Raw genomic sequence first — 57671 nt, forward strand, 5'->3', positions numbered from 1 at the left:
GACATATTTGCCACTGAGCCAAAAGTTGAAATCATCACTTGCTTGATAATTAAGTTTACTAAATCCGGTAAACTCAGGGACTCGGCTGATCTGCTCGCCAGTATCCTCTCTTGTGGCGTTGGCATACCCAGCACTGAACTCAAACTCAAGGGCCTGGGTTAAATCTGTCACTAAGTGAAAGTCAGCGCCGTAACTGACGACTTTGCCGTCGACATTATTATATTGCCATATTGCATTCCCCAGATCGGTAGCTTCGATTAGGTTGTCGACATTGCGCCAAAATGCATCCAGTGTGATATGAGTATCTCCCTGAAATGTGAGCCCTAAATTAAGATTCTGACTGGTTTCAGACTCAAGGTTAGGATTACCTAAAGTACCGACTTGAGACTGAAGCTCATAAACTGTTGCTTGTCGATAGCCATTACCTAACGAGCCTCTGAGTAACCATTGTGTGCTGAGCTCGTGGGTTATCCCCAGTGAGCCTACCCATAGTTGATCGCTGTCAGACAGCCTATTAAACCTGAGTCCTAGCGAGAGCCCTGTATCTGGTAAGGCACTAAATTGAGGTTGGTATTGCAGGTAGGCAGCGTAGTTATCATCTTTTTCGGCAACAAACTCCATCACTTCGTCGGCGCCTTCATATTGTTGAAACTCAAGGCCCGCTATCCATTGAGAGCCTGTATCCGTTAGGTAATTGGCCGAAATTGTGGCGCCAGTATCTTTAAAACCCCAGTAAGCCTCCCAGTAAGGGACATCAATCTTGCCCTGTTCATCTTTGGTTATCTCGCTGTAGTATGAATCCCACTCTTGGTAGTGGATTTTAGTCTGTAATAATAGCTGTTCATTGGCCTGATATTGCCAGTCTAGATGGGAGAGAACCTGTTCTCTATCGTTTTCGCTTAATATGGCGTTGTAGGCGAGCGGCCGTTCAAGGTTACCCGTGTTAAATTGGCTGAAGAGGGTGACTGTATGTTTATCATTTGCCTGCCAGCTGAGTTTGCCGCTAAAGTTATTCATCTGGTAGCCACGTGTTTTGTCTAATGCCGCAGTGGGTGAATATTCATCATCTGGCCAGATCTGATACCCGTCAGATTGGCTGGTACTAGCACTTAAGGTGTATTGGAAATTGTTAACCTCAGCACTAACAAAAGCGCCGGCATCATAGCTAGGTAGAGAGTCAACAGACAGGCTCACTTCACCTTGACTCTCTCCTTGATATTGCTTGGTAATAATATTTATCACACCTGCAATGGCATCTGAGCCATATATGGCAGCTTGTCCGCCTTTTATCACTTCAATACGCTCAATCATCATTGGATTTATCGTGTCGGTATAGGTTGAGCCGTAAAGCCTATTATTGAGCCTGTTGCCATCGACTAACCATAAAATATCTTTTGGTCGGCTCCCTTGAAGTGAGTAGTCTGTGTCGGTATGGCGTCCTGCTCGGCCATTAGCAAATAAACCTGGAACAAACTGAGTGAGTATTTTATTGATATCGACACTACCAGCTTGAGCAATCATGTCACTATTAATCACTGTCATATCACTACCTAAAGTGACATGCTTATTTGTGCCGTCATTTTTAAACTGAATACCATGTACTGATATACGCTCAATATCATCAGCATATGAAATATTGATAGCACTTAATAACGATAATGTAACTCCAATTTTTTTAACTAACATTATTTATTCCCTGTTTATGCTTTGTTTGTTTTTTGTAAGGTCAATGCGTTTTTAGGGATTATATGTGGCTAAATAATTATTGATGAGATCTAGATCGTTATTTTTTATTTCAGTAATACCTTTTCTATAAAAGTATTACTGGTATTTTGTGGCGAGAGGTAAGTTAGATGGGTAAATTAACCTAGCTGTAAGTGAGACAGTTTAGGTTAATTTGGTTTTTAATATTCACTTATTAATTGTTATTACATCAGGCTATACAATACCAGCTCGACTCAATCGTGCGACTTTTACACCTTTGAGTGAAGATATCTTATTAACGATCTCGTTCACAGCGGTCGCTTGGCCCTTTATGATTATGGTTTCAAGACAGTTATGGTGATCGACATGCACATGAGTACTGCAAAGTACATGAATAAAATCATTGTGTTGTATCTCAATCAGCGTTTCTGATAAGCCTTTTTGATGATGGTCAAAAACGAGAGTGAGCACGCCTACCACATCATCTTTACTACTGTTCCATTGTTTATCGACGATTCGGTCTCGAAATAGATCTCTAATATATTCAGAGCGTGACTGATAACCGCGCTCTTTTTGATCTAACTCAATCTCTTTAAAAAGTGACTCAGGTAGGGATACTGTAAATCGTATGGTTTCGTCTGACATAATAACTCACTAAATAAGTAGTCGTTAATAAAAATAACTGTACATATTAGCCTAATACTCTTTTTAGATAGTGATCTTTGTCATACATGTCAAAAAGTTCTACGAGTTTATTGACTTCGGGGAAGTTGTAACTTGTAGTGTTACGAATCGAAAAGTAGTATTACTCATCGAACTTACAATTTGGCATCTCGACTTATGAAAGCGATAACTGTTATTTTGTTTATGTTTTATCTTTTATTAATGACAAGTGCTGCGATTGCCCAAGAGCAACCAGGCTCACAACCAGAATCATTAGTCATTGCATTGGGTAAAGAGCCTGATAGTGGCTTTGACCCCATCTATGGCTGGGGGAAATATAATAACCCCTTATTCCAATCCTCATTAATTAAACGAAATAGTCAGTTAGCGCTTATAGATGATATTGCTAAGCAATGGACATTATCGGAAGATAAGATAATCTGGGCGATAGAGATTAAAAGTCACCTTTTATTTAGTGATGGCAAAGCGTTAACGAGTGATGATATTAAATTCACTTTCGATAAAGCTAAAGCCTCAGCATCAATTCATGATCTGACCAACTTAGATGAAGTGATAATCAAGTCACCAACGTCACTGATATTTAGATTAAAGCATCCCGATATTAATTTTATCGATAACTTTATTAATTTGGCTATTGTACCTAAGCATATTTATGCAAAAGGTTATGGCCAACACCCCGTAGGCTCTGGCCCTTATCAGTTTGTTCGTTGGGATAAAGGACAGCAACTACTATTGGCTGTAAACCCTCACTATTACGGTGAAAAACCTCAATTCGAGCAGTTGACGATAGTCTTTAGTGATGAAGATAGTCGTTACGCGCGCCTTATGGCGGGCCAACTTCAACTGGCTTCTATCGCTCCACGTTATGCAAGCCTGCTTCCTCGCGGGTTTAAGTTATGGAGTATCAATAGTGTAGATAACCGTGGTATCGCTTGGCCTATGGTTAAGGCAAGTGGCGATATCGGTAATGATGTCACTGCCGATTTAGCGATACGAACAGCGATAGATTTGGTCATAGACCGTAATATATTGGTCAATCAACTGCTTGATGGTCATGCAACCCCAGCCTATAGCATTTCAGATGGTCTACCGTGGGGAAGTGGCGCTGAAATTGATAATGGCGTTTTGGTAACAAGAGATAGAGAGAGCAGGGTAAACCTTGATAAAGCGCAGCAGTTACTTGATGAGGCGGGTTGGCTTCAAAAAGGCGCGGTTCGTCAAAAGCAGGGGCTCAAGGCGGCGTTTTCACTTTATTATCTTGCTGGAGACAGTATTCGTGAGCAACTGGCACTTACCGTTGCTCAAATGGTAAAACCTTTAGGTATCAGTGTTACCCCAAGAGGAGAGAGCTGGGAGACAATCTATAAGCACATGCATAGCCAACCCGTTCTGTTTGGTTTTGGTAGCCACAGTGCATCTGAGGTGAGGTATGTTCACCATAGTCAGTATCGTGGTGTTGAGTACTTCAACGCGGGTTACTACAGTAACCCTTTGGTCGATAAAGCCCTCGATGATGCGCAGCATTCACTGACTTGGGAGGACTCCCTACCTTATTGGCAAGCGGCGCAGAGACTGATAGAGCAAGATAGGCCTTGGAGTTGGTTAGTCAATTTAAAGCACCTTTATGCAGCTCACCCCTGTTTAGATCTGGCAAAGCCAGGCATTGAGCCACACGGACACGGATGGCCACTGGCAAATAATATTAGCGAGTGGCGTTGGCTATGCCATTAGCACCTAAGTGGGCAAGTTCAAGCTTATTCACTACAGTAGCAAGGTTGTTGTTACAGCTTGTGCTCGTGATTTTATTGGCTTACTTGCTGCTTTCTTGGTCTCCACTGGATCCTATTAATGCGTATTTAGACGGTAACCTCTATGGTGTTTCTGCTCAGCAAAAGGCTGAGTTAACTATTCAACTTGGGCTAGACCAAAGTGTTGCTCAGCAATTTACGCATTGGCTTAGTGAGTTAGCCAAAGGCAATCTTGGCTACTCCAATCTTTATCAACAGAGTGTTGCAGAGATAATAAAAGATAAGCTGCCTCTGTCACTGCTGTTAATTGGCCTGAGCTGGTTAGTGTCATTGATTTTAGGCTACCTGCTTGGCCTATTAGCTGGACTGTATCAGGGCAGACTGCTTGATAAAGTGATTAATCAATCTGCTTGGCTATTAGCCTGTATCCCCTCATTTTGGTTAGGTATGCTGCTAATCAGTGTGTTTTCAGTTGCGTTGAGTTTGACCCCAGTTTGCTGCGCTGCACCTATTGGTATGCGTTTTGAAGATCAATCTTGGTGGAGTATGGGCCATCATCTATTACTACCGGTTATGACCTTAGCGTTAGTGCATATGGCACCTATCATCTTACACACTCGTGAAAAGGTGATTGATGTCCTTAATAGTGATTATGTGACATATTCAAAATTGCATGGCGACAGTAAACGTCAGCTAGTAAGTTTTCATGTCATAAAAAATAGTCTGATGCCCGCTATTGTGCTGCATTTTGCCAGCTTCGCTGAGCTGTTTGGCGGCTCTATTTTGGCTGAAACTGTGTTTAATTTTCCTGGTCTTGGCGCCAGCATTGTCAGTGCTGGTCTTGCAAACGATACAGCCCTTTTAATGGGGTGTACCCTTATCTCTGCACTCTTGGTTTTTTGTGGCAACTTGATAGCCAACGGGTTATCTAAGTCGCTCCTTGCGGGGGAGCAGCAATGAAGCGTTTCTTATCACAAAAGGGGGCCGTCGGAGCGGGTACCTCGCTGATGGTGCTGCTTGCAATTGCATTTTTCTGGCCATCATCAGGCACTGAAATTAATCTGCTGGATAAGAATGTAGCACCTAATCTCACCTACCTGTTTGGTACTGATTGGCTGGGCCGGGATCTCTTTAGCCGCAGTTTAAAAGCGTTAATTAGCAGCTTTTATATTGGTGGTATGGCGGTGTTGTTAAGTTGCACCATAGCACTGTGTATGGCGATGCTGGCGTTAGTTAACCGTTACTTTCGCTGGAGCGTCGATCTGCTGGTGGATCTGTTTATGTCTCTGCCTCATCTTTTGCTATTGATCTTACTGGCATTGGTATTTGGTGGCGATCAGCAGGGGTTAGTGATGGCAATCGCCTTAAGTCATTGGCCAAGGTTGACCCGTTTACTGAGATTTGAGATGCAGTCGATAGCCAATAGTCCCTACTTTCAAATTGCCAAGCAGTTTGGCCATTCGCCTTTGGTCATTTTGAAGCGACATATGTTACCCCATATTTTACCCCAATGGTTTGTTGGGGCGTTGCTGTTGTTTCCCCATGCGTTAACTCACATGGCTGCGCTCACCTTTTTAGGCTTTGGCTTAGACCCATCGACCCCCTCTATGGGGGCACTGCTGTCTCAGGCTAGTCAGTACCTATTAACTGGCATGTGGTGGCTGGCTTTGTGTCCAGGAGGTTTACTATTGCTGAGTCTATTACTTCTCTCTTATCTCGCTAATACTGTGATGAAAATAGTCAGAGAGGGCCCAGACACAAGCATTATCCAGACGAAGAACCGATCCATCTCCTCAGTATGCATGGCCGTTAAAAAAGATGTTACAAAGGAAGTAAAAGTGGGAGTTAAAGATGCTTAACATAGATAAGTTATCGATACGTTCTGATGAGGTAGAGCTGCTGTCTCCTATCTGTTTTAAGCTATGCCCAGGTCAGGTCGTAGGCGTGATTGGGGCCAGTGGCAGCGGTAAAAGCTTACTGGCTTCAGCCATAATAGGCGATATTCCAAAGGGGTTTACCGCTAGTGGCAAGGTGACGATTTGTAATACAGCAGCGGCGTCTGAGGAGCAAGTACCGCATTCGCTTGCCCGTGTTGCACTCGCCGCGCAATCAGCCACTGCACTTGACCCTTTGCGGACAATATTTTCCCAGATCTCCCATAGAATTAAGCGGATAACACAGCGAAAAATCGCATCTAATCAAACTGCTAAGCCGAGTCATATTTCGAACTTTGTTAGTGAACAGATTGGTCGCTGTTACCCCCATCAGCTGTCAGGTGGTATGGCAAAGCGAGCATTACTCGCTCAAGCGAGTTGTCAGCAAAGCGAATATATTTTGGCTGACGAGCCTTGTTGTGGCCTCGACAGTCGTAGTGCACAGGAGATATATACTCACCTTGCTGATTATGCAAAACAAGAGAACAGGGGAGTCTTAGTGATAAGCCATAACTTAAAACAGCTATTGGCTGTGGCTGATGAGATATTGGTATTACAGGAGGGAAAGCTTGTTGATAGTACAAGGCCAGAGCTTATCTTAACGGGTATGTGTCACTCCTATACCCAAGCACTATGGCAGGCTTTACCTGAAAATTGGCATAAGGATAAGCTTGATTATGCTGAGGTTGCTTAGCCCTTTTACGATAAATGACAAAAGTGATGTCAGTGTGAATCTGTTAATAGGCTCAAACTGGTTTAAGGTTCTTGCCAGCTTGGGGCGGGCCAATACAAAGGGAGGATATTTTGATAAGTCTAAGCAATGGTGAATTGTCCTATGATGCTTTGGGTAAGAGGCGTATTCAATTCCCTGAGATTAAACTGTTACCTGGCCAACGCTTAGGATTATTTGGGCCAAGCGGGCTCGGAAAATCATCACTTGCCAAGGTGTTAGCAGGTATTGAGAGCTTAAGTCGTGGTGAGCTAGAGTTACCTTGTCAGTTAACAGGCGCCGCCAACCCCGTTCAATGGGTATTTCAGCAACCTGAGCTTGCCTTTAACCCTAGGCTGACTTTAAAAGCATCGCTTGAAGAGAGCTGGAGAGGTGAGGGGTATCTATCACTTTTAGCTCAGTTTGCTATTGAGCCGGCTTGGTTAGATAGACGACCTTCTCAAGTATCGGGCGGTCAGCTACAGCGGGTCAATATTCTGCGGTCGTTAATTGAGAGTACCGAATATCTTATCTGTGATGAGATAACTGCACACCTTGATATGTTGACCCAGCAACAGATCTGGCTAGCCTTGGGTCAATATGCCAAACAGCGAAACATTGCACTGCTGGTCATCTCCCATGATGAAACATTGCTAGCACAAGTGTGCGATAAGACTATTTATTGGGAATAACCTCAGAAAATCGCCTATTGGAAGCCTTTTTATGAAGGCCGTTTTATGAGTCTTTTTAAAAGAGTGTCTTACGGAAGTTAGTAACTGGGGAGCACAGGCTGAAATTATTCCATGATAACCAACATATTGCTTTTCTATTCATTCAAACAGAAAGCGTTTAAGCGCGTTGATTTTTATCTCTCTAACAATAGAGAGTGTTAGCGTAACAAGCCCTAAAGTGATATTTGCCAGACCTGCTGATAAACGATGAAGTGTTTCAATATCAACTTTCATTGATAACCAAACACCAATGTCTATGAGCCAAAATGCCAAAAGATACATGTTAAATTGACCATCTTTAACGGTTATTTCCTGTTTAGCGATATCCCGTTCAAATGATATTTTTCCAAGTAGCAAAGACAGCCGAAAAAAGATGGATTTGATCGCTCGTTGGTGATCATATTTGACCGAGTATTGAGTAGGGTCTAAACCATTTCTTTGTTTGTATTCTTGCAGTTTCAGCAAAATATTGTCCATGATTCCCTTCACGTGATTATTGAGTTTGTAAGTTAATAATCTATCAGAAAGTTTCATGTGGATAAATGATGAGCACTCCTACAAACCCACGGGGAAAATATCGTTAATAAACCTATTTTTACACAGTTTTAAGGCTCTATTCAGAGTTAAGCTCTATAAGGTTAATTCTTCTCGGGATTTGTTTCCGTTTTATTACCGATGAATCTATAATGCTGCACTCGTGCTGGGCGAGAACAACAAGATAACAATAACAAAATAATTACAAATTGGAGTTTACACACAATATGAAGAGACAGTTGAATACTGTTAAACATGCTATCGCTTTATCTTTAGGCCTGTTTAGCTTTACTGCCGCGGCAAGCAACCACCTAACTGCTGAAGAGGTTATTGGCCTACAGCAAGTCGCGCAAGCACAAGTGAGCCCATCGGGAGACAATGTTGCCTTTACTCGTTACGTCCCTCGTGAGATCTACAAAGAGGAGAATGGTCTACATTGGGCTGAACTTCACCTTGTTGACGATAAAGGGGTTGAGCGTCCCTATATTACCGGTCAGGTGACCATCAGTAATATTCAGTGGTCGGTTGATGGTAGCCTAATCTACTTCTTGGCTAAGATGGGCGAAGATAAGCACACTGCACTTTACCAGATCCCATTTAATGGTGGTCAAGCGCAAAAGACCCTTGAGCTTAAAGAGACTGATGTTGCCAATTACGCCTTGAGCAGTGATGGTAAGCAGATAGCCTTAATTGCAAAGCCGGCTAAAGATAAGAGCGTCAAAGAGCTTAAAAAACTTGGCTTTATGGCTGAAGTTTATGAAGAAAATCTGACTAATAAACAGCTTTTTGTTGTTGATTTAGCCGTAAGTGACAAGTCCCTGACTCCAGTTGCTTGGAACATTGAAGATTATGTCTCTGATGTGCAATGGTCTGCCAATGGTGAGCAGCTATTAGTTAAGACTCAGCCTACTGCGCTTATCGATGATAAGTACATGAAGTCACAGTGGCACCTTGTTGATGTGGCAAACCAAAAAGTGACAACCTCTTTTATCACTGAAGGTAAGCTTGGTGATGCTGAGCTGTCTCATGATGGCAAATATGTTGCTATTCTAGGTGCTGAAGATAAGCATGATCCAGCGGCTGGCCGTCTGTACCTTGCGGAAACTAAAACCGGTAAAATTAGTGAGTGGTTACCTAATCACTTAGGTCATGTGAGTGATTTTGAGTGGAAAAATGATAAAAACGAACTCTACTTTATCACTAACATTGATACAGATTCCGTCGTTGGTTTAATCAAGCCTGGTAAGACTGATTATAAAACAGTTGTTAAGCCTGGTAAGTTTATCGCTTCACAGCTAAGTCTCTCTGACTCAGATAAGACCATTGCACTGCGTGCCAATACTGCTAAGCATCCAAATGAAGTCTATATGCTTCGTGGCAGCAAGCATAAAGCGACGCGTCTGAGTAACTCAAATACTTGGTTAGATGACAAGCAGTTTGCTAAGCAGGAGTCTATCTCTTTTAAAGCCAAAGATGGTGTAGAGATTGGCGGCGTACTTATCTACCCGCTCGATTATAAAGAGGGTCAACGCTACCCGCTTATCATGTCAGTACATGGCGGTCCTGAGAGTCATGATAAAGATGGCTGGTTGACTAACTACTCACGTCCAGGTCAGTTAGGTGCGACTCAAGGTTATGCCGTTTTCTACCCTAATTACCGAGGCAGTACTGGTAAAGGTGTTGATTACTCGAAACTTGGCCAGAATGATTACGCTGGTAAAGAGTTTGACGATCTGGTCGAGTTTAAAGACCATTTAGTTGATATGGGTCTTGTTGATACTAACAAGGTCGGTATTACAGGTGGTTCATACGGTGGTTACGCTTCAGCTTGGGCGGCAACTAAGTTGACTAAGCATTTCGCTGCAAGTGTGATGTTTGTGGGTGTGACGAATCAGCTTTCTAAGTTTGGTACCACAGATATCTCTAACGAGATGCATCTTGTTCACGCTCGCTCTTACCCATGGGATAAGTGGCAGTGGTACCTTGAACGTAGTCCTATCTACTGGGCTGGTCAGTCTGAAACACCACTGCTGATTATGCATGGTAAAGACGATCCGCGCGTTCACCCAGCCCAATCTATGGAGCTATATCGCTACATGAAAGTGCAGGGTAAAACGGTACGTCTGGTTTATTACCCAGGTGAAGGTCATGGTAACCGTAAAGCGGCTGCGCAGTATGATTATCACCTACGTCTAATGCGTTGGATGGATCACTACCTGAAAAATGATGGTAAAGAGATGCCTGCTAACGAACTGGCCCATAAGGCTAATCTTGAAGCGGTTAAGAAAGAAGACTAGTTGATGGCTTTTAGCTCAGTATGAGTAGAAAGTAAAACGCCTGAGCATGCTCAGGCGTTTTTGTTTTCAGATAGACGCTAAGGAGGTTAGCGCTTTATCAGGTAACGAATATGGGGGCCATTTTGTTCTATGCTGAGCATGGTATAGCCGTGGTTTTTAGCATCAGGTGGAATATTATTGATAGATTGGCCGCAATCGGTGACGACCTCTAATATCTCTCCCTTGCTCAGTGAAGCCATCGCTTCAAGCGTTGCAACGGCAGGGTAGGGGCAAGATTCACCGAATATCTCTAAGTTATAATCAGGTGTGATCTCTGCGCTATCTGCTGATGAAACAGCTTGTTGATCCGTTTGAGCAGTCATACTGTCTCCTTAGCTAATGTACTGACGGTTTTAGTTTCTGTTTGGCTTTTAGATTGAGGTTGAGCTTTAAGCGCTCGGCGTGCAAAAAAACGCTTTTCCCAATAGAGCATAAAAGCAAAACTGAGTGCTAACATTAAGTAGGTCAGCAACAGGCCGCCTATATCACCAAATTGATTTAAAATATTAATCTTGTCCCAGCTTGTAGCCATCGGCTCGGCAATATCATCCCAAAGAAACGCTAACATGGTTGCACCTATGATGTTACCAGCGCCCACCCACCAAAAGTGCACTTGGCCTTCGACAGCCCGGTACATCCAGCCTGTTTCACAGCCGCCAGCGATGACGATCCCAAAGCCAAACAGTAATCCGCCAATAACCGCATTGGGGCCAGCCCATAAGATTTTTGGTGACATGCCCAGTTGCAAGTAACTGTATATGCCGATAGCACTCACTGCCATGCCGAGAATAATCGCTTTCGCCATATGGGTACGGCCTGTGATCCACATATCTCTGAAGGCTGAGGTAAAACAGATTTGTGCCCGTTCAATAAGTAAACCAAATGCGATACCAAATAGCAGCGCAAAGCCGAGTCTTGGTGAGTCAAACATCAAAAACATCGCGCTAGCAAGGGCGCCAAAAAAGACCAACATACCTAAGATGAAATGACGTCTAGTACGGCTTGCATTTTGAGTGAGCTTGGTCGATTTAGAGACTTTCTTGAGCTTAATCGGTGTTTTAAAGAACGGCATCAAACTGACTCTAGCACCAAAATAGGAGCCGACTGCAGTGGCGACAAGAAAAAACCAAGCATGCAGCGAGAACTGTGGAATGCCGGTGAACAGCGCACCTAAGTTACAGCCCATGGCAAGTCTTGCACCAAAGCCTGCGATAATGCCGCCAACAAGTGCCTGCATAATTCTTATGCGGTTTTGTGGCATACGGAGTTTGACATTATTGGCCCAAAGGGCCGCGGCAAAACAGCCGGCAAACATGCCCATGATCATCACACCACCGACGCGATCTAACGGCGTGCCCTTTAGCTTGATTAGCTGGTAATACTGCCAGTTTTGAACATCGACACCTAGCATTTGCAGTAGATGCCCACCCCAGCGGGTAAATTCACCTGTGACAGCCCAGGTGGAGCCTGTTAGACCAAAAAAATAGACAGATAATATCCCCATAGCAATCACTGCTGGCGTGGGGGACCAAAACTTGATTAGGTATTGCTGTTTAAATGTTTGCCACATACTTGACCTCAAATTTGTTAGATCTAAAGAGAGAGATAGCGATAATTACAAAGCGCGATTGTCAAAATTTGGATAACACTCCTATTTATTATTCTCTGTCTGACAAAAGGCCTGTATGAGATCGTTTTTTGCTAACAGCCGTTATTAAACCACTGGGGTAGGGTGGTCATATCGATTGGTGCTAACGCTGTCGGGACTAATGTTTATTGGATAATGAGAAATATCTTGGATGATCAATGGGATCTAGGCTGAGATTTTCTTATTAATATCTATTGGAAGCTATGATGCAAATGAATCGCAGTCAGCATACTTAGCTTTGATTATATGCTGTAAATAAGCTCAAGATGTGTGAGCTAGCTCACGCAGTGATTAGGTAGGACCTTGTAAAGCAAATGATTAATGCCTGGTGTGATGATGCTATCGCTATAACATTGGCCGAGGGACAAAATGGCCAATGGTGAAAAGGTTTTACACATTTGATATGAGAGGCGAGTAAACAATAAAAAACGCCAGCTTTATGGCTGACGTTTTTATAGACACGGTAAAGCGCTCAAAGGAGTAATACCAATCAGAATAAGAAAGCGATCTACTCAGAGTGCTTTTGGCAACTAATTCAAGGCGAATAGATGATGGAATGGTTATTCCCTTGTGAAGCTATTCAACGACGAAGTAGGCAGCCAAAAACACTCCTGCAAGGCGAGTTTTAGCGCTTCATATGCTGTGTTAACGAGCTAGAACGTAGAAGAACTATGCTCTTCACTCGTTGCAAAGAACATGGATGTTCTGAATGTCGTTAATGCAGGAGCAATTAATGACCTTGCCTCTGAAGCGCTAAACTCTCGCTGAGCGAGCGCATCTTTATACTGATTGGTATAAGGCTAGGTTGCCGCTTTCATATTGCGAGTAAACTCACCAAGCTTTGCTAGCAGTGTGGTTTCATCGTCTTTGTTGGCGGCGATGATTTTAACTATCGCAGAACCTGATATTGCGCCAGCTGCACCCGCCTCAATGGCGGCTTTGACTTGCGAAGGCTCAGCGATGCCAAAACCTAGCAGTGGCGGTGCCCCGTTGAACTCTTTGAGGCGAGACAAAATATCACCGATTGGCATGCCAGCTTTTGACTCAGTACCTGTCACTCCGGCTCGCGAGAGCAGATAAGTGTAACCTTCACCTTTCTCGCTCACCAGTTTTAAGGTCTCTGAATCAGCATTTGGCGGTGCGATAAAGATAGGTGCCACATTATGTGCCTTAGCCGATGCAATAAAGGGCTCGGCTTCTTCAACAGGCACATCAGCGATCAGTACCGAATCGACGCCAGCGGCTTGGGCTTTTGCATAGAAGGTATCGATGCTCTTGGTGTATACCAAGTTAGCATAGAGTAACAAACCGATTGGCAGCTCAGGGTATTTTGCACGAATACTGGCTAGCATCTCGAAGCACTGGCTTGGGGTGGTGCCAGACTCTAATGATCTTAGGTTCGCCCCTTGGATCACAGGACCATCGGCGAGAGGGTCTGAGAATGGGAAACCTAGCTCTAAGGCATCGGCGCCATTCTCAACTAAACAGTCGATGATTTTCATGGACAGTTCAGGGCTTGGATCGCCTAAGGTGACGAAAGGAACAAAAGCGCCTTGGTTTTTCTCTTTTAGTGCGGCAAATGCTGCCTGGTAACGGCCTGCTTGTTTAGATTCAGTCATTGCCACTCTCCTCTGCTTCTTGTTGAGCTTGCTGGCTTGTTTGTGATTTCTCACGCTCCTCTAAAATATCTGCAACAGTGAAGATATCTTTATCGCCACGTCCTGATAGATTGACCACTAAAATGGTTTCTTTAGTCGCTTCTTTGGCAAGTTTAAGGGTGTAAGCTAAGGCGTGAGCTGACTCTAATGCAGGGATAATACCTTCACTTCGAGCTAATAGCTGGAAAGCTTCTAATGCCTCTTCATCGGTGGCTGACTCATAGGTTGCACGACCCGTAGCTGCAAGGTGAGCATGCTGTGGTCCAACTGAAGGGAAATCAAGCCCGGCAGAGACTGAATATGACTCCTGAATTTGTCCCTCTTCATCTTGCATCAAAGGGGCTTTCATTCCAAAGAATATCCCGGTCTTTCCGTGTTTCAGTGGCGCGCCATGCATGTCCGTATCGAGCCCAAGCCCAGCTGGCTCGACACCGATAAGCTGTACCGATTCTTCTTCGATAAAGTCTGCAAACATACCGATAGCGTTTGAACCGCCACCGACACAAGCAATAACAGCGTCAGGAAACTTTCCTTCGGCGGCTAAAATCTGCTTTTTCGTCTCTTCACCTATCATACGCTGAAACTCACGTACTATGGTTGGGAATGGGTGAGGTCCTGCAGCTGTACCAAGTAGGTAATGTGCCTTGTCATAGCTTGCAGACCAGTCACGCATCGCTTCATTACAGGCATCTTTAAGTGTTGCAGAACCCGATGTTACCTCAATCACTTCAGCGCCCATTAATTTCATTCTAAAGACGTTTGGAGATTGTCGAGCTGCATCTTTAGCGCCCATATAGACCTTACATTTCAGGTCTAATAAGGCACAAGCAAGGGCTGTTGCGACACCATGTTGACCCGCACCCGTTTCTGCGATGATCTCTTTTTTGCCCATACGTTTAGCAAGTAGCGCTTGACCCAGCACCTGATTGGTTTTGTGTGCGCCGCCGTGAAGTAAGTCTTCACGCTTTAAGTAGATTTTTGCAAGCGGGTTAGGGCTTAGGTTACGTGTCAAGGTTAAGGCAGTTGGACGACCGGCGTAGTTCTTTAACAGATCAGTAAACTCAGCCTGAAAGTCAGGGTCTTCCTGAGCTTCAATAAAGGCGGTTTCCAGTTGTTTAAGTGCAGGCATCAATATCTGTGGCACATACATGCCACCGTATTCTCCGAAGTAGGGATCAAGCTTCATTTTGTTTCCTTAAATTATCTAATTCTTTAAACATCTCTAACCAGGGTCTGTAAGTCTGGTGTAAACCTAATATTGTCTAAGAGCTGCAAAGGTTGATTGGATCAATTGATGATCTTTAACCCCAGGTTCACTCTCTAAGCCTGAATTGAAATCTAAACCGTAAAAGCCTTGGCTGGCAGCACTCTTGGCATTATCGGCATCAAGACCGCCTGCAAGCATGGCATCAGCTCGACTTGGGAGTGCCTGTTGCCAGTTAAACGATTGACCTGTACCACCAAACTGCGCGTTATCTGCATTGCCACTTTTGCTGTCATACAGGATACGGTCGACATTAGACGGTATTGTTACAGGGCTATCTGTTTTATCAACTGATACTGCTACCGCTTTCCAAATTTGTGCTTTGCTGCCTTTCGCATCAAGAGCTGTGCGGACTTGGCTAATCTCAAATTCGCTCTCATTGCCATGAAGTTGCACGGCATAGAGCCCAAGTGAGCTGGCTATCTTGGCAATGATGTCTGTTGTTTCATTGACAAAAACGCCGACAAACTTGAGTTGCTTGTTGGTTTCTCTTTGATTGCCGATTAGGCTTTGCGCTTTCTCTGGGCTGATGTAGCGTGGTGATTTCGGCGCAAAAATCAGTCCAGCATAGATAGCGCCAGCATCGGCAACGGCATCTGCATCTTCTGTCGAGGTCAGGCCGCAAACCTTGTTATGACCCAATGTCAGAGTACGACAAGCTAGGTCGAGATCATCTTCTGCCATCAAAGAGCTACCCACTAAGAAACCATCAACCAATGGACTTAGGCGACGAACCTGTGCTTGGTTGTAGATACCTGACTCACTAATTACAACACGGTCACTTGGGATTTGTGGCGCGAGCGCCTCAGTGGTGGCTAAATCAGTAGACAAGTCACGTAGGTTGCGGTTATTGATGCCGATAATGTTAGCCCCTAAGGCTATGGCACGCTCAAGCTCATCGATATTACTGACCTCTGTCAACATATCGAGCTGGTACTTGTTGGCTTCATTTGCAAGTGAGCGGTACTGCTCATCATCAAGTACTGACAGCATGAGTAAGATGGCGTCAGCACCTTGATGTGCTGCAAGCTTGACCTGATAGCTATCGACAAAGAAGTCTTTACATAAAATAGGCTGCTTTACTCGGGCACGGACTTTAGGAATATAGTCCATATCGCCTTGGAAAAACTGCTCATCAGTTAACACTGAGATCCCTGCCGCATAATCGTTATACACATCGGCGATCGCTTCAACATCAAAATCTGCGCGGATCAGGCCTTTCGAAGGGCTGGCTTTTTTACACTCGAAGATAAAGCCTGCATTAGGGGCTTTTAGTGCCTCATACAGACTTCGGTCTGATACTTGCGGTTTAAGTTCATCCTCAGGGAAGCGTTGCTTAAGCGATTGCATATGCGCCGCTTTAGTGTCGACGATTCTGGTCAGCACATTACTGGTTTTTTCGCTTGGCTCTGCTGGAGTATTATCTCTTAAATCCGCTGAACTGCTTTGTAATCGACTTTCTGTATCTATTTCTTTGTTATTCACGCGACAATTCCTGCTCTATTTAGCTGCGCTGCTTGCATCAGCAAGTTGCTCGAGTAATTGATATGCCTTACCACTGGCAATGGTTTGTAGGGCCAATGTGGTGCCAGATTTCACTGAGTCACACACGCCAGAAATATAAAGGGCACAACCTGCATTAGCGGCAACGGCATGAGTGTGTGCTGTTTGTCCTTGGCCTTGTAATATTGCGCGGGTAAACGTCGAATTTTGCTCAGGCGTTCCGCCCTCTAATTCTTTCAACTGAGCTTGAGTCACCCCTAATTCATCTGGCGTGATCTGATACTGATGTATTTCACCCTCATTAAGCTCACAGACTAAGGTATCGCCATGAATCGCGACCTCATCGAGCCCACTACCATGAACAACCATGGCGCGCTGCATGCCTAAGGCTTTTAAAACTTGGGCAATAGGCTCAACTAGCTCGCTGCTGTAGACGCCAAGCACAATATAGTCAGGCATCGACGGGTTTATTAGTGGGCCCAACACATTAAAAAGTGTCCGTGTCTTTAATGCCTGTCGCACGGGAACGGCGTGGCGTACACCGCCATGATAGTGTGGCGCAAATAGGAAGCACAAGCCTAATTCATCTAGACAATCTCGCGCAGATTCTGGTGCCATGGTCAAGTCGATACCAAATTGAGCTAATAGATCCGATGAGCCAGATTTGCTCGAGACACTGCGATTACCATGTTTGGCAACTTTTGCGCCAGCGGCTGCGGCAACAAAGGCCGCTGTTGTGGAGATATTAATGGTGTTATGACCATCACCGCCAGTGCCGACAATATCGACAATACCCTGTGAACGGGTGGCATCACTTGGCGTTGGAAAGGCTTTTGCCGCTGCGCGAAGGGCATCGGCCGCACCTGATATCTCTTCAATCGTTTCACCGCGCATCTTCATCGCGACCAGCATTCCTGCCATAGCAACTTCGCTCATTTCGCCTTGAATGATGGCACTGACAAGCGCTTTGGCTTCAGCGCGAGTAGCGCTTTGACCTGAGTAAAGTTTGTCTAACATGGGTTGAAGTTGGCTCATTATAGCGCTCCCTCTGTGTTATCTGTGTCGGTCAAATAGTGCAAGGTTTGGGTTAGCAGCTGGCTTCCGAGTGTCGTTAAAATCGATTCTGGGTGAAATTGAAAGCCGACAGCTCTATGACTCTCATGGGAGATAGCCATGGGCATTTTCTCGGTAGTAGCGATAACATTAAGGCAATCAGGTACGTGAGTTGCGACTAAGCTGTGGTACCGAGCAACTGGCAGTGGAGAGGGTAAGCCCTTGAAAAAATCAACACCTTCATGAAATGTCGGGCTTGCTTTTCCATGGACTACCTGAGGGGCGCGTTCTACTTTTCCGCCATAGTGCTCAATAAGCGCTTGATGACCAAGGCAGATCCCCAGCATGGGCACTTTGCCTGCAAGTTTAGCTATCAGAGCCAATAAACAGCCTGCTTCATGGGGAGCACCAGGGCCTGGAGAGAGGACTAAAGCTGTTTTTTCAGTCTCACTGAGTAGCTTTTCTGCAATGAAGTCGGCACTGAGATCATTTCGGTAGATAACCACTTCAAAGCCTAAGGTTCTGAATTGATCGACTAGGTTGTAGGTGAAAGAATCAAAGTTGTCTAAAAGGTAAAGCTTCATAGCCCGCCTCCAATTTTAATGGCTGTGATAACAGCTTGTGCTTTTTGGCGTGTTTCATCGGCTTCTGCTTGCGGATCTGAGTCAAATACAACCCCAGCTCCTGCCTGAATATGAGCTATGCCATCTTTGACGAAGGCTGAGCGGATAACAATACAAGTGTCCATATCACCAAGGCCATTGAGGTAACCTGCGGCGCCGCCATAGCTGCCACGGCGCTTTTTCTCTACACCTCGGATAAGTTGTGAAGCACTCACTTTTGGCGCGCCAGTCAGTGTGCCCATGTTCATGCAGGCTTGATAGGCGTGCAGTGCATCTAAATCTTCCCTTAGTTGGCCGGTTACTCGGCTAACTAAGTGCATCACATGGGAGTATCTATCGACCTTTAACAGTTCAGGTATTTTACGGGTGCCACTTTGACTGATACGGGCTACATCGTTGCGGGCCAAGTCAACTAGCATCAGGTGCTCTGAAAGCTCTTTCTTGTCTAAACGCAGCTCTAGCTCGATACGACTATCAAGGTCGGCATCAATCTGACCATCTTCTGTTTTGCCACGCTTGCGTGTGCCAGCAATCGGATAGATCTCTACTTGATTTGTGTTAGTTTCATATTTAAGTGCGCTTTCTGGTGATGCGCCAAAGACAGTAAAGTCATCGCCTCTAACATAAAACATGTAGGGGCTTGGGTTGGTTAGGCGTAGTGCCCGATAGGCGCCCAATGTGTTAGGGCAGGGCAAGCTAAAGCTACGTGATGGGACGACCTGAAAGATATCCCCTGCAATGATATGTTGCTTAAGCGAGATTACCGTTTCTTTAAACGTTTCATCAGATACATTCACTGTGACATCAGCATCGACAGGAACGAGCTCTGCTGCGTCTTTTACTTGTGCTATCTGTGACTTCACAGAATCAATACGTGCATCTAATGTTGCTGCATATTCCGCTTTTAGTTTTGAGTCTGCGACGAAATTATGGGTGATGATATCGGCAGTTTCTTGTTGACGGTCAACCGTTATGAGTGTTTCAGCAAGGTAAAACAGATAGTCGGGACATGTATTGTCGCCATTTGTTACCTGGGGAAGCGGCTCTACAGTATCAATCAGATCATATGCCAGTACGCCGCCTAAGAATAGGTCTTCAAATGCCGGCTGCTCACCGCAATCTATTTCTTTAATGAGTGCTCTGAGGCCATCTAGCGGCGAGGTTGATTTTAGTCTGGCATCTTCATCTAGTTGCCGTGTCTCTTTTGCTAGGTTAAGAGTGAGTACATTGTCTTCAATGCTAGAGCTTTTAAGACTAGAGTTTTCGAGACCTGAATTTTCAGATTTAGCGCTCGCACCTTTAAAGAACGCTTGTATTGGTAACAGTAGCGACTGTCCATTATCTGTAAGGGCGGTAAAAGTGAGCTGGTATCCTTCACAGCGGATCATTAAGGCTGCATGGGTAAGGATAAGGCTTTTAATGTTGTCCTTACTCTCAATTTCCGCTGATTCGAGCAACATGGTATGAGGCGCATCTTGGGTGAGGTGCTGATATAAACTTAAGGGATCGTCAGGGTAGGCGATCCGCTCCTTACTCGTGGTGACTTGAGCTAGTTTCATCTGTTGTCTCTTCTCTAATCCGTTGTAAAATATTTGATATAAATGCTCAATTTATAAGCTTAAATATCGAATGTTAAAATCTAATGTCTGTCTGCTTCGCTGCTAAATTTAGGTATAAAAAAACCCGCATCTAGTGCGGGTTTCTTGTTTAATCTTGTCTCTTTTACATGAGCACAGAATTTCACACCACCCGCTAAGTTGGGAAGTGCCACCACCAATTGATGTTTTGTGCTTGAAACTGAGTATTCATTGGGAACTTGATTCCGTTTTAAATAGAAAAAACATGTAAAAGTAAATGCTATCTGTGCATTCAGTAGCTATATAAAAACATTAGCACCTTGATGATGTCAATTGAATATTTTGATATTTGATCATATCTGACCAGAAGAGGGATAATTCCCTGCTTTTATCTGTTTGAGTGTCGCAATTTAACAAGTAATTGCCACAGCGTTTAACTCTTTTCCCCTTTTGCTAACAAACTCAAGTAGAATACGCCTATGACAGATGAAACTTTATTAATCGATCTCCATAGCCATTCAAGTGCATCCGATGGCCAACTCACCCCCTCAGAGCTCGTTGAGCGTGCTATTGAAAATGGCGTACAGATGTTTGCCATCACAGATCACGATACAACAGCGGGTTTGGCTGAAGCACATGCCTATAATCAATCACATAAGTCGCCTTTAACCTTATTAAATGGGGTTGAGGTTTCAACCCGTTGGCACAGCCATGATATTCATATCGTTGGACTTAATGTCAGTCTAGATGATGAGGCATTTGAAGCCTTTTTAGCTAATCAAAGGGAGCTCAGAGAGCTTAGAGCCAAAGAGATTGGCCTTAGGCTTGCTAAAGCTGGAATTGAAGGTGCATACGAAGGGGCAAAAGCACTGGCGGGAGAGGCGGCATTAAGTCGCGGTCATTATGCTCGCTGGTTAGCTGATAACGAATATGCGACGAGCATGGCTAATGTGTTTAAGAAATATTTAGCCCGTGGCAAGACAGGCTATGTGCCAAACAACTGGTCTGAAATGGAAGTGGCGATAGCGAAAATACATCAAGCAGGTGGCATCGCCATTTTAGCGCACCCTAGTGGCTACAAATTATCTGCTAAGTGGGTAAAACGGTTAGCGCGTGAATTTAAAGAAGCGGGTGGTGATGCAATGGAAGTGGTTGTAAGTCGCCAGACCGTTGAAGATCGAAATAACTTAATCGCATTGAGCCTGAAAAATGATTTGGCCGCATCGCTTGGCAGTGATTTTCATTTTCCAGGCAGCTTCATTGAGCTAGGTAAAAGTATGTATCAGCCCAAAGGGGTGAATTGGGTGTGGCAAATGGACAATTGGAAGATGGGGCAAGCCGCATAATCATTATGACATTTATGATGTTGATAGGTTTGAAGCACCATAGTTGAGAAGAATAGAATGAGAGTATTATGAGTCAGTTTTTTTATGTACACGAAGAAAATCCGCAGCAGCGTCTGATAAATCAGGCTGTTAATGCGCTAAAAAGTGGTGGTGTGATTGTATATCCGACCGATTCAGGCTATGCCCTTGGGTGTTTACTGGGTGATAAAGATGCGATGAGTCGCATGGTACGAATACGTCAGATTGAAAATGATCATAACTTTTCACTTATGTGCCGCGATCAATCCGAACTCTCTGCTTATGCTAAGGTCGATAACCAAGCTTATCGTGTGCTTAAGCATAATACGCCTGGTCCTTACACATTTATTTTTAAGGCAAGCAAAGAGGTGCCTAAGCGTCTTCAAAACCCAAAGAAGAAGACCATAGGTATAAGAGTACCGGATAATGTGATTGCGCTTGCACTGCTTGAGGCTTTAGATGAGCCTTTGATGTCAACAAGCTTAATTCTACCAGGTGAAGAGTTTACAGAGTCAGATCCTGAGCATATTCGAGATATCTTAGAGCATCAGGTCGATGCCATTATCCATGGTGGTTATTTAGGTGAAAAGCCTACTACTGTCATCGATATGTCTGATGGCGATATTGAGATAATACGTGAAGGCGCAGGTGATGTGAGCCCTTTTGTTTGATTAAGCTGTCGAATTGATGATTAAAAGAGTATAATCGCGCGCTCGTTTTGCAGCTTGAGACATTTTTGCGGTAATTTGGCTAAATTAATGTCTGCTAAGCGAAAAATACTTTTAACAATGATAGTGATTTAAACTGAGGACAGTGGATGCAGGGGACTCAAAAAAGTTTGCCCTTGGCCATTGTCAGAGGTGAGCCGGTTAAACAATTGCCGGCAGATCTGTTTATCCCCCCTGAAGCGCTTGAGGTCTTTCTCGAGTCATTTGAGGGGCCGCTCGATCTGCTTTTGTATCTGATCCGTAAGCAGAAGCTCGATGTTGTCGAGCTGCCGATATGGCCTGTGACCAAGCAGTATCTTGAATATATTGAACTGCTCCAAGGTGCGCGCGTTGAACTGGCTGCTGACTACTTAGTGATGGCGGCAACGCTGGCTGAAATTAAGTCGCGGTTATTGTTGCCAAGACCTGTCACTGAAGATGAAGAGGAGGAAGATCCTCGAGCACAGTTGATTCGTCAATTGAAAGCTTATGAAGTGATTAAAGAGGCGCAGCAGCAGCTAGATGAACTGCCTCGGTTAGAGCGAGACGTTTTTCAAGCGAGAGCAACACCTGCACCTGATATTAAGCCTTTGTTATTACCACCAGAGGTTTCGCTCACTGAAATTGCTCGGGCATTTGGCGCAGTAATGAAACGCATAGAAGCCACTGAGCATCATCACGTTAAGCGTGAAGTCTTGTCTACTCGAGAGCGGATGGCGCAGATTTTATCGCTGCTCGATGGTGAAGATTACTTGCCTTTTGAAGCCTTGTTTAATATTGCTGAAGGACGTAGCGGGGTCGTGGTGAGCTTTTTAGCTTTGATGGAGCTTGTAAAAGAGCTTTTGGTGGAGCTGGTACAAACAGAACCGTTTTCAACCATACACGTTAAGGCATATTGATTGTCAGTATCAAAGCAAAAAAAACAAGCACACATTAACCCTGATCAACTCAAGCAGTTGATTGAGGCAAGTCTGTTTGTCTTAGGCAAGTCAGTCACGATTAAGGCGTTAAAAGAGACTGTTTTAGTGAACTTTAGTGTGACTCGAGTTAAAATTAAGTCAGCACTTGAGGAGCTTCAACAAGATTATCAAGGGCGAGGCATAGAGTTAGTTAGCGTCGCTGGTGGTTATCGATTTCAAACAATCGAAGCCCTAAGTCCTTATCTTCAGCCGTTATGGCAGGAGAAGGCACCTAAGTATTCACGTGCTACGTTAGAGACGTTAGCCGTTATCGCCTACAGGCAACCAGTCACTCGCGGTGATATTGAGTTTGTTAGGGGCGTTGCTGTTAGTAGTCATACCATTAAGAGTTTGACTGATAGACAGTGGATCAAATCTGTGGGGCATAAAGAGGTTCCGGGTAGACCGGCTCTGTATGCTACAACTACAGAATTTTTAGCATACTTTGGCTTAGATGCTTTAGCGGATCTACCCCCGCTAACTGATTCTGAGTCTTTAGAGGCACTATTTTCTAATGTGAGCAGTAACGTTGAGTCCAATAATGAGGATAAGACTGAAGCGCCACAGGTAGAGGATGAGCCTAAAAATACATTAAATATAGAAGAGTCTACTAATGAGTGAAAAATTGCAGAAAGTCTTGGCCCGTGCAGGCCATGGCTCCCGTCGTGAGATGGAGGCATGGATTGCTGCAGGCCGAATTAGTATAGATGGTGAAATTGCTAACCTTGGAGATCGTGTCGAAGCTGATGCTAAGATCCGTATCGATGGGCGCCCAGTTTCTATTAAGTCTGAAGAAGATGTTGTTTGTCGTGTGATTGCTTATCATAAGCCTGAAGGTGAGATATGTAGCCGCAAAGACCCTGAAGGTCGTCCAACTGTATTCGATCGTCTGCCTAAAACGCGTGATTCTCGTTGGGTTGCAGTGGGTCGTCTGGATATCAATACTTCAGGTCTACTCCTGTTCACCTCTGATGGTGAGCTTGCCAATCGCCTAATGCACCCATCAAATGAAGTTGAACGTGAATATGCGGTACGAACATTTGGTGAAGTGAACGATGCATGTATTCAGCGTCTTCGAACTGGCGTTACCCTTGAAGATGGCCCTGCTAGCTTTGATAAAGTGAAAGCGGCTGGCGGTGAAGGCATGAATAAGTGGTGGCATGTGTCACTGGCTGAAGGCCGTAACCGTGAAGTACGTCGTTTATGGGAATCTCAAGAGGTTCAGGTGAGTCGTTTGATCCGTATTCGTTACGGTGCGATTGAGCTACCTAAGTCTCTCCCTCGTGGTGGTTGGGTTGAACTGACTTTAGAGCAAGTTAACTACTTGAGACAAACTGCAGGTATGCAGGAGGAGACACGCTCTATCATGGGAACTGATAAGCATAGTGTCGCGCGCTCAAAGGTTAAAGGGGCTAAGATCCGCCGTGCAGTGCGTAAGCATAAAGCGGTTGCCAGTAAGCCTGCTCGTAAGAGAACATAAATAATCATGCATGATTTTTAGGCTTTATAGCCTAAAAGCTGTAAAGAAAAGGCTGCATCTGCAGCCTTTTTTATGTCTGGAACATTTATGCAATATTCCCATGGATGGATAGAATATTGCGTTATGTCTGGAACATTTATGTAGGTTTACCATAGGTCACTGATGTTCCAGACATCATTTAGCCATTCTCTATGTCCATATAGATCATGGATAGAATATTGCGTTATGTCTGGAACATTTATGGAGTTTGCCAGTGGCTCACTGCTAAATTGCCACGGGTCTCTGATGTTTAGATCCTCTCTATAATCATATCAGTCACAGTTTGCATATTGCTTTTACCCATATGCAGGGGTACTTTAAAAATAATGGCGTTTTGAGGTGAAGCATGGAATTGATTTCAGTCACAAAAATATGGGATAGAGGTGAGCATAATGCCTTTACAGATATAGCCCGTTTCAATGGTGCCCTTTATATCATTTTTAGAGAAGGAAGCGCTCATGTGTCCAATGAGGGGGCATTAAGGTTGCTTCGCTCAGATGATGAAGGGTACAGTTGGCAAAGTGTTGCTCTGTTCGCGCTTAAGGACAGAGATCTACGAGATGGGAAGCTCCAGGTATTTAATCAAACCTTATTAGTCTTTGGTGCAGGCCCTATTCGTGAACCTGCTCCCAAACCACTGCAATCTTATTGTTGGAAAAGTCATGATGGTAAGGCGTGGTCTGAACCTCAACCTCTCATTAAGGAAGGGGAGTGGTTATGGCGAATTAGTGCCACAGCTGGCTGTTTGTATGGTGTCGCCTACCGCCCCCATGAGACTGATGGCTATGTCGCGCTTTATAAAAGTGACGATGGGAATAGCTTTGAAGGGTTAGTACCAAGATTAAATCAATCAGGTTACGTTAATGAATCAGGCCTAATTTTTGATGAGAATCATCTCGCGCACTGTCTATTGAGGCGTGATCCTGTATGGGGGCCTGAGCAGAAAGCATTATTAGGCCATTCTGAGCCACCCTATAAGATTTGGCAATGGACTGAACTTGATAAGCGAATAGGCGGGCCCGTTAGTTTCTTGTATCAGGGGCGTCATCTTGCTGTTGTCCGTTTAATGGATGGAGAGGTGAGAACCTCTATTGTTGAGGTTATTGAGGCAACTGCGCAGATTAATGAATTGCTTACACTGCCCTCTGCTGGTGATACTAGCTATGCAGGCGTTGTCGTGGAAGAGCACTTACTAAAAATGAGTTATTACTCTTCCCATGAGGGGAAAAGTGCCATCTATTTTGCTGTGGTTGACTTGGTAAAAAGAGATTTAGTGAAAGATAATTTGATAAAGGCTGACCAGTCAAAGAGTGACTCCTAACGAAATATGTCAGGAGCCTCACTATTGACTGTACGCTTAGTTTACTGAGCGCTTAGCTGTTGACCATTAACGTCTACTGAGTCTTCACCCATTAAATAGAGGTAAGTCGGCATTAAATCTTCAGGTGACTTCAACTGTTCAGCATTTTCAGCTGGGTAAGCATTAGCTCGCATCGCTGTACGGGTTGCGCCTGGGTTAATGCTATTTACTCGTAGGTTACTACCTTCATATTCATCAGCAATAGATTGCATCATGCCTTCAGTGGCAAATTTTGATATCGCATACTCGCCCCAGAAAGCTTTGCCTTTTCTGCCAACACTGCTTGAAGTGAAAACGAGTGAAGCTTTGTCTGCTTTCTTCATCACTGGTAGCAGGGCTTTAGTTAGCATTATTTCAGCAATAACATTAACTTGCATAACCTCCTGCACAGAGTCCATTGAGATGTTTTGAAATGGACCTAATACCCCTAACATACCTGCATTGTGAAGCAGGCCATCGAGTTGGCCAAATTGTTGCTCGATGGTTTCAGCCATATCGATATAGTTTTGCTCAGTGGCTCCTTTAAGGTCCAGTGGCACTATGGCTGGTTTCGGGTAGCCCGCTTGCTCAATTTGATCATAAACGGCTTCGAGTTTTTTAACGGTTTTCCCTAGTAGAATAACGGTTGCACCATGTTTAGCAAAGCTAACTGCTGCAGCTCGGCCTATGCCATCGCCAGCGCCTGTTACGAGAATCGTTTTGTTAATAAGTAGATCTTTTGCTGCTTGATATTCCAACATGAGTCAATAATTCCTATTGGCGGAAAAGCCCGCCACCTCTCGAGTCACTGATGTGATAAACGTCTGTTTTAAACAAATGATTAATATTTGTTCTAAAATTCACTGGTCTTATGTGACAAATTTGTAGCTAAGTCTATATTTTTACGTTAACTTGAGCCTAGGTAAGGACATAAAAATGTCCTATTTGGTCACACGGTATTGCCTATTGTGACCAAATTTTTTGGGGAAAACAAAAATTATTACAACAAGATTTGGGGAACGAAGATGAAAAGACTCTTTTTGGGTGTCGCGATTGCCTCTGCGCTAGGACTCACTGCCTGTAGTGAAGATAGTGTCGATGAGTTAAAAGATAAAGTTGAGCCTCTGATCCCTGAGTCTCATATGGTATTTGATCCTGCTAATGGCGCCGTTCCTTTGCCTAACGATCTTCTTTTTAGTGGGACGCTAGATGGCACTATTCATATTCCAGGCGAAGCGTTAGATGGAAGCAGTGATTATACCGACCCCTCTATGGCGCTCGGCGCATTAGATGGTTGGTCTACTACTGCACCAATTTCTATTACTGTTGACCCAGCTACCGATCATGACGGCACTAAACTGAGTTTAGATGTTGCTTCGGTATTTCAGCCTGGCGCAGTGAGAGTTTTTGAGGCTACTGTGGGTGGTCCTCTATCTTCCGATCCTGAATGTAGTGCAAGTCCATCAGCTTCTGCATGTAAAGTCGGTGAAGAGTTAACTTTTGGTGTTGATTTTGTATCTAAAGGCTCAGGCAATACCATCGCGATAGTGCCGTTAAAGCCCCTTAAAGCTGGTCAGTCATATATTTACACTACGACCAATTTGATTATGGACTCAGAAGGGCGTCCTATCGCGCCTTCTGGAAGCTATGCACTGCTTAAGCTAGATATTGACACACACCCGCTTGAGACTGCTGACCAATTAATGCTGCAAACTTTAGTTAATAGTTACGAAAAAGGCATAGCAGCTGAGCACGGTGTTGATTCTGAATCGATTAGTTATGCCGGACTGTTTACTACGCAATCTGTGGTAGATGTTTACGAGACGACTAAGTTACTCATGGCTGAGCCTGGCTCTCCTTATGCACCCGCTTTCTCTGTAGCGCCAACGCCGCTTGGTTACACCGTCGCTATGGCGGCTGGGCTGACTCCCGCTGATGGTCTTGCTTATGTCCTCGCTGATATGGCGAATGTATTTGGCGCTGAGCTAACACTACCGGTATTTGGTGATTGTTCATCAGCTGGTTGCTTAGACGAAAATATGATGCCAACCATCAATGGCAGCTGGAAAGCTTATGGTGATAGCCCAGTTTCTGTGTTGTTAGCACTGCAAGACGGCACGATGAGCCAGCAAAATTATGGCATGCAAGCCATGGCTTATGATATTGACCCTGCGGCCGGTATCGCCAACCCTGCACTGTTAGCGGGTAAAGCTTGGTTACTCGATGATGGTACAGCTGCTGATAAAGCTAAGCACTTGACTAAATTTAACCCAATACCTGCCATTAAGGGCTATGAGAAGGTACCCGTATTTATCACTGTACCGGATGCAGCTAAATTACAGGCGTTTAATGAAGCGCAAGGTTTACCTTTCGAAGCACCTACTGCAGGTTGGCCAACTAACATCGCCCTGCATGGACTCGGTGGTGGTAAAGAGATGGCTCTGACATTTGCTGGAACTTATGCAGCAATGGGGATAGCTACAGTTGCTATCGATCATCCACTACACGGTGCTCGTTCATTTGATGCTAATGGTGATGGCGTTTACGAAGTGTCAGCTTCAGCACCTGAGTTTGGCTATGCTATTGGTCAGCCAGAAGCATTCGTTAATGGTAATCCACTAGCGTTTGTGAATATTGCAAGTACCTTATCGACCCGCGATAACTTCCGTCAGAGTGTTGTTGATCACTTAGGTGTCCGCTTAGCCTTGACTGGTTTATCTATGCAGTTAGCGCAGATGGAGCTGCCTCAGGTATTCGATATCGGCAAGATAAGCTCACAGGGCTTAAGCCTTGGCGGGATTGTTAATACTAACTTCTCAACTTACGCAAGTACTGGCCTTGTACACCCTGAGACAGGTACTGCACTGCCAAATGTTTATGCGCTTAATGCATCATCGCTCGTTGCACCTGCTGGCGGTTTAGCTGGCACCTTCGTTGGTTCGCCAACGTTTGCGCCTATGCTCGAGGAGAATATTTTAGCCAGTGAGTCGTTCCAAGCGCTAGTCGATGAGGCGAATACTGCCGGTTATGAGCCTGGCTCTGACGAATATGCCGCTTTGGTGGCTGCCGTTTACGCTGAGTTTATTCCAGTCTTTGCTTTTGCTGTTCAAACTGCGATTGATAGTGCTGACCCTGTCAACCATGGCGCTATGCTTAAAGCGACTGGCCTGCCTGTGCATCTAATTGAAGTCGTAGGTGATGGCACTGATGCCAATAAGCCTGATCAAGTACTGCCAAACAGCGTTGAGGGCTTCCCAACATCAGGTACTGAGCCGCTGATTGCAGAATTAGGTCTAGAGTGTATTGATACGACGACTGCAAGCTCTGGTGCTGTACGCTTTACTGAAGGTCACCATAGCTCATTGACAGATCCTGCTGGTTTAGCACCTACTGTTGAGATGCAGCAAGAAGCTGCGGCTTTTGCTCTGACTGCAGGTAAAGGCTCTGCAACTATCTTAATTGATAACAGTGATATCATTCAGCCTTGTGCGGTTCCTGCTGGATAAGTTCAGTACGAAAGAGTGAGTTAAAACCCAGCTTAGGCTGGGTTTTTTATTATCTGTGAAAGGCTACGTTTGTTATTGAGTAAAGGGCTGCTAGAATAGCGACAATTATTGATTATGTTTGAATGAGCTGGAGCATATTTTGGAATTTTTGTACGAATATGGACTGTTTTTTGCCAAAGCAATCACCATAGTGTTATCGATTATTGCTGTTGTTGTAGTGATACTGGCCTCTGCTGTGAAGCAGAAAGGCGAGAAAGGTGAGTTGAGGTTAACCAACTTAACTGATGAGCTTAAACAGCTTAAGCATGAGCTTAAAGAGGAGCTGCTCAGTAAGAAGCAGTTTAAAGCTTATGAAAAGCAGTTAAAAGCGGATGAGAAAGCGAAAGAGAAAGCTGAAAAAGAACAAGCAGAGGATGTATTAGAGCCTAGAGTCTTTGTTGTGGACTTCAAAGGTAGTATAGATGCAGGCGAAGTCGCCTCCCTTCGTGAAGAGATCAGCGCTATCTTAGCTATTGCTGAAGCTGGCGATGAAGTGATTGTTAATGTGGAAAGTGGTGGTGGCATGGTTCATGGCTACGGCTTAGCATCAAGCCAGCTAGACCGTCTTCGTCAAGCTGATATTCCTTTGACTATTTGTGTCGATAAAGTGGCTGCTAGTGGCGGTTATATGATGGCGTGTGTGGCGAATAAAGTCTATGCTGCGCCGTTTGCTATTGTAGGCTCAATTGGTGTGGTAGCTCAGATCCCTAATTTTAATAAATTGCTCAAGAAGCATGATATTGATTATGAGCAACATACCGCAGGTAACTTTAAACGTACGCTAACCGTATTTGGTGAAAATACCGATGAGGGACGAGCGAAGTTTCAAACAGAGCTAGAAGAAACTCATGTATTGTTTAAAGCGTTCATCGCTAAGTATCGCCCTGAGCTTGACCTTAATAAAGTTGCAACGGGTGAGCATTGGTATGGTCAACAAGCTATTGAACTTGGCTTGGTCGATGAGATTTCAACCAGTGATGATGTGGTAATGAAACTTGCCAAAGAAAGGACTGTGATTAAGGTTCGTTATCAGTTGAAGAAAAAGTTTGCCGATAAGATAGCCCATGCGGCATCTTTATCATTTAACTCTGTGTTTAATAAGTTAGCTGAAAAAAATCAGCCGCTAAACTAAACCTCTTCATCATTTAGTGTTGTTTCGTTAAATTAAAGCCTGCTTAATGCAGGCTTTTTTATTCAGGCAAGAGTATTCAGGCTAGAGTTTGAGCTAATGAGTTAATCTTAACTCTTGTCGGTGTTCATGTTCATGGTTTTCGGCGCACTTTTCACATCGTTGTTCAACAGGATCTATCGCTAAACGGTTTATGCCTATTTCACTTTCACAGTCTGAACATAATCCATAAAGTCCAATATCCAGTTGGCATAGCGCCGCATCGAGTTTCGTGACTTGAATGAATAACGGGTGTTCACATAAACCTAAGTCTGTTAACTGAGCAATTAACTCACACAGGGACTGATCTTGTGAGTCTAGCTTTAGCTGTTTGCTCTCGGCAAGCGTACCTATCTCTTTCCTTAGATTCGATTCAAGCTGCGACAATTCATGTCTGATTGGGGGTCTGCTCATCGAGAATGTGCCTTGTTATCTGTTTCGTAGAAATAGTCTAAACAGCTATAGCTTTATGACTATGACTAAGATCAAATGTCAGGCAGGTTTAGTGTATGTTTTGATAAGATATTAGCTGATCTGACCTGTTCGCAGCTTGTTTTTCATGTACAAATTTATGGCATTTGCTTGAGATAACAGGCATTCCACCTCTTGAGACACTAGCTGAGTGACTTTAAAAGCGTCAAGATATCAGGGGTTTTCTTCAGAACTCTTAACTCCATAAATAATTCATCAGCTTCACTGTATTGATTTGCAATAAATTTAAGCCACTGTTTAATGCGAGCAGGGTAGTACTTCTCTTTCTCGCTAACAATCTCATATTCTGAGTATTGCAGTAACAAGTGTAAGACTTGAGTCCAAGGCATTTTAGTTTGTGAGCCTTTGATGACTTGAGCTAGGTTAGGTACAGCTAATGCGCCTCTGCCTATCATCACATCACTACAACCTGAAACTTTTTTGCATTTCAGATAATCGTCTAGGCTCCATATTTCGCCGTTGGCGATAACTGGGATTGAAATCGCATCACGTATTTGATGAATATACTCCCAGTGTGCAGGCGGCCTGTAGCCTTCCTCTTTAGTTCGAGCATGGACGGTGAGTTCAGTGGCGCCAGCAGCTTCAATAGCATTCGATATTTCGATGCAGCGGCTCTTGTCATCCCAACCCAAGCGAATTTTGGCCGATACGGGCATGTTAAGAGGCACGGCTTCTCTAACAGCTTTGACAACTTTATAGATGGTTTCAGGCTCTTTGAGCAGGGCGGCTCCGCCGTTACTCCGATTAACCATAGGGGCCGGACATCCAAAATTAAGATCAACGCCTTTAGAACCGAGCGTTATGGCGCGGCTGGCATTTTCTGCCATCCATTGAGGGTGTTGGCCAAGTAGTTGTAGACGTACAGGTGTGCCCGAGACAGTTTTACTGTGATTAGCCAGCTCTGAGCATAGTCGATAAAACACTTTTTCAGGAAGCAGCTGATCCACCACTCGAATAAATTCGCTGATGACCAGATCATATCCACCAACACTGGTTAGCAGTGCTCTCATTGGTGCATCGGCAACGCCTTCCATTGGTGCTAAAACGACTCTCATTGTGCACAGTATCTCATTGTTAAAATCTACCTTAATGGTAATTTGCTGCTATTTTTAATAACTAGGCCTCAATTACTATTGATTGAATTAATAAAGCCTAGATTAACTGGGGGCGCATTCTAACCTATGCAGACTAGTGATACAAAAACTAGTCGTCATCTTGGTTTGTGATAAGCATTTCAATAAGAAGTGGTCACGAACTGCTGGGTTTAACCATACTTTTGTACATTGCTATCGCGCTTAAATTGGTGCATAAATGTGACGTATGTAAAAAAAATGAAATAAGTTTGCGCTGTGTCGGGTCTACTTATGCAAGCCAGCTGACATGCAGTTTGGTTGGTAACCGAAACTACTTTATTGATCTGAAAGGAATACATTATGAACTTAGTTAAAAAAACTGCTGTTGCTGCTGCCCTAGGTACTGTTGTTATGGGTTCGGCTTTTGCTGCTGAAGCCAATACGAATCCATTTGGTTATAGCCAGATGGAATCTGGTTACCAACTTGCTGATGGTGAAGGCAAGTGCGGTGGTGATATGAAGAAAGGAAAAGAGGGTAAGTGCGGTGAAGGTAAATGTGGCGGCGACATGAAAAAAGCCAAAGAGGGTAAATGTGGCGAAGGCAAGTGTGGCGGCGACATGAAAAAAGCCAAAGAGGGTAAATGTGGCGAAGGCAAGTGTGGCGGTGACATGAAAAAAGCCAAAGAGGGTAAATGTGGCGAAGGCAAGTGTGGCGGCGACATGAAAAAGGCCAAAGAAGGTAAGTGTGGCGGCGATATGAAAAAAGCCAAAGAAGGTAAGTGTGGCGAAGGCAAGTGTGGCGGTGACAAGTAAAGGGTATTTACTCTGTTAGATATTATCTAACAGTACTGTTTAAATAAGGCCGGATAATTCTGGCCTTTTTATTTTGTCTAGCCAGTACTACGACACTAATTGGTATTGTGGGGAGCGAAAATGATTGAGCGAGCTAGTGTAGGTTTAGGTTTAAGACGTGAGATGCTCGATGAGTTTTGCTCTGCTATTCCTAAGGAGATTGATTTTTTTGAAATAGCGCCTGAAAACTGGATGACATTGGGTGGTAAATACGGCAAACAACTTAGGTCATTAACTGAGCAGAAGCCGTTTGTGTGTCATGGGCTTTCTTTGTCTATTGGCAGTCCATCCCCGTTAGATATTGAATTTGTTACTAACATCAAAAAATTTTTGGATGAACACGGTATTGAGCAATATTCAGAGCACCTAAGCTACTGCTCTGGCACTGGGCATATGTATGATCTGATGCCTATCCCTTTCACTGAAGAAGCGGTAAGACATGTGGTGAATCGTGTTAAGCAGGTTGAGGATATCATTGAACGCCCACTTATCCTGGAGAATGTCTCGTTTTATACCGCACCAGGTGCACAGATGAGTGAGCTTGAGTTTGTGAATGCTGTTTTAGAGGAGGCTGATTGTAAACTGCTTCTAGACGTTAATAATATCTATGTGAATTCAGTGAATCACAATTATGATGCTAGCCATTTCCTTAATGCCATGCCAACTGAGCGTATTGCCTATCTTCATATCGCTGGCCACTATCAAGAAGCTGAAGACATCATTGTGGATACTCACGGCGCAGATATTGTCTCCCCAGTGTGGCAATTGCTTGAGGAGTGCTATCGACAGCATGGCGTCTACCCAACCTTACTGGAAAGAGATTTCAATATCCCAAAGACAGAAGTGCTACTCAATGAAGTTAATGAGATCCATCATTATCAAGCCAATAGGCTACGAGATAAGTCTAGGAGAGCGTGATGCAGTTTGATGACATTCAACATTCGTTTATTCAATATATCAAAGAGCCGAAAAGTGTTTTACCGATAGGCACTGATGAAAGACGCATGAAGATTTATCGTGATCTGTTTTTTAATAATATTAATGGCTTCGTTTCTAGTGCATTTCCAGTACTAAAGAGCCTTTATTCTGATGAGCTTTGGCTGAGTTTGGTACAAAACTTCTTTGTTACTCATGATTGCCAGACACCTATTTTCATCGAAATAGCCCAAGAGTTTGTTGACTTTCTACAGACAGAATATCTAGCTAAGGAGACTGATCCTGCATTTTTACTCGAGCTAGCACATTATGAATATATGGAATTAGTCGTTGCCGTTGCAAAAGACAACCCTCAACAGCAGAGAATTGATAAACCCATTGAGCAAGTGTCCCTTTGCCTATCGGATAGCGCTCAGGTATTACAATACGCCTTTGCTGTTCAGCGTGTCAGTGAAGAGTATCAACCTATTGAGCCTGCAGAAACCGCCCAGTTATTTTGTCTTTACCGAGATGAACATGATGAGGTTATCTTTTTACAACTAAATCCACTCACGGCTCAAGTATTAGGCTTTATCTCTCAGTGGGATAGCATTGGGCTGGAGGAGCTTATTATTTGGTTAAAGCAGACCTATCCACAGCTTGATAGTGACGTGCTAGAAAATGGCTGCCTACAGATGCTTGAAGATCTTGCTAGCAAGGGAGTGGTTAAAGATTTCCATTACAGTTAATTGAGTTTGGTTTGTTTGCCAGCGTTGAGTGAATAGCTTGCAAGGAAAATGAAATCGGCACTTCCTTATTAGGGGACATATCCCTATAATGACGTCAAAAATTGATCTAGATCAATAAAATGTCATGTGAACGTAAGAGGAAGTTATGACTCAGCCCTTTAAAGACCCTTTTAATATCGTCTATTTTCTTGTTTTTATCCTTGTTTTGTTGATCCCGACGCTTCCTGCGAGCTTGTCTTGGTTGAAGATGGCTGGCGTGCTTTAACTACTAAGCTTTGACTTAAAGCTTAAGCGTATTCAGCGCTAGTAACCCTTTAGCTCTTTGGGTAGACTAACCACTCTTTTGAGTGGTTTTTTTATGAAGGGAAATAATGGTAATTAAGCGAGGTTTGTATTTAATCTGCGGTTTAGTGAGCTTAGCTTTAGGGTTACTTGGGATACCGCTGCCTATTTTACCAACAGTCCCCTTTATCTTGCTTGCCGCTTTCTGCTTTGCCCGTTCAAGTACTCGCTTACATCATTGGCTGATGACGCATCCTTGGTTTTCAGAAGCGCTTAATGATTGGGATAAACAACGCGCTATTCGTAAAGGATTAAAGAAGAAAGCCTACATTGTCAGTGGGCTCAGCTTTGGGGTTAGCATCGCCATTGTGCCTTTATTATGGGTCAAGATCATGTTGCTCTGTTTTGCAATTGGGCTAGGTTTCTACTTAAGACAGATCCCAGAACTCGAAGATTAGTACCTTTAATCTTGCCCTGTTAGGCCTCATAGACTCCAATGGCGAGGCGCTGCTTTATCTATACATATAATCCCCCGTTAATGTTAAACCTCTCGTTAGATTAATTTGGTAAATTGTGACGCTATACCTCAATTCCTGTTGTAATCGCATGAGAGATTGTTGCAACTGGGGTGAAAGACACATAAGCTTTAGCCGGATTTTTAAAAGCTGGCGATTTTAGCGAGCAAAACCAGAAAAGATGATGGTTATGAATACAGAAACTTTAGCATTGATAAAACAGAGCATTAAGACTATTCCGGATTACCCAAAAGCTGGGATCCTTTTCAGAGACGTGACTAGCTTGCTTGAAGAGCCTGAAGCTTATCGTGCAACGATTGAGCTGTTGACTGAAGAGTACAAAGATCAGGGCTTCACTAAAATTGTGGGTACCGAGGCACGAGGCTTTCTGTTTGGCGCCCCATTAGCATTAGCGTTAGGTGTCGGTTTTATCCCTGTACGTAAACCAGGTAAGTTGCCAAGAGAAACAATCTCTCAAAGTTATGATCTAGAATATGGCCAAGATGTACTTGAGCTGCATACCGATGCGATTAATGCTGATGATAAAGTATTGGTTGTGGATGACTTACTGGCAACAGGTGGCACTATTGAAGCTACTGTAAAGCTTATTCGTAAGCTAGGTGGTCAAGTTAACCACGCTGCATTTGTGATCTCTTTGCCTGATATCGGCGGTGAAAAGCGCTTAGAAGCTATGGATATCGAACTCGTTAAACTTTGTGAATTTGAAGGCGAGTAACTTTAGAGGTTAAATTGTTATCCTAAAGGCGAATTATCACCCGTAAAAATGCTCCTCAGTAGCGCCACTTAACGCGACATGTTAAGGTGCTGATAACTGAGGAGCGTGCTCCCGAAATTAACAAGTGACACTTTGGGGAGTTCCATGTCATATCAGGTGTTGGCCAGAAAATGGCGCCCTGCCACCTTTGAGCAAATGGTTGGTCAATCTCATGTTTTACATGCATTAACCAATGCGCTCAGCCAGCAAAGATTACATCATGCATACCTGTTTTCCGGCACTCGTGGAGTTGGGAAGACCAGTCTCGCACGTCTATTTGCCAAAGGTTTAAATTGCGAGCAAGGTGTCACAGCATCACCTTGTGGTCAGTGCTCGAGCTGTGTTGAGATCTCTGAGGGGCGTTTTGTCGATCTTATTGAAGTCGATGCAGCCTCTCGTACTAAGGTTGATGACACCCGGGAACTGCTAGATAACGTTCAGTATCGTCCTAGTCGTGGCCGTTATAAAGTTTATCTGATTGATGAAGTTCATATGCTCTCTAGAAGTAGCTTTAATGCGCTACTAAAGACACTTGAAGAGCCACCTGAGCATGTGAAATTTTTGCTTGCGACAACCGATCCACAACGCTTACCTGTCACTGTTTTATCTCGCTGTTTGCAATTTAACTTGAAGAGTTTGACTCAAGAGGAGATAGCGAATCAGCTGTCTCATGTACTTGGACAAGAGCAGATTGAGTTTGATAAGCCGGCATTGAGTTTACTCGCTAAATCAGCAAATGGCAGTATGCGTGATGCATTGAGCCTAGCCGATCAATCGATTGCATTTGGCGCGGGGAAAGTTCACCTTGCTCAAGTGCAAACGATGCTTGGGAGTATTGATGAGCAGCATGTCATTTCGCTGCTCGAGGCCTTAGTTCAAGGTGATATTCCCAACCTAATGCAGCTTGTTGATAAGGTGATCTCTTTTGGTGCTGACTCCCATGAGGTTTTACGCAGTTTACTAGAGCTATTGCATCAAATTACTTTGAGTCAATTTGCGCCTGCAGCCGCTCAGCTTTCTATATATAGTAAGCAGATAACTGCTTTCTCTGAGCAGTTAAGCCCAGAGCAAGTACAGCTGTATTATCAGCTCCTGCTTGCTGGTAGGAAAGATCTTCCCCATGCTCCAGACCCTAAGTCTGGGCTTGAGATGGCGTTATTAAGAGCTGTCGCTTTTGTCCCTGAGACACCTGTTACTCGCTGGGTTGTAGAAAAGCCTGTTTCAATCACTTTATCAGAAGTCGATGCAACTCACGCTGCTACTGATATTGAGCAAACTGTGAGTGTGAAGTCTGAGAGTAGCGCTCAACAAGTCAACCCGTCAGCTCCAAGTGATGAGCAAGAAGAGGCGGATGATAGCGGGGTTTTAAACTCACTAGACAGTGAGCAAGCTTTGATTTTAAGCCAAGCGGCAAGTCAAGGTATGGTACAAGCTGACATCTCGCCTGTTACGACAAAAAGCGAAACTGCCAGTATATCAAACCCTTTGAATTCTGCAGAAAACCTAGATGCTTCTGCGAGTAAGCCTGTCATAGCCGAAGAGGTTAAAGACACTGCGAATACAAGCATTGCACTTGCAGGGAGTGAGCTTGTAGAAACTGAAGTTGTAGAGAGTGAGCAAGAAGTAACGTCTGAACTTGCTACTTCCGTTGCTAAAAGTGAACTGAGCTCAGAGCCCTCCCATGACACGGCCCGCCCAACAAATCACTATGATGAACAATATTTAGTTCAAGCCCAAGCGCAAGATGATCAATTTGATTATCAGCAACAAGATTATCAACAACAAGACTACCAGCAAGATAATCAGCAAGATGGCATGTCGTCAGAGGACTATCTCCCCTTCGATAGCCTTCCCGCTACACAAGGCACTGCCGGGACTAACGGCGTAGAGGCTGTGAATTTGGCTCAGCAAGGTGAACAAGAATCATCTGCTCCATTAACCGCGGCCTCTGAACATTTAAATGCTGAAGAAGACATTTTAGATGCGGTACTTGCTGCCAGAGACTCTCTACTTACCGACTTGGCTAAGAAGCCTGAGGAGAGTGGTGGAAAAAAGCCTGAAGCTCAGCGTAAGGAGTTTGTACCTCCTAAGCGCAAGCCAGATGCTGAGCCTCAAGTTGCAGCTAAAGATACGACAGAGGAACCTGACACCGCTATAGCTAAGCCTGGTACTTCTGCATCTACGCAGCCTCCTGTCACTCAATTGCCAGTGAACAGTGACATCGAAGATAGGCCTCCTTGGGAAGAGCAGGAAAGTGAACAAGACTCTTTACTTAATGCGCCAGTGCTTAATGAACCAGTTTTAAATGAACAAGCCCTGAACGAGCCTGCACTTAACGAAACTGGGGTTAACAAAGCTGCTAACATAGGGACTCGTGTTGTTGAAGGCACTCAATCTGTTGCTGCACCAGCTGTACAGAATAATAGCAGTATTGAAGCAGTACAAATTGATGGTTCCAGTGTTGATCATTTCCCCCCTTTAGGTGAGGGAGAGGTCACGGGCAACGAAATAGACTTGAAGTGGTATCGATTGATGACTGCTATTGATGTCGGCGGGCGAGTGCGCCAATTGGCAGTAAATTCAGTGTGTCACCAATTTACTCAACCATTGTCACTCTTGCTTAAGCCAAATCAGAAGCATTTGGCTGCTGAAATTGCAATCGTACAGTTAGAGGAGGCACTATCACGTGCTTTAGAAACTGATGAATGTAAAGTGAATATCACTGTGGGCCTTGATGAGCAAAGAGAAACACCACTTGAGATACGACAGCGATTTCATCGCGAGATTCAGTCTCAAGCGCACCATTGTTTAGTCACAGATATTAATATCCAATGGCTAGTTAGCCAAATGGATGCAGAATTGGAGCCCGATAGCTTAAGTTACTCACCTGAGTTATTGAGTTTAAAAGGAAATAGCATTGAACTTATCGATAAGTCGAACTTTAAGGCGTTACCTCAGTCATAAGATTGTGCGGCTTTGATTGATTATCAGCGTTATTTAAGTAAGATGAGCCAACTTTATTTGACCCTAAATTGAAGAGAAAATAGATATGTTTGGAAAAGGCGGTATGGGTAACCTGATGAAGCAGGCCCAGCAGATGCAAGATAAAATGGCAAAAGTGCAAGAAGAGATCGCACGTATGGAAGTGACTGGCGAAGCCGGTGCTGGCCTTGTTAAAGTGACTATGACGGGTTCTCACAGTGTACGTAAAGTTGATATCGATCCTAGCTTGCTAGAAGATGATAAAGAGATGCTGGAAGATCTTATTGCAGCAGCTTGCAACGATGCGGCGCGCCGTGTAGAAGAGAGCCAAAAAGAGAGAATGGCTGAAGTGACTGGCGGTATGCAACTACCACCAGGCATGAAGATGCCGTTCTAATCTGGACGAAATTTAAAAGATGAAATTTAGTCCTCTCGTCGATGAATTAATACAGTCACTGAAGTGTTTACCTGGCGTAGGCCCAAAGTCTGCCCAGAGAATGGCATTTCAGTTATTGGAGCGAGACAGAAAAGCTGGACAGTCTCTTGGTGAGGCTCTCTCTAAAGCTATGAGTGATGTAGGGCATTGCCAAGCGTGTCGTACTTTTACTGAAGAGAGCCACTGTCCCATCTGTGCCAGTAGTAAACGCGGTCAATCAGATGTTATCTGTGTTGTTGAAACGCCTGCTGATGTTTTAGCCATTGAGGCTGGTGGTCATTTTTCTGGGCGATACTTTGTATTACTTGGGCACCTTTCTCCTCTGGACGGTGTCGGCCCCGACGAGCTTGGACTTGCTTTGCTGGAATCACAGTTATCATCAGGTGATGTAGCTGAATTGATTTTGGCAACCAACCCAACAGTTGAAGGGGATGCTACAGCGCATTTTATTGCAGATATGGCAAAGACCCATCAGGTGTCGGTAAGCCGTATCGCTCATGGCGTTCCTGTTGGTGGCGAGCTTGAATATGTCGATAGCACCACATTGGCGCTATCATTTAATGGGCGCTTACCTCTCTAACCTGTGAACTTGCCCTGTTTTAGTTGCACTTTATTACTTAGTGTTAGTAGTTAGTTAAAGTGACATCAGGTTTGAAAATCCAGTATTTGCTATGCAAGTACTGGATTTTTTTTAACCATTCAGAATGATGAATTCGATTTCCCCTTGAAAAGCCAGATTCCAGCCCCATCTCTAATGCATAGCGAATTATGTGTAACTACGACTCGATTCAAATTGAATTAGTTTTGTGAAATACAGAGGGAATACTCCATGTCACAACAAGAAACTCACGGCTTTCAAACTGAAGTCAAGCAACTACTGAACTTGATGATCCACTCTTTATATTCCAACAAAGAGATTTTCTTGCGTGAATTGGTTTCAAATGCCGCCGATGCTGCAGATAAATTACGTTATGAAGCCCTGACAAACGATGCGCTTTATGAAGGTGATGGCGAGCTTAATGTGCGCATTAGTGCCGATAAAGATAAAGGTACTGTAACCATCAGCGATAATGGTATCGGTATGACTCGTGATGGTGTGATTGAGCATCTAGGTACTATCGCTAAATCAGGCACCGCAGATTTCTTCAAGAACTTATCTGGTGATGAGTCAAAAGACTCTCAGTTAATTGGTCAGTTTGGTGTAGGCTTCTATTCATCATTTATTGTTGCCGATAAAGTAACAGTGCGCACTCGTGCTGCAGGCCATGGCGCTGATGAAGCGGTATTGTGGGAGTCACAAGGCGAGGGTGATTTCACCGTAGAGAATATCACTAAAGCGGCCCGCGGTACTGAAATTGTATTGCATCTTCGTGAAGAGGAAAAAGAATTTGCAGATGAGCATCGTCTGCGTTCAATTATTACTAAGTACTCAGATCATATCTCTGTACCTGTTGAGATGTTTGAGCAGGGCACGCCAGCGATTGAAGCGACTGACGATCAAGAAGCTGTTGCTGCGACTGAAGGCAGCTGGAAGCCGATGAACAAGGCGACTGCACTTTGGACTCGAAATAAGAGTGACGTGTCTAAAGAGGAGTATGAAGAGTTTTATAAGCATATCTCTCACGACTTTACCGACCCGCTACTTTGGAGCCATAACCGCGTTGAAGGTAAGCAGGAGTACACCAGCTTATTGTATATTCCAGCTAAAGCGCCTTGGGATATGTGGAACCGTGACCGTAAACATGGTTTGAAACTATTTGTACAGCGCGTTTTTGTAATGGATGATGCTGAGCAGTTTATGCCTAGCTACCTACGCTTTGTCCAGGGACTGATTGATTCAAATGATTTGCCTTTGAACGTGTCTCGTGAAATTTTACAGGACAACAAGGTGACAACGGCACTGAGAACTGCTGTGACTAAGCGTGTACTTGGTATGCTTGAGAAGCTGGCTAAAAATGATGCTGAGAAGTATCAGACGTTCTGGGCTGAGTTTGGTCAGGTTCTTAAAGAGGGACCTGCTGAAGATATGGTAAACAAGGAGCGTATCGCTGGCTTGTTACGTTTCTCATCAACCCATACTGAAGATGCTGCGCCTACTGTATCGCTTGCTGATTACGTTAGCCGCATGCAGGAAGGTCAAAGCAAGATTTATTACATCGTTGCTGATAGCCATGAGGCTGCTGCAAATAGCCCGCATCTTGAGCTGCTTCGTAAGAAGGGGATCGAAGTATTATTGATGTCTGAGCGTATTGATGAGTGGTTAATTAATCATCTGACAGACTTTGATGGTAAGCAACTTCATTCAGTTACTCGCGGCGATCTAGAGCTTGGTGAACTTGAAGATGCTGGTGAAAAAGAAGCACAAGAGAAGCTAGAAACTGATTCTGAAGGGCTTGTGAAGCGTGTTAAAGATTCATTAGGTGACAAGGTGTCAGCAGTGAAGGTGACGACTCGACTAACCGATACCCCTGCTTGTGTTGTCGCTGGTGAAGGTGAGATGTCTACTCAAATGATTAAGTTGATGGAAGCGGCTGGTCAAGCCGTTCCTGAAAGCAAGCCTACCTTTGAGATTAACCCTGAGCACCCACTGGTTGCACGTCTAAATGATGAGCAAGATGAAGAGTTATTTGCTCAGTGGAGCGATCTACTTCTTCAGCAGGCTCAGCTATCAGAGAAGGGCAGTCTTTCTGACCCATCAGCGTTTATCAAGCTCATGAACCAGATGCTATTGGCTAAACTTAAGTAAGCATCAGTAGTATTATGTGAAAGCAGAGCATCTAATGACCCATTGGTATCATTAGGGTTCTGCTTTTTTTTGCCTGCAGGTTAACCTAAAGTTAAATGGCAGGATAATATTTATATTTTGAGCTTTTAGCCAAGGTTAATTCTAAGGTTTTGTGCTCAAATGAGTAACGTAGGAGCGATATGGACACAGTTATAACGCTGACGAAAGAGAATATACAGCAGGTTGTCGATACCTCTATGGAGAATGTTGTTGTTCTCTGTTTTTGGTCCAAGCAAAGCCCAGAAAGCACAGGTTTAACTCAAACTTTGACCACCATGGCCAATCAGCACTTAGGTCGTTTTATCTTAGCGATGGTTGATTGTGATCAGGAGATGGAGATTGCTAATTATTTCCAGATCCAAAATCTCCCCACAACATTAGTACTGAGTGAAGGCAAACCGATTGATGGATTTGCTGGCGTGCAAGATGAAGCGCAAATTGCTGAGATGCTCGATAAGCATCTTCCTGCTCAATGGCAATTAAAACTGAATCAGGCCAAAGCGCTATTGTTGGAAAACGATCATGCTTCTGCACTTCATGTGTTAAAAGAAGCTTATGGTGAGTCGCCAAATGCAGAAGTTGCACTTGTTTATGCCGATGCTCAACTTATGGCTGGGCAATTGGTACTTGCGCAGGAGTTGTTAGACAGCATTGGTCTTGCAGATCAAGACAGCTATTATCAAACCTTAAAAGCAAAATTAACACTTGCAATTGATGCGGCTGATACGCCAGAGATCAGAGAGTTACAACTTGCTGTTAATAATGACCCTGACAATATTCCTCAGCTGTTATCGTTAGTCAAAGCCTTGCATCAAGCCAATAGAAACGAAGAGGCATTACCTTTACTCTTTTCGCCTTTGTCTCAAGACCTATCACTTGAAAATGGTGAAGCTAAGCAGCTTTTCTTGGAAATTTTGACGGCATTAGGGCAGGGAGATCAACTGGCTAATCAATATCGTCGTAAGCTCTACAGTTTATTATATTAAGCAAGCTAATATCTTTGGTAGTAAATCTAGCTTTTGATGATCTCATCGCTTGTCTATCAGGCTAAAGTCGAAGTTAAACTAGAATAAAACCCCTTCTAATGGGCGGTCAATTGTGCGAAAATCGCCGCCCAATGATAAAAAAATATGTGAAAATAAGAGGATTCTCGAAATGCGCATCATGTTATTAGGTGCCCCAGGTGCCGGTAAAGGTACCCAGGCCCAGTTCATCATGGAAAAGTACGGCGTCCCACAAATCTCTACGGGTGATATGCTGCGTGCAGCGATAAAAGCCGGTACAGCACTTGGCTTAGAAGCCAAGAAGGTAATGGATGCTGGTCAGTTGGTCTCAGATGAGCTCATCATTGGCTTAGTAAAAGAGCGTGTTGCACAAGATGATTGTGCTAAAGGTTTCCTGCTTGATGGCTTCCCGCGTACTATCCCGCAAGCTGATGCAATGGCGTCGAGTGGAATTAATATCGATCATGTTGTTGAGATTGATGTGCCAGACGAAGAGATTGTTAAGCGTATGGCTGGCCGTCGAGTTCACCCAGGTTCAGGGCGTGTTTACCACATCGTTTTCAATCAACCTAAGGTTGAAGGCAAGGATGATGTGACAGGTGAAGACCTTGCAATTCGTCCTGATGACGAAGAAGCTACAGTGCGTAAGCGTCTCGATATTTACCATGAGCAGACTAAGCCACTGGTTGAATACTACGGTAAAGTCGCCGCATCTGGTCAGGCAACTTACAACAAGTTTGATGGTACACAATCTGTTGATGCAGTGAGTCAAGAGATCGTTGCAGCACTAAGTTAACCTCAGCAGTTAATTTACAGTATATGAGCTAGTTCTCATATTTTTAAAAGCTCACCTAGGTGGGCTTTTTTTATATGTTTGTGAATGTTAGCCTAACGTTGAATTCTATATAAAAAGAGAGTGATTTTGAGCAAAACAACCCCAGCATTCGGTGTGCTTCTAGTCAACTTAGGGACACCTGATACACCAACGTCAAAAGATGTGCGTTCGTTTCTAAAACAGTTTTTAAGTGATCCTAGGGTTGTCGATCTCAATCCATTGATTTGGAAGCCTGTTCTTAATGGGATTATCTTAAATTTTCGCCCCGCTAAAGTCGCTAAACTCTATGAGTCAATTTGGTGGGATGAGGGTTCACCTCTTATGGTCGTCAGTCAGAGGCAAAGAGAGAAGTTGGCATACCAGTTACAAGAGCAATTAGGGCAAGATATCCCCGTTGAGCTTGGGATGACCTATGGTAACCCCTCTTTAGGCACAGGCCTTGAGAAACTGAAATCTCAGGGGGTCGATAAAATCTTGGTGCTACCACTATACCCACAATACTCTTGCTCAACGGTAGCTGCAGTTTCTGATGCTATTGCTACTGAATATAAGGGGTGGAGGGAGGTGCCTGAAACGCGGCTTAATAAAGAATATTATCAGCACCCAGGTTATATATCCGCTTTGGCAACATCAGTTAGGGAGCATTGGGATAAATTTGGACAAGCAGATAAGCTGTTAATGTCTTTTCATGGTATCCCAGTGAGATATGTGACAGAGGGCGATCCCTATCAAGCACATTGCGAGAAAACTTCAGAACTACTGGCCCAAGCGCTAGGGCTTGATGATAGTCAGTGGCAACTATGTTATCAGTCAATTTTCGGTAAAGAGGAGTGGTTGACACCTCAAACTGACAAGGTACTAACTGCTTTACCTAAAGAAGGTGTTAAGTCCGTTGATATTATCAGCCCCGCTTTTGCTGCTGATTGTTTAGAGACACTTGAAGAGTTATCTATCGGTGGTAAAGAGATGTTTATAGAAGCTGGTGGGGAGCGCTATGAATTTGTTCCTTGCCTCAACGACAGCCCATCTCATATCGAGCTTCTTGTAGATTTAGTCAAACATCAAAGTATGGGCTGGCGTTAATTTTGTTTATCTTAGCTGGATTGACTAGAAAATTTAAACTAATTGCACCTTTTATAGCGTAAAACTGATGTGGGCCACTGGTGTATCAAGCAACATGTGATAATATCTGCCGCCGTTTATATTAGCCCTTAAATCTGGGCTAATATTTAAACTAATATTTTTAATTAGGCTGATTGAATTCGATCGGCATCTTTTTTCTGCTAAATGTTGAGAGCTCAGAATGAAGTTTCCTGGCCAACGTAAGTCCAAACATTATTTTCCTGTACAAAACCGTGACCCATTATTGGCTCAGCTCACCCAGCAACCAAATCGTTTACCTACCTATATTACAGGTATCGATCAGACATTAGTTGATATCGAAGCCAAAGTAGCGGATGAGCTGCTTGAGCGATATAAATTACCTAAAGGTAACTCAACACTGATTGATGATGAAAGTGCCCATGCCCTCTATTCTGAGCTAAAAAATTGCAAATTGATCAGCGATGAGTTTGCTGGAGGAACAATCGGTAATACTGTTCACAACTACTCGATACTGGCCGATGACCGTTCAGTGCTTTTTGGTGTGATGAGTAATAATATTGAAGTAGGAAGTTATGCCTACCGTTACCTATGTAACACTTCATCAAAGGTTGATCTTAATTACCTACAGCCTGTAGAGGGAGCCATTGGTCGCTGCTTCACTTTAATCTCTGAATGTGGCGAGCGCACCTTTGCGATCAGTAAAGGCTCTATGGATAAGCTAACACCTGAATACATAGATAAAGATCTTGTACAGGGTGCTTCAGCGTTAGTGCTGACAGCATATTTAATGAGAGCAAGCGGCGAAGATCAGATGACTCAAGCTGCACTGAAGGCCATTGAATATGCCAAAGAAGTTGGCGTGCCAGTGGTGTTGACGCTCGGTACACGCTTTTTAATTGAAGAAGATCCAGTTTGGTGGAAAAACTTCATTAATGAGAATGTCACCATTCTTGCTATGAATGAAGATGAAGGCGAGGCGCTCACAGGGTTTAAGGATCCGCTTGAGGCTAGTGACGCTGCACTTGAATTTTGCGATATGGTCCTCACCACTGCTGGACCTCTAGGCTTGTATACCGCAGGTTACACTGAAGACGCTGAAAAAAGAGAAACCAGTAATATTTTACTGCCTGGTGTGATCCCAGAGTTTAATCGTTTTGAGTTCTCCCGTCCTAAATTGAAAAGTGCTTGTGATGAACCTATTAAGGTTTTTGCCCATATCTCACCATATATGGGCGGACCTGAAAAGATCCGCAATACCAATGGCGCAGGAGACGGGGCCTTGTCTGCATTACTACATGACCTTGCTTCTAATACTTACCATAAAGAGAATGTGCCAGGTTCGAGTAAGCATAAACGTGATGGTTTATGTTACTCATCATTCTCACAGATCTGTAAGTATGCGAACCGAGTCGCCTATGAAGTGCTGGCTCAGCATAGCCCTCGACTGTCACGTGGACTACCAGAGCGAGAAGATAGTTTAGAAGAGTCATACTGGGAGAGATAATCGCTCCTATCTACTCTGACATAAAAAAAGCGTCCAATTGGACGCTTTTTTTATGTCTGGAACATTTATGCAGGTTTCTTAAAGAGACCATGGGTCCATGATGTTCCTGACATCAACTGGACATTCCCTACATCCATGTAGGTCAAGGTTTAAAACCTGCTTTATGTCTGGAACATTTATGCTCTTTGTTAAAGAGACTATGGGTCCATGATGTTCCTGACATCCATTGGACATTCCCTACATCCATGTAGGTCAAGGTTAGAAACCTTGGTTACCTCTGGAGCTTGTAAGCTTGGTAGTTAATTGATGCGCCTAAGCGCATCGTTAGTATAACCTTAAGCTTTTTCTCCCTTAACTTGAGCTGTAAAGCTACCCGCTGTTTTACCAGCCTGAGTATCATTGAAGGTCTCTTCGTTAAATTCACCTTCGGATTTTGCAATCACCACAGTTGCTACTGAGTCACCAGTGACATTAACCGCAGTACGAACCATATCAAGTAGTCTATCAACGCCGATAATCAGCGCGATACCTTCGACAGGTAATCCTACTTGGTTGAGTACCATGGCAAGCATGATGAGGCCAACACCAGGTACACCAGCAGTACCAATAGAAGCCAATGTTGCTGTGATGACTACCATTGCATAATCAGTGATGGTCAGATCAACACCATATACTTGCGCAATGAATACAGTAGCAACACCTTGCATGATGGCCGTGCCATCCATATTAATCGTCGCACCAAGCGGTAGCGTAAATGAAGCGACTTTATTGTCGACCCCTAAACGGTGCTCTGCCGTTTCAATGGTTACAGGTAAGGTTGCATTTGAGCTGGCAGTACTAAAGGCAAACAGCTGAACATCTCGCATTTTACGGATGAAGGTGAATGGATTTAATCCTGAGAACAGTTTAAGCAAAGTGGGGTAAACAACAAAGCCATGAAGAAGCAATACACCAAGTACAACAAAGAAGTATTGAACGACACTGCCAAATGTTTCTAAGCCTAAAGTAAGAGCAAGTTTAGCCATTAATGCGAAGACACCATATGGCGCTAGTTCCATAATAAGCGTTACTACACGCATAATCACTTCGTTAAGGTCGTTAAAAAGCGCTGCGACACGTTTTCCACGCTCGCCGATATGTGAGATAGCAAAACCAAAAATAACCGCAAACAGGATGATTTGGAGCATGTTGCCTTCACTCATCGCCTGAAGTGGGTTAGTAGGAACGATATTAATGATCACTTGTGACAGGCTTGGGGCTTCTGTAGCATTAAAGGTTAAGCCTTCACTGACAAGAGATGCATTACCTGGATGTACCGCTATAGCCACTAAAATTGACACGGACAGTGCGATTGCTGTTGTGAAGAGGTAAAAGCTAATCGTTTTTCCGCCCAAACGGCCAAGTTTAGATGGATCGCTAAGCGAACAAGTTCCGCAAACCAGTGAGATGAAGACGAGAGGAACGACTAACATCTTCAGGCCTGAAACGAAAATCGTCCCAATAACATGTAAGAAACCTTCGGTAATGTATTCTTCGATGAATACACTCTCTGGAAAAAGGTTCCTAAGGAGCAGGCCGAGTAAAATACCGGCACCCATTCCTATTAGAATTTTACCCGTTAAACCGAGTTTTTTTGCTTGAGTTAAAGCCATATTGCTTCCTGTATAATTATTATGCTTTCAATTTGCGAAGATAAGCCTAGCAAGAAACGAAGTTTGATGAAACGGGTCAATAGTTAAACTTTTGGGGTGATTTAACAAAATAAAACAAGATAGTTATGGAAAAGTAGCAGGAAAATTATGTAATGTTGTCCTATAAGTAATAAGCGCCTCGCTTAAAATTACATATTGAGTAACAGGGAGTCTGGCATGAAGTCAGTTTACAAGTTTTTCTTCGTATTTATATGGTCGTTTTTAATGGTTGCCTGTAGTGGAGGGGGGGATATTGCGGACCCATTAGATCCTGATCCAACGCCAGATCAAATTACAGTAAGCTTAAGCATCTCCAATACCCAGATCGCGGCAGCTGAGCCCGCAACAGTTACAGCAACGGTGAAAGATGCATCTGGTAACGCGGTTGACACTTTAGTGTCTTTTTCACTTAATGATGCAAGCTACGGTACCTTTGACCCAGGAACCGGTGAAGTCGCAACTGTGGGGGGGGTTGCCAGCATCGAAGTCAATACGGCTGAAATCAATACTGGTGCGACAATTACCGCGACAATTACCTCTGGTGAAACAGCCTCGGTAAATGCCACTATGGTTGGTGATGGTGGTCAGGCTGGCGGCGGTGCTCAAGTCTCTCTCGCATTGACTGATAGTGCCGGTAATCCGATTCAGTCAATAAGCACTTTATCTCCTGGTAAACTCACCGCGACCGTTACAGGTATCAATAAGTCTGTGATTGTCACCTTCGACAGCCCGATTGGTGATCTACCAATTAAAAGTGCTGTAACGGATGCAGATGGTAAAGCTACGGTTGATATTTATGCTGGTAGCTCTTTAGGCGCTGCAGAAGTGACCGCAACCTTGTCTACTAATGAAGTCGGCACAACAATTATAGTGGTCGGTGCAACGAATGTTGTAATGGGCAGCGGTGAACCGCTTGTTGAAGGTGTTGCTGAGGTCAGTACAGAAAACTTGTCAGCGGGTGGTACAGCAACTATTTCTGTACTGATTCAAGATGACCAAGGCAACCCTTTTACTCAGCCTGTAGATGTCAATTTCTCTTCAACCTGTGCAACTAAAGATCCTGCTCAAGCACAAATTAGCTCCCCAGTTTCCTCAAGCAATGGTATTGCGACATCAACCTATCTAGCCCAAGGCTGTGTCGGTGAAGATCAAATTAACGTAACCGCTGATGCCGGTGGTATTAGCCTATCTGCTGTAGGCATTATCAATGTACTGCAAGCTGATGTTGGTAGCATTGTGTTTGTATCAGCCGAACCTGAAAATATTGGCATTTTAGGTACTGGTGGTATCGAGTCATCAATTGTTAAGTTTCAGGTGCTTGATAAAAACAGTAATCCTGTGAGTAACCAAAATGTGTTGTTTGAGCTCAACACTGGCATTGGCGGAGTGGCAATAAGTCCTGCTGAAGCGACGACCAATAATGAAGGTATCGTACAAACAGTAGTGACCACAGGTACAGTAGCCACTTCAGTTCGAGTCACAGCGACAGTTGATGATAATTCAACGCCAGCAATTTCGAGCCAATCTAAGCAACTGATCATCTCTACAGGTATTCCAGATCAAGATAGCTTCTCGTTATCTGCTGAGGTACTAAATGCTGAAGGTTGGGATCGCGATGGCACTGAAGTAATGGTGACTGCTCGTATGGCTGATGCTTTTAATAACCCAGTTCCTGATGGCACGACGGTATCATTTACCACCGAAGGTGGTGCAATTGAAGATGCCTGTCAAACTGTTAATGGCGCATGTTCTGTCAAGTGGATCAGTCAACTGGCAAGACCGGTAGGTGAAACATTGTTTGATGAAACGGGTTTGCAAATCCGTAACCCAACGGCTCTACAACGTTGTATCGTATTAAAAGTGGCTGAAACTGATTCAGATGTTTGTGACATAAACGATGATACTCAAACACGTATTTATGGTAACGCATATGGTCAACAGTACGGTGGTAGAGCAACCATCACAGCGACGGCAATCGGTGAGGAAACCTTCCCAGATCTCAACGGTAATGGCCGCTTTGATTATGAAGAGGGCGTGTATGAAGATGAAGTGAACGAATTCCTAACTGGTAGAGATGTTACTGGAGAGTGGTTCGATCTTGATGATGCGTTTAATGACTACAATGAAGACACGGTTTTCAATCCTCAGCCTGATGGTCAACTAATCGGTCAGGAAGGTGGTGCATTAGAAGAGCTAGTCGACTTTAATTCAAACTCAGTCTTTGACCTGAAAGATGGTTTATATAATGGGGTACTTTGTGCCTCTCCTGCCCATAAATATTGTGCTGATGGCGTAAACGATTCTAAATCACTCTATGTCCGCAGAAGTTTGACCATGGTAATGTCAGGTAGCTCAGCAGTAGCTACAAGGCATGCTGATATTGGTATTATCGATAAAGATGGGTTCCATAACCCAGGTGTGATAACCATTGTAGGAAAAGGTTCTGCGCGCGTTTACTTTGCAATATCGGATCAGCATAACCAACAGATGCCTGCAGGAAGTACTGTGACTTTTACTGCTACAGCAGGTTCAGTAGTGAGTGGTAGTGAATATATTTGGCCAAGTAGTAACTATAATGGTGGACGAGAGTTTGAAGTAACTGTTAAAGGCGAGGATGAACCTAATTCTGGTACTTTTATGGTCCATGTTGAAACGCCAAATGGTGTAGTGACTCAGGTAGTTTCCGTAGGAATCATTATCGAATAGTCGAACTTGGTTTCATTTAAAGTGAGCCATAAAAAACCAAGATGGAAATCTTGGTTTTTTTATGACTGTTAACGAGTGATTTGGATATGTTGGACTTAAAAAATATCACTTAAAGTGAGTTATTTACCTTTGAAACTGATAAACACTGCCAAGGTTCATTAACTGGGTCAGCTCATCCAATGCGGTGCGTGACTCTATAAGTACTTGAGGGTCAGCTAAGTCATCAACACTTAAACGGTCTCTGTAGTGCTTATCGACCCAGTTATTGAGGTTACTAAATAAGGTGTCGTTCATTAAGGTATGCTGGTTTACTGCGGCAAGCTCAGTGTCATTCATGGCGACACGTAGTCGCAAACACGCAGGCCCTCCACCATTTTGCATGCTCTGCTTTACATCAAAATAGTGCACTTGCTTGATTGGGGAACCTAAAGTAACGACTTCATTTAGATAGGCGTGAACCGCATCATTTTCCTGACAGTTTGTCGGCGCGATAATGGCCATCTCACCAGAAGGTAAGGTAATAATCTGGGTATTAAATAGGTAACTCTTCACTGCATCCTGAATAGCCACTTTTGAGGTGGGCACTTCGATGAAGTGCAGCTCACTATCGCCAAATTTCTGCTTAATTTCATTCAACTTATTTTGAGTATCAAGAAAGGCTTGCTCATGATAAAAGAGCACGTTTTGGTTACCAACGGCAATCACATCATTATGGAAGACACCCTGGTCAATGACATCTGGATTTTGAGAGATGTAAACACTGTTGTCATCAGTTAGTTGATGCAAGCGTGCAATGGCTTGGGATGCTTCTAATGTCTGTCTTGCTGGAAAATTCTTAGGCTTGGGTGCCGATGGATTGGTGGCTTCTTGGCCATAGACAAATAATTCGACACCGTTTTTACCATAGTCGCTGCAAAGTCGGGTATGGTTGGCAGCCCCTTCATCACCAAAGCTTGCGTGCTCAGGTAGATGTTGATGATGGCTGAAGTGTTTATCATTATTGAAAGTCGCAGCGAGAATATTACCTGTAGTCACAGGCTCTATACTGCGGTGCAACTTATCGACAAGGTTTGCAGGTGTAAAATGTAACTTACCATCACTTGTATCTGCACTTGGCGATACTGTTGCCGCATTAGCAGTCCACATACTTGATGCGCTGCAGCAGGCACGTAACAAAGCAGGAGCTTGTTTGGCTGCTTTGTTTAAGACTTCGGAGTCAGAACCTGTAAAACCAATTCTTCGCAGTGTATGAAGGTCTGGGCGCTCTTGAGGGGCAAGCATACCTTGCACCATTCCCATATCTGCCAGTGCCTTCGCTTTTTTGAGTCCCTGTTTAGCGGCCGCCTTAGGATTGGAAACGGCTGCAGCATTGCTCAGAGAAGCCACATTACCAAAAGATAGGCCGGCGTAATTATGAGTTGGGCCTACTAAACCGTCGAAATTTGCTTCAAAATGCTTCATTAGTTTTCCTTATCAGGCTAGCGATACCTTTTATTATTAATAGCTTTTACTGAATAAACTGCATAGGCGGCTATTGCCAGATGCTTTTTATACACTAAAGTTAAACTGGATATTTAAATTCCAGCTTAGCCTTAAATAAGCTTATCTGTATTTGTTATTGTGCTAAATCAGTTCAATTTAAGCTTGTTCGTAGGGCGTGTTTGAAATACGAACACAATGTGTGTAAAGGCTTAAATTGTGCTCAGTATACTCAAGGCTTGAAGGTTAACAAGTTAGGTAAAAATGGCTAAGTTTGTGATTTTTGCATCGAAATGCACATTAATTCCTTGCTAGATGACTAATAATGGAATATTAGTTTTTAATTAAGCATTTATTTTTTTCTCACTTTTTTAGAAATAGTTCAAAAATGGTTAAAAAGTGGCTCATAACATAAATAAAAGAGGGATTTGCTTGAAAGTATCGAGACAACCCTCTATATATGGAGCCAATTTACAGCATTTTGAGACTTTTTGGCGCAGATCATTCTATGGGTAAATCGCTAGTTATTGTCGAATCACCGGCCAAAGCCAAGACTATTAATAAATATCTCGGCAAAGATTACATTGTTAAATCGAGTGTAGGTCATGTACGTGACCTGCCAACATCATCGAGCCCTGACGCTAAGGTGGCAACGAAAACGCCAGCTGAAGTCAGGAAGATGGATCCCGAAGAGAAAGCAAAATATAAGAGCAAAAAAGCCAAACAAGCGCTTGTTGCTCGAATGGGTGTGGACCCAGAAAAAGGCTGGAAAGCCAAATATCAGGTACTACCAGGTAAAGAGAAAGTGGTCAATGAGTTAAAAGCACTCGCTGAAAATGCTGACCATATCTTTCTCGCAACCGATTTGGATAGAGAGGGTGAGGCCATTGCATGGCACCTACAGGAGATTATTGGCGGAGATGAATCACGCTATCAGCGTGTCGTGTTCAATGAGATCACTAAAACCGCTATTCAAGATGCATTCAGTAAGCCTGCACACTTAGATACTAATATGGTTAATGCCCAACAGGCACGACGTTTTCTCGATCGTGTTGTTGGCTTTATGGTATCGCCATTGTTATGGAAAAAAGTGGCTCGAGGTTTGTCAGCTGGTCGTGTGCAATCGGTTGCTACCCGCTTAGTCGTGGAGAAAGAAGGCGAAATTAAGGCATTTGTTCCTGAAGAGTTTTGGGATATCCATGCTGATTTGTCTACCTTAACCAATGATGCATTGAAGATGCAGGTGGTTAAGTTCCAAGGTAAGGCATTTAACCCTGTTAATGAATCTCAAGCAGAGGCTGCGGTCAGCGCGTTATCTCAGTCTAGCTATGTGGTCGCTGCGCGGGATGATAGAGCGACTCAGAGTAAGCCTTCAGCACCTTATATTACCTCTACGCTTCAGCAAGCGGCGAGTACTCGTTTAGGTTTTGGTGTTAAAAAGACCATGATGATGGCGCAGCGTCTGTATGAAGCGGGCCACATCACCTATATGCGTACGGATTCAACCAACTTAAGCCAAGAAGCGCTCGATAATGTACGAGATATGATAGGTAAAGAGTTTGGTGATAAATACCTACCTGATGCGCCGATTCGCTATGGCAGCAAAGAGGGGGCTCAAGAGGCTCACGAAGCTATTCGTCCATCAGATGTTAAAGTGCAAGCAGCTTCAATGAAAGATATGGAGCGGGATGCACAGCGTTTATATGAGCTGATTTGGCGTCAATTCGTTTCCTGTCAGATGACACCTGCTAAATATGATGCAACACGCTTAACAGTACAAGCGGGTGAATATGAGTTAAAAGCGACGGGTCGCACGCTTAGATTTGATGGTTGGACTCGCGTGCAAACGGCCATTAAGAAGAAAAATGAGGAAGATAGTACATTACCTCATGTTGATCAGGGTGATTCATTAAGCCTTAATGCTCTCGATCCTAAACAGCACTTTACTAAGCCTCCAGCAAGGTACAGTGAAGCGTCACTAGTTAAGGAGCTTGAGAAGCGTGGTATCGGTCGCCCGTCTACCTATGCGACAATTATCTCAACGATTCAAGATCGTGGTTACGTACGAGTTGAAAACCGTCGTTTCTATGCTGAAAAGATGGGTGAGATTGTCAGCGAAAGTCTTGTTGGTAGCTTTAAAGAGTTAATGAGCTACGACTTTACCGCCAGCATGGAGCAGACCCTCGATGATGTTGCTCAAGGCGAGTTAGAGTGGAAGAAAGTACTTGATGGCTTCTACAAAGACCTGACTAAACAGTTAGATCAAGCAGATCTTCCTCCAGAAGAGGGAGGCATGCGTCCTAACGAGATGGTGCTGACTGACAATATTAAGTGTCCAACTTGTGATCGCCCAATGGGGATCCGTACAGGTACTACGGGCGTTTTCTTAGGTTGTTCAGGTTATGCCTTGCCACCAAAAGAACGCTGCAAAACCACCATGAATCTGACTCCAGGTGAAGAAGCCGTTAGTGAGAACAGTGAAGATGCTGAGACTGATGCGTTAAGAGCCAAGCACCGTTGTGGTGTGTGTGGTACTGCAATGGACAGTTATCTTATTGATGAAGCCCGTAAGCTACATGTGTGCGGTAATAACCCTATATGTGGTGGTCATGAAGTTGAGCTCGGTCAATTTAAGATAAAAGGCTATGAAGGGCCTATTATCGAGTGTGATCGCTGTAGCAATGACATGGAGCTTAAAAACGGTCGTTTCGGTAAATACTTTGGTTGTACTAACAGCGAGTGTAAAAATACACGCAAACTGCTTAAAAGCGGTGAAGCTGCACCTCCAAAAGAAGATCCAATTCACCTTCCTGAGCTTAAATGCACCAAGTCAGACGGTTATTTTGTGCTCAGAGATGGCGCTGCTGGTATCTTTATGGCGGCAAGCACCTTCCCTAAGTCACGTGAAACACGTGCACCATTAGTGGAGGAGTTAGTTAAATATCGTGAGTTACTATGGCCTAAATACGCTTACCTTGCGGATGCGCCTGTTGAAGATGATGATGGCAATAAAGCATCTGTGCGTTTTAGCCGTAAGACTAAAGAGCAGTATGTAGCCACTGATTTCGACGGCAAGGCGACAGGATGGACCTCAAAGTTCATCGATGGTAAGTGGGTTACTGAGGCTAAGAAAAAGGCCAAACCAAAAGCAAAAGCTAAGCCCAAAGCTAAACCAAAAGCTGCTGCAAAGACTAAAGAGTAACTAATAGTGATTTATCAATAGTTTGCTTCTAGTGCAAATAAGCCTCGTTAATTCGGGGCTTTTTTATGTCTGGAACATTTATGTAGGTTTACCATGGATGGTTAAAAAAACCTACGTTATGTCTGGAACATTTATGTAGGTTTACCATGGATGGTTAAAAAAACCTACGTTATGTCTGGAACATTTATGTAGGTGTACCATGGATGGCTAATAACCTAGGTTATATCTGAAGTTTGAGTGATTCTATTTGCGAGACGCGAGAGATTATTGTTTCAGAACTCTCTCTAGAGGGAAGCAGGCTTTGCTATTGACCTGTGAAATTGCTCATGACTATGTCTAAGCTAATAAAAAGCCCCGGCATACTATGCAAGGGCTCAGCTTAAGCAGTTTTTCTAGCTAGATACTAATTAGCGATTATTACCACTTCTTCTTTGGCTGGAACAGGACATCGATATCCTCTTCCTCTTTCTCTTCTTTTACTACAGGAGAAGATAGTTTCTGGGCGCCACTAATCTCATCGAGCATCGCCTTGGCTTCATCAACCTTTTTAGCGATGAAGGGATCATTAGGTGTCTGGGCTTTGATAGCATGCAGGGTTGAGAGGGCTTTAGTGACCATCTGCTTAGATGAGCCGTATTGCTTCATAAAGCATGCGGCTCGTGCTCGAGACAACATAGAATCAACATTGATCCTTAGCTGTAAGCTGTCAATGCGACCTTCCTCTTCAGAAAAGATTGCTGGCTCAACTTTGCCCTTATTATGTTCGGCACGTAATATTGCTTTTAGCTTTTTAAGCACCTGGACAAGCGTGAGTATCTGCTTATCATTGTCGGGCAAACGAAAGCTTTCGATTGATGGTGCTTGCTTCGGAGCTGCCATTAAAGTTTGAACTTGCGCGTTGATATCACCTTGTCTTCTTTGGTAATCCGCCGCTTGTCCTGCCGCATGTGTTACAGCAGTCCCTAACGCATCCTCTACTCGTTTATAAAGTACGATGATAATTTGAGAAGAGCAGGGGAACATCCCTGTATGAGATAGGACCTCTTCGGTTTCATCAATAATCGCTCTTTGTCTAGCAAGCTCTGTTCTTCGTTCTGCCTCAGCACGCTCTTTTTGTTGCTGGATGACATTAATTCCGATGACGAGTAATAAGAGTGCACCGATACTGATCAGAACCAAAGTAAATATCATAGGTCTACCGTTAATTTTGCAATTCTATTAATGCTACTATAAATCAACACTCTAGCATAGTTATCTTAGTTGAGGTTTTTACTTATGTCGTGTGAATAGTGTTAACTATATGGTATATTCCAGATTGATTTAATTTTCACGTTGTACTATAACTAATTCTTATACTTAATCTCCCATTCTAGGCCTACTAATCAGTATTAAAAATGGGTCGAATCGAAGGATAAAAGATGAAGCTGCAGCAACTTAGATACATTGCAGAGGTGGTCAATCATAACCTCAACGTTTCGGCAACCGCTGAAAACCTCTACACCTCTCAGCCAGGGATCAGTAAACAGGTCCGTATGCTTGAAGATGAACTTGGTATTCAAATTTTTGGCCGAAGTGGTAAGCACTTAACCCACGTGACGCCTGCTGGTGAGCAGGTAATAAGTATAGCAAATAATATTTTAGGTAAAGTTGAGAGCATTAAGAAAGTTGCTGAAGAATACACTAAGCCTGATCAAGGAGAGCTAAATATTGCGACGACTGATACGCAAGCGCGTTATGCTCTGCCTAACATCATTCGTGGATTTATCGAGCGCTACCCAAAAGTAAACCTGCATATGCATCAAGGTACTCCATCTCAAATTAGCGAGCTTGCAGCTAGAGGTGATGCAGATTTTGCTATTGCTACAGAGGGAATGCACCTTTACTCAGACTTGATTATGCTACCTTGTTACCATTGGAACCGATCTATTGTTGTTAATCGAGATCACCCTCTAGCTAACCGAAGCAACATCACTATAGAAGATC

At 43.9% G+C, this 57671-nt stretch carries 47 protein-coding genes and 1 other annotated feature (2 of these 48 only partly in view); of the genes, 30 read left to right on the forward strand and 17 right to left on the reverse strand.

Annotated elements, in window-relative coordinates:
* Both BM736_RS04355 and nikR read right to left on the reverse strand, forming a co-directional pair.
* Positions 1-1686, reverse strand: partial view of a TonB-dependent siderophore receptor gene (locus BM736_RS04355; RefSeq protein ID WP_076409047.1) — the 5' portion only. 231 nt of this gene lie to the left of the window's left edge; only the first 1686 of its 1917 coding nucleotides appear in the window; its start codon is at positions 1684-1686; its stop codon lies beyond the left edge, outside the window.
* Between the two features lie 252 nt (positions 1687-1938).
* Positions 1939-2349: a nickel-responsive transcriptional regulator NikR gene (nikR, locus tag BM736_RS04360; RefSeq protein ID WP_076409050.1), complete on the reverse strand. Its 411-nt coding sequence runs from the start codon at positions 2347-2349 to the stop codon at positions 1939-1941.
* Positions 2350-2544: 195 nt separating this feature from the next.
* Here nikR and BM736_RS04365 point away from each other — a divergent pair, with 195 nt between their 5' ends.
* From BM736_RS04365 to BM736_RS04385, 5 genes are all read left to right on the forward strand, one after another.
* Positions 2545-4119, forward strand: coding sequence for an ABC transporter substrate-binding protein (locus BM736_RS04365; protein WP_076409052.1), 1575 nt, complete (start codon positions 2545-2547; stop codon positions 4117-4119).
* Positions 4110-5096, forward strand: a complete 987-nt coding sequence (locus tag BM736_RS04370; RefSeq protein ID WP_083699832.1) for an ABC transporter permease — start codon at positions 4110-4112, stop codon at positions 5094-5096. Before BM736_RS04365 ends, BM736_RS04370 begins: the two co-directional genes overlap by 10 nt.
* On the forward strand, positions 5093-5995 hold the full coding sequence (locus tag BM736_RS04375; RefSeq protein ID WP_083699834.1) for an ABC transporter permease: 903 nt from the start codon (positions 5093-5095) through the stop codon (positions 5993-5995). Before BM736_RS04370 ends, BM736_RS04375 begins: the two co-directional genes overlap by 4 nt.
* On the forward strand, positions 5988-6764 hold the full coding sequence (locus tag BM736_RS04380) for an ATP-binding cassette domain-containing protein (protein ID WP_076409058.1): 777 nt from the start codon (positions 5988-5990) through the stop codon (positions 6762-6764). Before BM736_RS04375 ends, BM736_RS04380 begins: the two co-directional genes overlap by 8 nt.
* A gap of 110 nt (positions 6765-6874) precedes the next feature.
* Complete coding sequence (locus BM736_RS04385) at positions 6875-7471, forward strand: ATP-binding cassette domain-containing protein (RefSeq protein ID WP_076409060.1); 597 nt, start codon at positions 6875-6877, stop codon at positions 7469-7471.
* 138 nt (positions 7472-7609) lie between these two features.
* Here BM736_RS04385 and BM736_RS04390 read toward each other — a convergent pair whose 3' ends face one another.
* On the reverse strand, positions 7610-7987 hold the full coding sequence (locus tag BM736_RS04390; RefSeq protein ID WP_143562317.1) for a hypothetical protein: 378 nt from the start codon (positions 7985-7987) through the stop codon (positions 7610-7612).
* A gap of 284 nt (positions 7988-8271) precedes the next feature.
* Here BM736_RS04390 and BM736_RS04395 point away from each other — a divergent pair, with 284 nt between their 5' ends.
* Positions 8272-10341 (forward strand): S9 family peptidase, encoded by a 2070-nt coding sequence (locus tag BM736_RS04395; protein WP_076409065.1) that lies wholly within the window; start codon positions 8272-8274, stop codon positions 10339-10341.
* Between the two features lie 86 nt (positions 10342-10427).
* Here the strand turns inward: BM736_RS04395 and yedF are convergent, their stop codons facing one another.
* The 8 genes from yedF to BM736_RS04440 all read right to left on the reverse strand — a co-directional run bounded on the left by yedF (position 10428) and on the right by BM736_RS04440 (position 19688).
* Complete coding sequence (yedF, locus tag BM736_RS04400) at positions 10428-10703, reverse strand: sulfurtransferase-like selenium metabolism protein YedF (protein WP_076409068.1); 276 nt, start codon at positions 10701-10703, stop codon at positions 10428-10430.
* Positions 10700-11950, reverse strand: a complete 1251-nt coding sequence (yedE, locus tag BM736_RS04405; RefSeq protein WP_076409071.1) for a selenium metabolism membrane protein YedE/FdhT — start codon at positions 11948-11950, stop codon at positions 10700-10702. The genes yedF and yedE overlap by 4 nt, the downstream gene beginning before the upstream one ends.
* Before the next feature lie 878 nt (positions 11951-12828).
* Entirely contained in the window at positions 12829-13647 is an 819-nt protein-coding gene (trpA, locus tag BM736_RS04415) for a tryptophan synthase subunit alpha (RefSeq protein ID WP_076409073.1), read from the reverse strand.
* Entirely contained in the window at positions 13640-14872 is a 1233-nt protein-coding gene (gene trpB, locus BM736_RS04420) for a tryptophan synthase subunit beta (protein WP_076409075.1), read from the reverse strand. The genes trpA and trpB overlap by 8 nt, the downstream gene beginning before the upstream one ends.
* Positions 14873-14938: 66 nt before the next feature.
* On the reverse strand, positions 14939-16435 hold the full coding sequence (gene trpCF / locus BM736_RS04425; protein ID WP_256717712.1) for a bifunctional indole-3-glycerol-phosphate synthase TrpC/phosphoribosylanthranilate isomerase TrpF: 1497 nt from the start codon (positions 16433-16435) through the stop codon (positions 14939-14941).
* 15 nt (positions 16436-16450) lie between these two features.
* Positions 16451-17488, reverse strand: a complete 1038-nt coding sequence (trpD, locus tag BM736_RS04430) for an anthranilate phosphoribosyltransferase (RefSeq protein WP_076409077.1) — start codon at positions 17486-17488, stop codon at positions 16451-16453.
* Positions 17488-18090 carry an aminodeoxychorismate/anthranilate synthase component II gene (locus BM736_RS04435; protein WP_076409079.1) on the reverse strand — a complete coding sequence of 201 codons (603 nt, stop codon included), beginning with the start codon at positions 18088-18090 and terminating at the stop codon, positions 17488-17490. The genes trpD and BM736_RS04435 overlap by 1 nt, the downstream gene beginning before the upstream one ends.
* Positions 18087-19688 (reverse strand): anthranilate synthase component 1, encoded by a 1602-nt coding sequence (locus tag BM736_RS04440; protein ID WP_076409081.1) that lies wholly within the window; start codon positions 19686-19688, stop codon positions 18087-18089. The genes BM736_RS04435 and BM736_RS04440 overlap by 4 nt, the downstream gene beginning before the upstream one ends.
* 114 nt (positions 19689-19802) lie before the next feature.
* Positions 19803-19911: a sequence feature (Trp leader region), on the reverse strand.
* Positions 19912-20185: 274 nt separating this feature from the next.
* Here BM736_RS04440 and BM736_RS04445 point away from each other — a divergent pair.
* The 6 genes from BM736_RS04445 to BM736_RS04470 all read left to right on the forward strand — a co-directional run bounded on the left by BM736_RS04445 (position 20186) and on the right by BM736_RS04470 (position 25576).
* The gene (locus BM736_RS04445) at positions 20186-21052 is read left to right on the forward strand and encodes a PHP domain-containing protein (protein ID WP_076409085.1); all 867 of its coding nucleotides are present in this window, start codon (positions 20186-20188) and stop codon (positions 21050-21052) included.
* A gap of 68 nt (positions 21053-21120) precedes the next feature.
* On the forward strand, positions 21121-21741 hold the full coding sequence (locus BM736_RS04450) for an L-threonylcarbamoyladenylate synthase (RefSeq protein WP_076409089.1): 621 nt from the start codon (positions 21121-21123) through the stop codon (positions 21739-21741).
* A 146-nt stretch (positions 21742-21887) separates the two neighbouring features.
* Positions 21888-22676 carry a ScpA family protein gene (locus tag BM736_RS04455; protein WP_076409091.1) on the forward strand — a complete coding sequence of 263 codons (789 nt, stop codon included), beginning with the start codon at positions 21888-21890 and terminating at the stop codon, positions 22674-22676.
* The gene (scpB, locus tag BM736_RS04460; protein WP_076409093.1) at positions 22677-23357 is read left to right on the forward strand and encodes an SMC-Scp complex subunit ScpB; all 681 of its coding nucleotides are present in this window, start codon (positions 22677-22679) and stop codon (positions 23355-23357) included.
* Complete coding sequence (rluB, locus tag BM736_RS04465) at positions 23350-24216, forward strand: 23S rRNA pseudouridine(2605) synthase RluB (protein WP_076409095.1); 867 nt, start codon at positions 23350-23352, stop codon at positions 24214-24216. The genes scpB and rluB overlap by 8 nt, the downstream gene beginning before the upstream one ends.
* A 385-nt stretch (positions 24217-24601) precedes the next feature.
* Positions 24602-25576: a hypothetical protein gene (locus BM736_RS04470; RefSeq protein ID WP_076409097.1), complete on the forward strand. Its 975-nt coding sequence runs from the start codon at positions 24602-24604 to the stop codon at positions 25574-25576.
* Positions 25577-25617: 41 nt separating this feature from the next.
* On the opposite strand, the gene BM736_RS04475 is transcribed toward BM736_RS04470, so the two are convergent.
* Complete coding sequence (locus BM736_RS04475) at positions 25618-26355, reverse strand: YciK family oxidoreductase (protein WP_076409099.1); 738 nt, start codon at positions 26353-26355, stop codon at positions 25618-25620.
* Between the two features lie 264 nt (positions 26356-26619).
* Between BM736_RS04475 and BM736_RS04480 the strand changes: the two genes are divergently transcribed.
* Together BM736_RS04480 and sohB are read left to right on the forward strand one after the other, a co-directional pair.
* The gene (locus tag BM736_RS04480; protein WP_076409101.1) at positions 26620-29100 is read left to right on the forward strand and encodes a VolA/Pla-1 family phospholipase; all 2481 of its coding nucleotides are present in this window, start codon (positions 26620-26622) and stop codon (positions 29098-29100) included.
* Positions 29101-29239: 139 nt separating this feature from the next.
* Complete coding sequence (gene sohB / locus BM736_RS04485) at positions 29240-30271, forward strand: protease SohB (protein ID WP_076409103.1); 1032 nt, start codon at positions 29240-29242, stop codon at positions 30269-30271.
* Positions 30272-30364: 93 nt separating this feature from the next.
* Here sohB and BM736_RS04490 read toward each other — a convergent pair whose 3' ends face one another.
* Positions 30365-30721: a TraR/DksA C4-type zinc finger protein gene (locus BM736_RS04490; RefSeq protein WP_076409106.1), complete on the reverse strand. Its 357-nt coding sequence runs from the start codon at positions 30719-30721 to the stop codon at positions 30365-30367.
* A gap of 200 nt (positions 30722-30921) precedes the next feature.
* Positions 30922-31854, reverse strand: a complete 933-nt coding sequence (gene dusC, locus BM736_RS04495; RefSeq protein WP_076409107.1) for a tRNA dihydrouridine(16) synthase DusC — start codon at positions 31852-31854, stop codon at positions 30922-30924.
* Between the two features lie 378 nt (positions 31855-32232).
* Here dusC and BM736_RS04500 point away from each other — a divergent pair, with 378 nt between their 5' ends.
* The 13 genes from BM736_RS04500 to BM736_RS04560 all read left to right on the forward strand — a co-directional run bounded on the left by BM736_RS04500 (position 32233) and on the right by BM736_RS04560 (position 46610).
* A complete protein-coding gene (locus BM736_RS04500; protein WP_076409109.1) occupies positions 32233-32685 on the forward strand; it encodes a hypothetical protein in 453 nt (150 codons plus the stop codon).
* A gap of 120 nt (positions 32686-32805) precedes the next feature.
* The gene (locus BM736_RS04505) at positions 32806-33642 is read left to right on the forward strand and encodes a DUF692 domain-containing protein (protein WP_076409111.1); all 837 of its coding nucleotides are present in this window, start codon (positions 32806-32808) and stop codon (positions 33640-33642) included.
* Positions 33642-34388, forward strand: a complete 747-nt coding sequence (locus BM736_RS04510; protein WP_076409113.1) for a DUF2063 domain-containing protein — start codon at positions 33642-33644, stop codon at positions 34386-34388. The genes BM736_RS04505 and BM736_RS04510 overlap by 1 nt, the downstream gene beginning before the upstream one ends.
* Positions 34389-34759: 371 nt before the next feature.
* Positions 34760-35128, forward strand: a complete 369-nt coding sequence (locus tag BM736_RS04515; protein WP_076409115.1) for a YbaN family protein — start codon at positions 34760-34762, stop codon at positions 35126-35128.
* 241 nt (positions 35129-35369) lie between these two features.
* Positions 35370-35921: an adenine phosphoribosyltransferase gene (gene apt, locus BM736_RS04520; protein WP_143562345.1), complete on the forward strand. Its 552-nt coding sequence runs from the start codon at positions 35370-35372 to the stop codon at positions 35919-35921.
* 144 nt (positions 35922-36065) lie between these two features.
* Positions 36066-38924: a DNA polymerase III subunit gamma/tau gene (gene dnaX / locus BM736_RS04525; RefSeq protein ID WP_083699836.1), complete on the forward strand. Its 2859-nt coding sequence runs from the start codon at positions 36066-36068 to the stop codon at positions 38922-38924.
* A gap of 85 nt (positions 38925-39009) precedes the next feature.
* Positions 39010-39339 (forward strand): YbaB/EbfC family nucleoid-associated protein, encoded by a 330-nt coding sequence (locus BM736_RS04530; RefSeq protein WP_076409121.1) that lies wholly within the window; start codon positions 39010-39012, stop codon positions 39337-39339.
* A gap of 19 nt (positions 39340-39358) precedes the next feature.
* Positions 39359-39958, forward strand: coding sequence for a recombination mediator RecR (gene recR / locus BM736_RS04535; RefSeq protein ID WP_076409123.1), 600 nt, complete (start codon positions 39359-39361; stop codon positions 39956-39958).
* Positions 39959-40207: 249 nt separating this feature from the next.
* Positions 40208-42124: a molecular chaperone HtpG gene (gene htpG / locus BM736_RS04540; protein WP_076409125.1), complete on the forward strand. Its 1917-nt coding sequence runs from the start codon at positions 40208-40210 to the stop codon at positions 42122-42124.
* Between the two features lie 179 nt (positions 42125-42303).
* Positions 42304-43149, forward strand: a complete 846-nt coding sequence (locus tag BM736_RS04545; RefSeq protein ID WP_076409127.1) for a tetratricopeptide repeat protein — start codon at positions 42304-42306, stop codon at positions 43147-43149.
* Between the two features lie 169 nt (positions 43150-43318).
* Entirely contained in the window at positions 43319-43963 is a 645-nt protein-coding gene (gene adk / locus BM736_RS04550) for an adenylate kinase (RefSeq protein WP_076409128.1), read from the forward strand.
* 126 nt (positions 43964-44089) lie between these two features.
* Positions 44090-45085: a ferrochelatase gene (gene hemH / locus BM736_RS04555; RefSeq protein ID WP_076409130.1), complete on the forward strand. Its 996-nt coding sequence runs from the start codon at positions 44090-44092 to the stop codon at positions 45083-45085.
* 220 nt (positions 45086-45305) lie between these two features.
* Positions 45306-46610 (forward strand): inosine/guanosine kinase, encoded by a 1305-nt coding sequence (locus BM736_RS04560; protein WP_076409132.1) that lies wholly within the window; start codon positions 45306-45308, stop codon positions 46608-46610.
* Between the two features lie 335 nt (positions 46611-46945).
* Here the strand turns inward: BM736_RS04560 and BM736_RS04565 are convergent, their stop codons facing one another.
* Entirely contained in the window at positions 46946-48262 is a 1317-nt protein-coding gene (locus BM736_RS04565; RefSeq protein WP_076409134.1) for a dicarboxylate/amino acid:cation symporter, read from the reverse strand.
* 216 nt (positions 48263-48478) lie between these two features.
* On the opposite strand from BM736_RS04565, the gene BM736_RS04570 reads away from it, so the two are divergent.
* Positions 48479-51007: an Ig-like domain-containing protein gene (locus BM736_RS04570; protein WP_076409136.1), complete on the forward strand. Its 2529-nt coding sequence runs from the start codon at positions 48479-48481 to the stop codon at positions 51005-51007.
* 123 nt (positions 51008-51130) lie between these two features.
* Here BM736_RS04570 and astB read toward each other — a convergent pair whose 3' ends face one another.
* Positions 51131-52468: an N-succinylarginine dihydrolase gene (gene astB, locus BM736_RS04575; protein WP_076409138.1), complete on the reverse strand. Its 1338-nt coding sequence runs from the start codon at positions 52466-52468 to the stop codon at positions 51131-51133.
* Positions 52469-52994: 526 nt separating this feature from the next.
* Here astB and topA point away from each other — a divergent pair.
* Positions 52995-55688 (forward strand): type I DNA topoisomerase, encoded by a 2694-nt coding sequence (gene topA, locus BM736_RS04580; RefSeq protein WP_076409914.1) that lies wholly within the window; start codon positions 52995-52997, stop codon positions 55686-55688.
* A 417-nt stretch (positions 55689-56105) separates the two neighbouring features.
* On the opposite strand, the gene BM736_RS04585 is transcribed toward topA, so the two are convergent.
* Entirely contained in the window at positions 56106-56879 is a 774-nt protein-coding gene (locus BM736_RS04585) for a hypothetical protein (protein ID WP_076409140.1), read from the reverse strand.
* 227 nt (positions 56880-57106) lie between these two features.
* Here BM736_RS04585 and cysB point away from each other — a divergent pair, with 227 nt between their 5' ends.
* On the forward strand, positions 57107-57671 hold the 5' portion of the coding sequence (gene cysB / locus BM736_RS04590; RefSeq protein WP_076409142.1) for an HTH-type transcriptional regulator CysB. It continues 410 nt past the right edge of the window; 565 of the gene's 975 nt are visible here — the first part of the coding sequence; the start codon lies at positions 57107-57109; its stop codon lies off the right edge, out of view.

Source organism: Shewanella sp. UCD-KL12, from assembly GCF_001957125.1.
Classification (GTDB): Bacteria; Pseudomonadota; Gammaproteobacteria; order Enterobacterales; family Shewanellaceae; genus Shewanella.

What these genes read in the sequence shown, in the direction of transcription:
- BM736_RS04390 (WP_143562317.1), bottom strand. Translation starts at nt 7,987, where the DNA reads ATGGACAATATTTTGCTGAAACTGCAAGAATACAAACAAAGAAATGGT.
- BM736_RS04470 (WP_076409097.1), top strand. Translation starts at nt 24,602, where the DNA reads ATGGAATTGATTTCAGTCACAAAAATATGGGATAGAGGTGAGCATAAT.
- BM736_RS04440 (WP_076409081.1), bottom strand. Translation starts at nt 19,688, where the DNA reads ATGAAACTAGCTCAAGTCACCACGAGTAAGGAGCGGATCGCCTACCCT.
- BM736_RS04365 (WP_076409052.1), top strand. Translation starts at nt 2,545, where the DNA reads ATGAAAGCGATAACTGTTATTTTGTTTATGTTTTATCTTTTATTAATG.
- trpB (WP_076409075.1), bottom strand. Translation starts at nt 14,872, where the DNA reads ATGAAGCTTGATCCCTACTTCGGAGAATACGGTGGCATGTATGTGCCA.
- BM736_RS04490 (WP_076409106.1), bottom strand. Translation starts at nt 30,721, where the DNA reads ATGAGCAGACCCCCAATCAGACATGAATTGTCGCAGCTTGAATCGAAT.
- rluB (WP_076409095.1), top strand. Translation starts at nt 23,350, where the DNA reads ATGAGTGAAAAATTGCAGAAAGTCTTGGCCCGTGCAGGCCATGGCTCC.
- apt (WP_143562345.1), top strand. Translation starts at nt 35,370, where the DNA reads ATGGTTATGAATACAGAAACTTTAGCATTGATAAAACAGAGCATTAAG.
- BM736_RS04530 (WP_076409121.1), top strand. Translation starts at nt 39,010, where the DNA reads ATGTTTGGAAAAGGCGGTATGGGTAACCTGATGAAGCAGGCCCAGCAG.
- trpD (WP_076409077.1), bottom strand. Translation starts at nt 17,488, where the DNA reads ATGAGCCAACTTCAACCCATGTTAGACAAACTTTACTCAGGTCAAAGC.
- BM736_RS04500 (WP_076409109.1), top strand. Translation starts at nt 32,233, where the DNA reads ATGAACTTAGTTAAAAAAACTGCTGTTGCTGCTGCCCTAGGTACTGTT.
- BM736_RS04435 (WP_076409079.1), bottom strand. Translation starts at nt 18,090, where the DNA reads ATGAAGCTTTACCTTTTAGACAACTTTGATTCTTTCACCTACAACCTA.
- BM736_RS04560 (WP_076409132.1), top strand. Translation starts at nt 45,306, where the DNA reads ATGAAGTTTCCTGGCCAACGTAAGTCCAAACATTATTTTCCTGTACAA.
- topA (WP_076409914.1), top strand. Translation starts at nt 52,995, where the DNA reads ATGGGTAAATCGCTAGTTATTGTCGAATCACCGGCCAAAGCCAAGACT.
- BM736_RS04375 (WP_083699834.1), top strand. Translation starts at nt 5,093, where the DNA reads ATGAAGCGTTTCTTATCACAAAAGGGGGCCGTCGGAGCGGGTACCTCG.
- BM736_RS04570 (WP_076409136.1), top strand. Translation starts at nt 48,479, where the DNA reads ATGAAGTCAGTTTACAAGTTTTTCTTCGTATTTATATGGTCGTTTTTA.
- htpG (WP_076409125.1), top strand. Translation starts at nt 40,208, where the DNA reads ATGTCACAACAAGAAACTCACGGCTTTCAAACTGAAGTCAAGCAACTA.
- BM736_RS04445 (WP_076409085.1), top strand. Translation starts at nt 20,186, where the DNA reads ATGACAGATGAAACTTTATTAATCGATCTCCATAGCCATTCAAGTGCA.
- BM736_RS04545 (WP_076409127.1), top strand. Translation starts at nt 42,304, where the DNA reads ATGGACACAGTTATAACGCTGACGAAAGAGAATATACAGCAGGTTGTC.
- BM736_RS04455 (WP_076409091.1), top strand. Translation starts at nt 21,888, where the DNA reads ATGCAGGGGACTCAAAAAAGTTTGCCCTTGGCCATTGTCAGAGGTGAG.
- astB (WP_076409138.1), bottom strand. Translation starts at nt 52,468, where the DNA reads ATGAAGCATTTTGAAGCAAATTTCGACGGTTTAGTAGGCCCAACTCAT.
- BM736_RS04450 (WP_076409089.1), top strand. Translation starts at nt 21,121, where the DNA reads ATGAGTCAGTTTTTTTATGTACACGAAGAAAATCCGCAGCAGCGTCTG.
- adk (WP_076409128.1), top strand. Translation starts at nt 43,319, where the DNA reads ATGCGCATCATGTTATTAGGTGCCCCAGGTGCCGGTAAAGGTACCCAG.
- recR (WP_076409123.1), top strand. Translation starts at nt 39,359, where the DNA reads ATGAAATTTAGTCCTCTCGTCGATGAATTAATACAGTCACTGAAGTGT.
- trpA (WP_076409073.1), bottom strand. Translation starts at nt 13,647, where the DNA reads ATGACTGAATCTAAACAAGCAGGCCGTTACCAGGCAGCATTTGCCGCA.
- dusC (WP_076409107.1), bottom strand. Translation starts at nt 31,854, where the DNA reads ATGAGAGTCGTTTTAGCACCAATGGAAGGCGTTGCCGATGCACCAATG.
- BM736_RS04395 (WP_076409065.1), top strand. Translation starts at nt 8,272, where the DNA reads ATGAAGAGACAGTTGAATACTGTTAAACATGCTATCGCTTTATCTTTA.
- BM736_RS04585 (WP_076409140.1), bottom strand. Translation starts at nt 56,879, where the DNA reads ATGATATTTACTTTGGTTCTGATCAGTATCGGTGCACTCTTATTACTC.
- BM736_RS04380 (WP_076409058.1), top strand. Translation starts at nt 5,988, where the DNA reads ATGCTTAACATAGATAAGTTATCGATACGTTCTGATGAGGTAGAGCTG.
- BM736_RS04510 (WP_076409113.1), top strand. Translation starts at nt 33,642, where the DNA reads ATGCAGTTTGATGACATTCAACATTCGTTTATTCAATATATCAAAGAG.
- BM736_RS04515 (WP_076409115.1), top strand. Translation starts at nt 34,760, where the DNA reads ATGGTAATTAAGCGAGGTTTGTATTTAATCTGCGGTTTAGTGAGCTTA.
- BM736_RS04565 (WP_076409134.1), bottom strand. Translation starts at nt 48,262, where the DNA reads ATGGCTTTAACTCAAGCAAAAAAACTCGGTTTAACGGGTAAAATTCTA.
- dnaX (WP_083699836.1), top strand. Translation starts at nt 36,066, where the DNA reads ATGTCATATCAGGTGTTGGCCAGAAAATGGCGCCCTGCCACCTTTGAG.
- BM736_RS04475 (WP_076409099.1), bottom strand. Translation starts at nt 26,355, where the DNA reads ATGTTGGAATATCAAGCAGCAAAAGATCTACTTATTAACAAAACGATT.
- yedF (WP_076409068.1), bottom strand. Translation starts at nt 10,703, where the DNA reads ATGACTGCTCAAACGGATCAACAAGCTGTTTCATCAGCAGATAGCGCA.
- BM736_RS04505 (WP_076409111.1), top strand. Translation starts at nt 32,806, where the DNA reads ATGATTGAGCGAGCTAGTGTAGGTTTAGGTTTAAGACGTGAGATGCTC.
- BM736_RS04480 (WP_076409101.1), top strand. Translation starts at nt 26,620, where the DNA reads ATGAAAAGACTCTTTTTGGGTGTCGCGATTGCCTCTGCGCTAGGACTC.
- nikR (WP_076409050.1), bottom strand. Translation starts at nt 2,349, where the DNA reads ATGTCAGACGAAACCATACGATTTACAGTATCCCTACCTGAGTCACTT.
- BM736_RS04370 (WP_083699832.1), top strand. Translation starts at nt 4,110, where the DNA reads ATGCCATTAGCACCTAAGTGGGCAAGTTCAAGCTTATTCACTACAGTA.
- yedE (WP_076409071.1), bottom strand. Translation starts at nt 11,950, where the DNA reads ATGTGGCAAACATTTAAACAGCAATACCTAATCAAGTTTTGGTCCCCC.